Consider the following 57,392-nt stretch of genomic DNA (forward strand, 5'->3'; position numbering starts at 1 on the left):
AGGTGCTGCGCGACGTCGCCTACGGCCCAGACCCGGCGCAGCGCATGGACGTGTACCTGCCGGCCGGCGCGCGCCAGGCGCCGCTGCTGGTGATGGTGCACGGCGGCGGCTGGGCCGACGGCGACAAGGACAACCCCGGCGTGGCCGCCAACAAGGTCGCGCACTGGCTGCCGCAGGGCCATGTGCTGGTGTCGGTGAACTATCGCCTGCTGCCGCAGGCCACGCCGCTTGCGCAGGCAGAAGACGTGGCGCGCGCGGTCGCCCGGATCCAGCAACTGGCGCCACAGTGGGGCGCCGATCCGGCGCGGCTGGTGCTGATGGGCCACTCGGCCGGCGCGCACCTGGTGAGCCTGCTGAACCTGTCGCCGGACCTGCTGGCGCAGGCCGGGGCGCGCCGACCGCTGGGCACGGTGGCGCTGGACAGTGCGGCGATGGACGTGGAGCAGGTGATGCAGCAACGGCATCTGCCGCTGTACGACCGCGCGTTCGGCAGCGTGCGCAGCGACTGGATCGCCGCCTCGCCGTACCACGTCATGGGCGCCAGCGCGCCGCCGCTGCTGGCGGTGTGCTCCAGCCGCCGTGCCGATGCCTGCGCGCAGGCGCGCCACCTGGCCAGCAAGGCCGGCGCCCGCGGCATCCGCGTCGAGGTGCTGCCGCAGGATGCCAGCCACGCCGAACTCAACCGCGACCTGGGCCTGCCCTCGGCCTACACCGCGGCGGTGGACGCGTTCCTGCACACGCTGCGCTGAGCGCCGCGCGCAGCTTCCGCGGCCGGCAACGCGCTCAGGCCACCATGCACTGCTGCAGCAGCAACGGCAGCGCCACCGCGGCGCTGTCGCGCCAGTGCAGATCCGCACGGGCCGACAACGCACTGGGTTCGGGATTGATCTCGACCACGCAGGCGCCGCGCTCCTTGGCCTGCAGCGGCAGGCTGGCGGCCGGATAGACCAGGCCGGAACTGCCGATCACCAGCACCAGGTCGGCGGCGTCGGCCGCGCTCTGCGCGCGCGCCCACTCCGCCGCCGGCAGCGCCTCGCCGAACCACACCACGCCCGGGCGTACCGTGCCGCCGCAGGCCGCGCACACCGGCGGCACCAGGCGCTGGCTGGGCGTGTGCACGTCGATCGGCGGCAGCAAGCCGCGCCAGGGCTGGCCGCAGTCGCTGCAGCGCAGCGCCGACAGGCGGCCGTGCACGTGCGCGGCGACCTCGCTGCCGGCGCGCTGGTGCAGGTCGTCCACGTTCTGGGTCACCAGGGTGGTGTGGCGGACCTCGGCCAGGCGCGCCAGCGCCAGGTGCCCGGCGTGCGGCTGGGCCTGCGCCACGATCGCCATGCGCCAGCGGTACCAGCCCCAGACCAGGGCGGGGTCGGCACGCCAGGCGTCCTCGGTGGCCAGTTGCTCGGGATCGAAGCGCGACCACAGGCTGTCGTCCTGGCCACGGAAGGTCGGTACCCCGCTCTCGGCGGACATGCCGGCACCGGTCAGCACCAGCAGACGGCGTGCGCCCTGCAGGAAAGCGGCGACGGTCTCGGCGTTGTAGGCGGAACTGAGCATGGCGCGCCCGATTTGATCAAGCTCACACTATTGCACCCCCGCGGGGTGGTCTCAATGTGCGTGGCAACACGCGCGGCGCCCACAACGCGAACGGGCGGCCAGTGGCCGCCCGTGGTGTGTCGCCCTGGACCGGCGCAGGCGCCGGCCCGGACATCGCGCTGGTTCAGTCGAGCACGACCAGCTTGACGTCGATGTTGCCGCGGGTGGCGTTGGAGTACGGGCACACCTGGTGCGCCTTCTCCACCAGCGATTCCAGCGTCGCACGCTCCAGGCCCGGCGCGGCGATGCGCAGTTCCACGGCGATGCCGAAGCCGCCCGGGATCTGGCCGATGCCGACATGACCCTCGATGCTCGTCTCGGCCGGCAGCGCCACCTTCTCCTGCCCGGCGACGAACTTCAGCGCACCGATGAAGCAGGCCGAGTAGCCGGCCGCGAACAGCTGCTCCGGGTTGGTGCCGTCGCCGCCAGCGCCGCCCAGCTCGCGCGGGGTCGACAGCTTGACGTCCAGCGCCTTGTCCGGGGTGGCGGCGCGGCCGTCGCGGCCCCCGGTGGCGGTGGCAGTGGCGGTGTAGGCGATGGTGGTCGGTGAAGCCATGGTGGTTCTCCTTGGAGGGCGGCGCCGCGGCGCCATGGGGTAGAGGGAAGTGCGTAGAGGGAAGTGCGAGATCGGGACGGGAATCGGTCAGGCCGCGGCCTGCAACTTGCCGCGGACCTCTTCCAGGTCGTGCTTGAGCCGGGTCAGTTGCTGCAGGTCGCAGGCGACCGCGCACAGCACGCCTTCCGGCACCGCCTGCGCGCGTGCGCGCAGCGCCTGGCCGTCGGCGGTCAGCGCGATCAGCACGCGGCGCTCGTCCTCGGCGGCGCGGCTGCGGGTCAGCAGACCGATCGCCTCCAGGCGCTTGAGCAACGGGGTCAGCGTGGCCGAATCCAGGAACAGCTTCTCGCCGATGTCCGAGACGCTGCGCTGGTCCTGCTCCCACAGCACCAGCATCACCAGGTACTGCGGATAGGTCAGGCCGAGGTCGCGCAGCAGCCCGCGGTAGAGCTTGTGCATGGCCAGGTTGGCCGAATACAGCGCGAAGCACAGCTGGGTATCCAGCTTCAGCAGGGCGGTGGCGTCGGGGGCAGAGGTACGGTCCATGGGCACCATATTACATAGCGCGCTATTTAATAGCAAGCGATATTTTTGCCTACCTACTCCTCGCTGAAGCCGGCGCCGCCCTCCCCCTCGTGCTGCGAGCGACGCAGGACTACGCTGCGCGCAACTCGAGGAGCTTCCGCATGCGCGCATCGTTCCTGCTGCTGGCCGCGCTCGGCGTTGCCCCCTTGGTGCCCAAGGCCGTGCCCAACACCCTGCCCGACGGCCCGGTGCTGATCGGTGCCGGCGCCGACGCACTGGCCCGGGAAACCCGTCGCCAGTGCCCCGGCGTGCCGACCGACCGGCTCACCCCGGCCGATCTGCTCGATGCCGAGGAGACGTTTCGCGATGGGCTGTCCGCGGCGCAGCGCCAGGCCATGGACCGGCAATTGCCGCAGGACGGCGCGTCGGGGACGGCGCGCTGCGCACACAGCGCAGGCGGCGCCGGTTGCCCGGCGGCCGCCTATCTGGAAGAGATCGCCGGCGCGGGCCTGATGCCGCGCTTCGTCGCCGGGCTGTGTGCGCCCGGCGCGGTGCGCTGAGCGTCCGCAGACGCTCCTGCGCTCAGACCCGGTGCGCCGCCGCCAGGTACTCGGCGCTCTGCATTTCGATCAGGCGCGAGGCGGTACGCTCGAACGCACCGGCCAGGCGCTCGCCGGTGTACAGCAGCGGCGGCGGATTCTGCGCGGTGCAGACCAGGTTGACGTGGCGGTCGTACAGCTCGTCGATCAGGTTGACGAAGCGCCGCGCCGCGTCCTCGTTCATGCGGTCGAAGTGCGGGATGCCGCCGAGCAGCACGGTGGTGAACTCGTGCGCGATCTCGATGTAGTCGCTGGGACCGCGCGGGCCTTCGCACAAGGCGACGAAATCGAACCAGACGATGCTCTTGCCGCGCGCGCGCACCGGGATCTTGCGCCCTTCCAGTTCGATGTTGCCGCGGCGTGCCTCGGCATTGCCGGTCAGCGCGCTCCAGCGCTCGCCCAGCCAGGCGTCGCTGTCCTCGGCCAGCGGCGCGCGGTACACCGGCGAGCGGGTCAGCGCGCGCATGCGGTAGTCCTCGGTGCCCTCGGCGTACAGCTCCACGCAATAGGTCTGCAGCAAGCCGATCGCCGGCAGGAAGCTCTCGCGCTGCAGGCCGTTGAGGTACAGGTTCTGCGGCGCGGTGTTGGAGGTGGTGACCAGGGTCACGCCCTCGGCGAACAGGCGCTCGAGCAGGCGCGACAGCAGCATCGCATCGCCGATGTCGGTGACGAAGAACTCGTCCAGCACCAGCACGCGCAGCCGGCTGCGCCACTCCTGCGCGATCTTCGCCAGTGGATCGCTCTGCCCGGCGTGCTCGCGAAGGCGCTCGTGCACGCCGCGCATGAAGCGGTGGAAATGCGTGCGGTACTTCCGCGCGATCGGCAGGCCGTCGTAGAACAGATCGACCAGGAAGGTCTTGCCGCGGCCGACCCCGCCCCAGAAATACAGCCCGCGCACCGGCTCGGGCTTCTTCCAGAACGCCGACAGCCGGTCCAGCCAGCCCTCCTGGTCGCCGTCCACGATCGCGGTATGGATGCGGTCCAGTTCGGCCAGCGCCGCGTGCTGCGCCGGATCGTCGCGCCAGTCGCCGCGCGCCACGCCTTCGGCGTAGCGCTGCGACGGCAATGCCGCCGCGCTCACGCCTGTGCCGCCGGCAGCCAGGCCTTGACCGCGTGCTGCAACGCGCCGCGCAGGTCGATCAGCTTGCGATGGAAGAAATGGCTGGTGTCGGGCATGCGCACCAGTTCCGGCTGTGCCTCCAGGGTCTCCAGCCAGTCGTACACGGCCTGCGGATCGACGATCTCGTCGGCCTCGCCCTGGATCACCAGCCACTGCGGCGGCGGCGCCATGCCGGAAAAATCCCAGCGCCCGGCCGGCGGCGCGATCGAGATCAGCACCTGCGGCTGCAGCGCGGCGCTGGCGCGCAGCGAGACGTAGGCGCCGAAGCTGAAACCTGCGAGCCACAGCACGTCGTGCGGACGCTGATCGCGCACCCAGGCGGCCACCGCGGCCAGGTCCTGCTGCTCGCCGTCGCCGTGGTCGAAGCTGCCGGCAGACGCGCCGACGCTGCGGAAGTTGAAGCGCACCACGCGCACGCCCAGCTCGCGCAACGCGCGCGCGACCATGGTCACCACCTTGTTGTGCATGCTGCCGCCCTCGGTGGACAGCGGATGGCAGACGATGGCGGTGACCGGCAACGCGGCGACGTCGGCGTCGGGCAGATCGACCGCGGCCTCGATCGGGCCGGCGGGGCCTTGCAGCGTCAGTGCGCCGGAAGCGGTGGGGAAAGCGGGAGAGGTCATGCGGTCATAATACCGGGGCTGGGTCGCGGCCACATGCCGAAGCGGTGCACGCAGCGTTCTTTTTCCTCCCGATCCGGATCCTGCGTGTGGTCTTCGTCCTGTTGAGTGTGGTGTGCAGCGTGCTGGTCTCGGCGCTGCTGAAGCTGGCGCCGCAGCGGCGCATCGACCTGGCCCAGGCGGTGACCTGGAACTACCTGGCGGCGCTGCTGCTGTGCGCCGCGCTGCTGCAGCCGCCGCTGGCCGCGCTGGGCGATGCGCACACGCCGTGGGTGTCGCTGCTGGCGCTGGGCGTGTTGCTGCCGAGCCTGTTCCTGGTGCTGGGCCGCACGGTGGCCAACGCCGGCATCGTGCGCACCGACGCGGCGCAGCGGCTGTCGCTGCTGCTGTCGCTGGCGGCGGCCTTCCTCTGGTTCGGCGAACGCGCCAACGGCGCCAAGCTGGCCGGCCTGGCGCTGGGCCTGCTGGCGATCGTCGGCATCGTGCAGCGACCGCAGGCGGCCGCGCACAGCACCGCACGCACCACACCGTGGCTGCTGCTGGTGTGGGTCGGCTTCGCCGCGATCGACGTGCTGCTCAAGCGCATCGCCCAGGCCGGCACGCCGTTCGCCGCCTCGCTGCTGGTCGCCTTCGCGCTGGCTTTCGTGCTGCTGCTGGGCGTGCAACTGTGGCGCCACCTGCGCGGCACCGTCCCGTTGGCCTGGCGCAACCTCGGCGCCGGCCTGCTGCTGGGCGCACTCAACTTCGGCAACATCCTGTTCTACGTGCGCGCGCACCAGGCCCTGCCGGACAGCCCGGCCAGCGTGTTCGCGGCGATGAACCTGGGCGTGATCGGCCTGGGCACCCTGCTCGGCATCGCCGTGTTCGGCGAACGCACCAACCGCTGGAACCGCCTGGGCCTGCTGCTGGCGGTGCCGGCGATCGTCCTGATCGCGATGGGCGCAGGCAGCTAACCATCAGCACCCGCACCCCGCTCTTACGATTCCCCACTCCCGATTCCCCATTCCCAGCCCCTCAACGCCTCCACACCGGAAACGGATCTTCCAAGCCCTGCCACACCACCGGCCCCTGCTGCAGTTCGGCATCGTCGAGCAGGCAGGCATCGAGTTCGGCGCGTACCCGCGCCGTGTCCAGGCCGACGCCGATCACCGCCAGTTCCTGGCGGCGATCGCCCCACAGCGGATGCCACATCGCCCGCAGCGCCGCGTACTCGCGCGCATCGCCGACCTCCTCGGCCTGCGGCGGCGGCGCGTTCCAGCACGCAGTCTGCTGGCGCTGCCAGCCGAGCTCGGTGTACGCCAGCGGCGATGGCGGCAGCGCCAGCGGCGTGTCCAGCAGGCCGCGGTCCACGCGCTCGCGTGCCGCGTACCAGAAGCCGGCCGCCTGGGTCTGGGTGGCCGCGCCGACGATGGACAGTTCGCCGACCCAGTCCATGCGGCTGGCCAGCCAGAAGAAGCCCTTGCTGCGGATCACGTCGCGCAGGCCGCGTTGCGCCAGCCGCGCGAAGCGCAGCGGATGGAACGGCCGGCGCGCGCGATAGACGAAACTTTCGATGCCGAACTGCTCGGTCTCCGGCGCGTGCTCGCCGCGCAGCGCCTGCATCCAGCCCGGCGCCAGCTGCGCGCGCACGAAGTCGAAGCGGCCGGTGTCCAGCACCAGCTCCAGCGGCACGTCGCCACGGCTGGCCTCGACGATGCGCGCATCGCGATTGAGCGCGCGCAGCACCGCGCGGGTGCGGTCGAGCGTGACCGTATCGGTCAGGTCGGCCTTGCTGATGACGATCACATCGGCGAACTCGATCTGCTCCACCAGCAGGTTGACCAGCCCGCGCTCGTCGTCGTCCCCGGCCTGCAGGCCGCGGTCGGCCAGGCGCTCGGCCGAGCCGAAGTCGCGCAGGAAGCTGACCCCGTCGACCACGGTGAGCATGGTGTCCAGGCGCGCGACGTCGGCCAGGCCACGGCCGTCGGCGTCGCGCACGGCGAAGGTCGCCGCCACCGGCATCGGCTCGGAAATGCCGGTGGATTCGATCAGCAGGTAGTCGTAGCGCCCGCTCCCGGCCAGGCGCTGCACCTCCTGGTGCAGGTCGTCGCGCAGGGTGCAGCAGATGCAGCCGTTGCTGAACTCGACCAGGGTCTCTTCGGTGCGACTGAGCGCGGCGCCGCCGTCGCGGATCAGCGCCGCGTCGATGTTGACCTCGCTCATGTCGTTGACGATCACCGCCACCCGGCGGCCATCGCGGTTGTGCAACACGCGGTTGAGCAGGGTGGTCTTGCCGGCACCCAGGAAGCCGGACAGGACGGTGACGGGAAGGCGGGAATCGGAAACGGCGGACGTGGACATAGCGGGCATCGGCGCGGAGGCGTGGCGGGCTGAAAATGTTACTATATAACACTTGAAGCACTGGAGTGGACGTCCATGAAATCCCTGCCGCAATCCTTCTTCGACGCCTCGGCGATGGTGCTGTCCGGGCTGTGTCTGCTGCACTGCCTGGCGTTGCCGTTGCTGGCCGCGGCGCTGCCGTTGTTCGGCGTCTGGGCCGAGGCCGAGTGGGTGCACGTGGTGTTCGTGGCGATCGCCGCGCCGTTGGCGGGGCTGGCGCTGTGGCGCGGGCACCGGCGCGACGCGCTGCCCTGGCCGCTGTGGACGCTGGCGGCGCTGGGCCTGCTCGGTCTGCTGGCCGGCGCCTTCGGGATTCCCGACGAGGCCAGCGAGACCGCGATGACGGTGAGCGGCAGTCTGGCGCTGGCCAGTGCGCATCTGTGGAACTGGCGCCGGCATCGGCGGCGTTGCCGGCATTGAGCATGGGGCGCGCTGTGTAGCGCGCTTCGCTCGAGGCGATCAGGGGCGCGATGCAGCGTGGCTTTCGCTGTTGTTTTTGCTGTTGTTTTTGCCGTTGTTTTTGCCGTTGCTCTGGCTTTTGACTTGTCGGGTTCCCTTCCGAAGCGGCGGCCAGCGCGGGGAAAAACCCCGAAGGGGCGGCGTACATGGATGTACGCCGTCCGCGGCAGGGGCAGGATGCCCCTTCCGCGGATCCCCGGGATGGACGCGGACCCGGAGCGCGTTAGCGCGGAGGGCGCGAGGCAGGGTGTGCTTTCTTTTGGTTACTTTTCTTTGCACAAGCAAAGAAAAGTAACTCGCCGCAAGGCGAAAGCTTTTGCTCTTGCATTTGCTGCTACTGCGGCGGCCGCTGGATTGTAGGAGCGGCTTACGCCGCGACATGCATGACCGATTACGCTGGTCGCGGCTGACGCCGCTCCTACGATTCTTCTTGTTCGACACTCAAGCTCGGAGCAACAGCAAAGGCTTTCGCCCTTGCGGGCGAGTTACTTTTCTTTGCTCGCGCAAAGAAAAGGTAACCAAAAGAAAGCGCGCCCTGCCTTGCGCCCTCCGCGCTGCGCGCTCCGGGTCCGCGGATGCACCGGGGATTCGCGGAAGGGGCATCCTGCCCCTGCCGCGAACGGCGCACATCCATGTGCGCCGCCCTTCGGGTTTTTCCCCGGTCCATCCGCCGCTGCGGAAGGGAACCCGGTAAGTCAAAAGCCAAAGCAACGGCAACAGCAGAAACAACGGCAAATGCCAAAGCAACAGCAACAGCAACAGCAACAGCAACAAGGCTGTCGCCTTTCTTAGCGCGAGAACACCCCCATCTCACAGCTTCGGCCAGCACCAAGCCACATGTGCGACCAGCGCACAATGGACAGAAGCAACGTTCAAGAGATAGCAGTGAAGCGTAAGGCCGGACACTCACTGCGACCGGCCTGAAACACAGCACATCTACTCACAACAGGCGGTCGTGCGCCTCGCGAAGGACGTGAGCCTCCAGCAGGAATGTCCCACACATCAAGGACGGGGAAAGGAAGGCCGACAATCGGCTTTCCCGATTCCCCATTCCCATTTCCCCACTCCCAGCCTACAGATCAAACCCCAGCAACAACGGATCGTGATCGGAACTGCGCCACGGGCCGGGCAGATCGCGCTCGCGGTAGCCGTCGCTGTCGGGCAGATCGGCGTTGACGTGCCATTCGGCGGCGCCGCGCAGCCGCGCCGCCAGCGCCGGGCTCAGCAACGCGTGGTCGAGCCGGCCGCTGAGCCCGCGGTAGACGAAGCTGTACGGCTGCGCCACATGCGCCTCCTGCAGCGCGTCGCGCCAGCCGGCGTCGCGCAGCAGGCGCAGCGGATCTTCCATCGCATAGGCGTTGAAATCGCCGAGCAGCACGCTGGACGTGCTGCCGGTGCCGGTGGGATCGCTGCGCAGCCACGCATCGACGCGGCGCGCCGACTCGGTGCGGGTCGCGTTCCAGCAGCCCTGGCCGTCGCCGCGGTCGGCATCGGCGCCACCGGCTTCGCCGCAACCCTTCGACTTGAAGTGGTTGGCCACCACCACGAACGGCGCGCCGCTGCCGTGACGGAAGGCCTGCGCCAGCGGCACCCGGCTGTGCTCGGCGAACGGGCCGCCTTCCAGCATCGCCGGCTTGCCCACCGGGCTCACCCGCGAGGCGCGGTAGATCAGCCCGACCCGGATCGGGTTGTCGCCGGGGCCGCGCCCGGCGTCGACGAAGCGCCAGTCGCCGCCGCCGGCATTGAGCGCGTCGACCAGGCTGGCGATCGCCGAGGTCGGGCCATAGCCGTCGTTCTCCAGTTCCATCAGTGCGGCGACGTCGGCCTGCAGCGGGCGGATCGTCGCCACCAGCTTGCGCAGCTGCGCCTGGAACTCGGCCGCCGTGCGCGCGCCGCGCAGGGTCGGAAACCCGCCGCCGCGGCCGTCGCCGTTGAAGAAGTTCTCCAGGTTGAAGGCGGCGATGCGCAAGGTGCCGTCGACCTGCGGCGGCGCCGGTTCCGGCGACGGCGTCAGCTGCAGCGCGGCGGTCGGGTACAGCCGCGCCACGCCATCGATCACCCCGCCGACGATGCCCTCCACGTCCTGGACCGTGCTGCCCGCGCGCGGCGGTGCAGTGGCACTCCCCAGATAGTCCGGAAGTTTTGCCGTTGCCGTTGCCGTTGCCGTTGCCGTTGCCGTTGCCGATGTTGATGTCGGCGTCGGCGTCGGCGTCGGCGCACCGAGCGTGCCCAGGCGCAGCCCGCGCCGCGCGTTGTCGGCCACCACCGCCGCCTGCTCGGCGCTGCCGGGCGCGGCCACTTCGCTGGGCTGCCACAGGCGTCCGCCGAAGGCCACGCCCAGTTCGCCGGTCTTGCCCAGCGCATCGTTGTCGACCACGGTCAGCGGCGCGGTGATGCGCACGCGCATGCCGGCCAGCGCCGACCAGTCGGCCGGCGCCGCGTCGAGCACCTGAAGCGGCAAGGGCTGCGCCCGTGCCAGCACGGTATGCCCTTGCTCCAGCACACTGCGCCCGACGAAAGCCGTGCCGGCCTTGGCCGACGCGGCAGCCTGCGGCGCCAGCTCGCCCCACACCCGCACGCGGTCGCCCGGTGCCAGGCTGCGTTCGGCATCGCCGCGCACCAGCAGCGCGTCGGCGGTCAGCGGATCGTCGTCGCCGGCATCCTGCACCAGGTAGCCGCTGCCGCCGGCTTCCACCCGCGCGGTGACCACGCCCTCGAACACCACGCCCTGCGCCTGCGGCCCCGGGCGCAACTGCCCGATCGGCAGCAGCGTCGGCGGCGTCAGCGCCTGCGCGGCGGGGGCTGCGACCAGCAGCAGCAACGGCAACAACGATGGCGGCGGCATGCGCATGCGATCACTCTCCTTGTTTGCGCCGGCACGCGACGGGCGCGGAAACGAATGCGCCGCCCGAAGGCGGCGCAGTGGCGTGCGGGAGGCGCAAGGTTACTTCAGGTTGGCCAGCATCCAGTCCACGGTGGCGTGGATCTGCTCCTCGGTCAGCCCGGGATTGCCGCCCTTGGGCGGCATGATGCCGCCGTCGGGGCCGGTGTAGCCCTCGATGGCGTGCTTGTAGAGCGTCTCCTTGCCCTGCGCGATGCGCTTGTCCCAGTGCGCGTGGTCCAGCGTCGGCGCCTTGCCCACGCCGGTGGTGTGGCAAGCGGTGCACAGGTTGTTGAAGATGGTCTTGCCGTCGGTGGTGCCGCCGTAGGCCGCCTGCGCCGAGGCCTTGGCCAGCGCCGCCGCCTGTGCCGCCGCTTGCGCCGCGGCACCGGTGCTGCCGGCGTAGACCGCGCCGACCGGGGCGATGCGCTCCTCGGTGCGCTTGAGCGCCACCGGCGACACCTCCGGCGGGATAGCCCGCTGCAGGTAATGCGCGAACACGATCAGGCCGAGGGTGATCAGCACCAGCAGGCCGATCACCATCGAGAAGCGCTTGAGAAATTCGAGGTCGTAATTCCGCACATCACACCCCTTTGGCACGTGGTAATCCGGACCACCGCTACGCGACCGAGTATAGCCAGCGTTTGCGCCGCGCGGCACGCCGGGAGCACACGGAATCGCAGGCGATGCATGCTGCATCGCAGCAGTTCGGCGCAGGCGGCGCGCCCGGTCGCGCTCAGGCGCTGCCCACCGCGCGCAGGCAGAACCCGCACACCGCCTCGACCAGGCGCTCGCTGTCGCGCGGGCCGTCGCGGCTGGGCGCGGTCGGGCCGACCAGGGCCTCGGTGTAGGCGCCGACCAGGCACGCCGCGGCCGCCTCCAGGTCCTGCGCGGGAAACTCCCCCGCGGCCACGCCGTCGGCCAGGATGCCCTTGAACACGTCGCCGAGCAGGCGCCGGCAGCGGATGCGCTCGGCGTCCACCTCCGGTTCCACCGGTTCGGCGATGAAGGCGTAGGCCAGCCCGGGGCCGGCCAGAGCGCGGCGCACGAACGAGGCGATGGCATCGCGCAGGCGCTGCGCGGCCGGCGCTGGCGCCGCGGCGATGGCGCGCAGGATGGTCAGCTCGTGCTCCACGGCGGCGGTCAGCACCTCCACGAACAGCTCGGCCTTGGACGGGAAATGCCGGTAGATCAGCCCGGTGGAGACCCCGGCCTCGGCCGCCACCGCGGTCACCGGGGCGCCGCGGAAGCCGTCGGCGGCGATCAGCCGGCGCGCCGCCAGCAGGATCCGCTGGCGGTTGCCGGCGAGGCGTTCTTCCATCAGGGCGGAGCGTTTGTAGGCCATGGCGTGATTCTAAGTTCAATTAATGAATTTCTGTTCACTTCTTCGCCGTTCCCGGCTACGCTGGGCGCTCTTGCCCGGCGCGGGTCCGATTCTAGGCGCCGCCGGCCACCCGCCATTCCCGGAGTTGCCGCCATGCTGATGCCGTCGTTGAATTTCGAGTTGGGCGAGGAGGTCGACCTGCTGCGCGACAGCGTCGCCGCCTTTGCCGCGCGCGAGATCGCGCCGCTGGCCGAGCAGGCCGACCGCGACAACGCCTTCCCCGCACCGCTGTGGCGCAAGCTCGGCGAACAGGGCCTGCTCGGCCTCACCGTCGAGGAAGAGTACGGCGGCAGCGCGATGGGCTACCTGGCGCACGTGGTGGCGATGGAGGAGATCTCCCGCGCCTGCGGCGCGATCGGCCTGTCCTACGGCGCGCATTCGAACCTGTGCGTGAACCAGTTGCGCAAGAACGCCAGCCCGGCGCAGAAGGCGCGCTACCTGCCGAAGCTGTGCAGCGGCGAGCACGTCGGCGCGCTGGCGATGAGCGAGCCCGGCGCCGGCTCGGACGTGGTATCGATGAAGCTGCGCGCCGAGGCGCGCGGCGACCGCTACGTGCTCAACGGCAACAAGATGTGGATCACCAACGGCCCGGACGCCGACGTGCTGGTGGTCTATGCCAAGACCGACCCGAGCGGCGGCGCGCGCGGCATCACCGCATTCTTGGTCGAGAAGGGCATGCCCGGCTTCAGCACCGCGCAGAAGCTGGACAAGCTCGGCATGCGCGGCTCCAACACCTGCGAACTGGTGTTCCAGGATTGCGAGGTGCCGGCCGAGAACGTGCTGGGCGAGGTCGGCGGCGGCGTGCGCGTGCTGATGTCCGGCCTGGACTACGAGCGCGTGGTGCTGTCCGGCGGTCCGCTGGGGCTGATGGCCGCGGCGCTGGACGTGGTGCTGCCGTACGTGCACGAGCGCCGCCAGTTCGGCGAGCCGATCGGCAGCTTCCAGCTGATGCAGGGCAAGCTGGCCGACATGTACGTGGGCCTCAACGCCTGCCGTGCCTACGTGTATGCGGTGGCGCGCGCCTGCGACGCCGGCCGCACCACCCGCCAGGACGCAGCCGGCGCGATCCTCTACGCCGCCGAGAAGGCCACCTGGCTGACCGGCCAGGCGATCCAGGTGCTGGGCGGCAACGGCTACATCAACGACTATCCGACCGGGCGCCTGTGGCGCGACGCCAAGCTCTACGAGATCGGCGCGGGCACCTCGGAGATCCGGCGCATGCTGATCGGCCGCGAGTTGTTCGAGCGGACCAAGTGATGCCGCGCAGGATGCGCATCGGCCGTAAGGCCGTTCCGACGTCAGCGCGTCGGGGCTGATCCCGCAAAAGGGGACAAGAGCCCCTCCCACATCGGCCGCCTGCCCTTCCCTTCTCTCCACGGTCCAGCCATGAGCGCGATCCAGACCCAGTTGCAACCCGGCAGCGACGCCTTCGCCGCCAATGCCGCCGCGCTGCGCGCGGTGGTCGACGACCTGCACGCCACCCAGGCGCGCATCGCCCTGGGCGGCAGCGAGGCCGCCCGCGCCAAGCACCAGGCCCGCGGCAAGCTGCTGGTACGCGAACGCATCGACGCCCTGCTCGACCCGGGCAGCGCGCTCCTGGAGATCGCGCCGCTGGCCGCGCTGGGCCTGTACGACGACGAGGTGCCGTGCGCCGGCGTGGTTGCCGGCATCGGCCGCGTCTCCGGCGTGGAATGCGTGATCGTCGCCAACGACGCCACGGTCAAGGGCGGCACCTACTACCCGATCACGGTGAAGAAACACCTGCGCGCGCAGGAGATCGCCCAGCAGAACCGGTTGCCGTGCATCTACCTGGTCGATTCCGGCGGCGCGTTCCTGCCGCTGCAGGACGAGGTGTTTCCCGACCGCGACCACTTCGGCCGGATCTTCTACAACCAGGCCAACCTGTCGGCGCAGGGCATCGCCCAGATCGCCTGCGTGATGGGCTCGTGCACCGCCGGCGGCGCCTACGTGCCGGCGATGAGCGACGAGACGGTGATCGTGCGCGAACAGGGCACCATCTTCCTCGGCGGCCCGCCGCTGGTGAAGGCCGCCACCGGCGAGGACGTCAGCGCCGAGGACCTGGGCGGTGCCGACGTGCACACGCGCATCTCCGGCGTGGCCGACCACTTCGCCGACAACGACCTGCAGGCGCTGGCGCGGGTGCGCGCGATCGTCGCCCAGCTCAACTGGCGCAAGCCGCCCCCAGCGTTGGCGCTGCGCACGCCGGAGCCGCCGCTGTATCCGGCCGAGGAGCTGTACGGGGTGATCCCGGCCGACCCGCGCAAGCCGTTCGACGTGCGCGAGGTGATCGCGCGGGTGGTGGACGGCTCGCGCCTGGACGAATTCAAGGCGCGCTACGGCACCACGTTGGTCACCGGCTTCGCGCACATCCACGGCTATCCGGTGGGCATCGTCGCCAACAACGGCATCCTGTTCTCCGAGTCGGCGCTGAAGGGCGCGCACTTCATCGAGCTGTGCGCGCAGCGCGGCGTCCCGCTGGTGTTCCTGCAGAACATCACCGGCTTCATGGTCGGCCGCAAGTACGAGCACGGCGGCATCGCCAAGGACGGCGCCAAGCTGGTGATGGCGGTGGCCTGCGCCAAGGTGCCCAAGTTCACGGTGGTGATCGGCGGTTCGTTCGGCGCCGGCAACTACGGCATGTGCGGCCGCGCGTACTCGCCGAACTTCCTGTGGATGTGGCCGAACGCGCGCATCGGGGTGATGGGCGGCGAACAGGCGGCCAGCGTGCTGGCGACGGTGCGCCGCGACGGCATCGCGGCCAAGGGCGGGCAGTGGTCGGACGCCGAGGAGACGGCGTTCAAGGCGCCGATCCGCGAGCAGTTCGAGCGCCAGGGCCATCCGTACTACGCCAGTGCGCGGTTGTGGGACGACGGGGTGATCGATCCGGCGCAGACGCGGCGGGTATTGGGGCTGGGCTTGTCGGCGGCGTTGAATGCGCCGGCGGAGCCGAGCCGGTTCGGGGTGTTCCGGATGTGAGGGGACGCATGCGCTCCCGGTGGCAGGCGCGTTCGCGCGGGGATCGGCGGTGGTCACGCAGGTGGTCGCTGGCGATGCCGGCGGCAGCGTGTCCGGCACTCGCTCCGGCGATAAGCCTCATGGCTGCGACCAACGTGATGGCCTTCGCTTGCGCTCCGGCTTTTGTTCCAGCGTTTGCTCCTGCTTTTGCTCTTGCTCTGCCTTTGACTTACCGGGTCCCCTCGGCGCGGCAGCCGCGGCGGGGAAAAACCCGAAGGGCGGCGCACATGGATGTGCGCCGTTCGCGGCAGGGGCAGGATGCCCCTTCCGCGAATCCCCGCCGTGGCTGCGGACCCGGAGCGCGCAGCGCGGAGGGCGCGCTGCGGGGTGTGCTTTCTTTTGGTTACTTTTCTTTGCACAAGCAAAGAAAAGTGACTCGCCGCCAGGCGAAAGCCTTGCTCTTGCACTTGCTGCCATGGTGGCGGCCGCTGAATCGTAGGAGCGGCTTTAGCCGCGACAGACAGAACGGACTCTCGCTGTCGCGGCTGAAGCCGCTCCTACAGACCTTCTCACCTGACACGCAAACATCAAGCAACAGCAAGAGCTTTCGCCCTTGCGGGCGAGTTACTTTTCTTTGCTCGCGCAAAGAAAAGGTAACCAAAAGAAAGCGCGCCCTGCCTTCGCGCCCTCCGCGCTGCGCGCTCCGGGTCCGCGTCCATCACGGGGATCCGCGGAAGGGGCATCCTGCCCCTGCCGCGGACGGCGTACATCCATGTACGCCGCCCTTCGGGTTTTTCCCCGCGATGGCCGCCGCTACGGAAGGGAACCCGGTAAGTCAAAAGCAAGGGCAACAGCCAAAGCGAAGCCAAGCCAAGCGACCGCTGCTACAACGCTAGCAACCGAAACCGCGACCTTCGCAGCACGCGCTTAACGCACGTCTGCGCACCGCAAGCGCGACACCTCTAACCTTCTCCAGGCACCCGACCATGGCCACCCCCGACCTGCCGACCTTCGACAAGATCCTCATCGCCAATCGCGGCGAGATCGCCTGCCGGGTGATCGCCACCTGCCGCAAGCTCGGCATCGCCACCGTGGCCGTGTACTCCGATGCCGACCGCGATGCCCGCCACGTGCGCCTGGCCGACGAGGCCGTGTACATCGGCGCCGCGCCGGCACGCGAGAGCTACCTGCGCGGCGAGCGCATCCTCGAGGCCGCGCAACGCAGCGGCGCGCAGGCCATCCATCCCGGTTACGGCTTCCTGTCCGAGAACGCGGAGTTCGCCGAGGCCTGCGCCGCGCGCGGGCTGGTGTTCATCGGGCCGCCGCCGGCGGCGATCCGCGCCATGGGCGACAAGAGTGCGGCCAAGGCGCTGATGCAGGCGGCCGGGGTGCCGCTGACGCCCGGCTATCACGGCGAGCAGCAAGAGCCGGACTTCCTGCGCGCGCAGGCCGCGGCCATTGGCTACCCGGTGCTGATCAAGGCCAGCGCCGGTGGTGGCGGCAAGGGCATGCGTCGGGTCGATCGCGATGAGGACTTTGCCGCCGCGCTCGCTGCCTGCCAGCGCGAGGCGCAGGCCGCATTCGGCAATGCGCACGTGCTGGTGGAGAAGTACGTGCTACGGCCGCGGCACATCGAGATCCAGGTGTTCGGCGACACGCACGGCGAACTGGTCTACCTGTTCGAACGCGACTGCTCGGTGCAACGCCGCCACCAGAAGGTGCTGGAGGAAGCCCCCGCGCCAGGCATGGACGCGACGCGACGTGCGGCGATGGGCCAGGCCGCGGTGGAGGCGGCGCGTGCGGTGGGCTACGTCGGCGCCGGCACCGTGGAGTTCATCGTCGCGCCCGATGGCGCGTTCTACTTCATGGAAATGAACACGCGCCTGCAGGTGGAGCATCCGGTCACCGAATGCATCACCGGCACCGACCTGGTGGAGTGGCAGTTGCGCGTGGCCGCCGGGCAGCCGCTGCCGCAGCGCCAGCACGAACTGGCGATCCACGGCCACGCGCTGGAAGCGCGGCTGTACGCCGAAGACCCGGCGCGCGGGTTCCTGCCCTCGATCGGCACGCTGCAGCATCTGCGCCTGCCCGCCGCCGACGCGCATACGCGGGTCGATGCCGGCGTCGAGCAGGGCGATGTGATCGGCCCGCACTACGATCCGATGATCGCCAAGCTGATCGTCTGGGACGTGACCCGCGAGCGCGCGCTGCGGCGCATGCAGGCGGCGCTGGCCGCCTGCCAGGTGGTCGGCGTGTCGACCAATGCCGCGTTCCTGCAGCGCCTGGTCGGCACCAGCGCGTTCGCGCAGGCGGACCTGGACACCGCGCTGATCGAGCGCGAGCACGCGGCGCTGTTCGACACCCCCGTCCCGGCCACCGACGCGCTGTGGAGCCTGGCCGCGCTGGCCTGGCAACTGCACGAGCACGCGCCGGCGGCGCAGACTGCCGATCCGCACTCGCCGTGGGACCTGCGCGACGGCTGGCGGCTGGGCGCGCCGGCGCCGCGTGCGCTGACCCTGCAGCACGGCGAAACGCAACGCACGCTGCAGCTGACCGCGCATGCCGGCGACTGGCGGATCCACGCCGCGCCGGCGCAGGAGCCGCTCGAGGCGAGCGGCCAGTTGCGCGACGGGCGCCTGTCTGCGTTTCTCGGCACACAGCGAGTGCAGGCCGATGCGGTGTTCGCCGGCACGCAGCTGCACCTGTTCGTCGACGGCCACGGCTACCTGTTCGAACGCCACGACCCGGTCGCCGAGGCCGACCAGCCGGCGGTGGAAGGCGGCGGCCTGACCGCGCCGATGCCGGGGCGCATCGTCGCCCTGCTGGTCGCGCCCGGCACCCAGGTGCGCCGCGGCACGCCGCTGCTGGTGCTGGAGGCGATGAAGATGGAGCACACCCTGCAGGCACCGGCCGACGGCACCGTGCAGAGCTTTCGCGTACGCGAGGGCGAGCTGGTCGGCGACGGCGTGGCGCTGCTGGACTTCGAAGCGGCCTGAGCGTCGCCGCCCGCCAAGCCGCGATCGCCAAGGCCGCGGCTTGGCGTCACACTCGGCGCTGGTCCATCGTCCTGCACGCGCCATGAAACTCACCGCCCACGTTCTCGACGGCCACACCCTCGACGTGCGCCCTGCGCCGCGCGAGCGGCCGTGGATGGACCAGACCGCCGAGCGCTACGCCTACCGCTGCCTGCCGCTGGACATCGCCAACGCGCATGGCTGGGAACTGCTGTGCCAGAGCGCGTTCGAGGCCGAGTGGAATGGCGGCAACGCGCTCGACGACCTGCGCGTGCAACCGGCACCTGGGACGCACGCGCCGGCGGTCAGCCACTTCGGCTACGGCGTGCTCACCTTCCACGTGCCGTGCCTGTTCCGCACCGAGGCCGGCGTGGACCTGTACGTCACTGCGCCGGTGAATCGGCCCAAGGACGGCATCGCCGGGCTCACCGGGCTGATCGAGACCGACTGGAGTCCGTACACCTTCACCATGAACTGGCAGTTCACCCGGCCCGGCCGGGTCCGGTTCGAGGCCGGCGAGCCGTTCTGCCACTTCTTCCCGGTGCAGCGACGGGTGCTGGCCGAGACCGAACCGCGCTGGCAGCCGTTGTCGCAGACGCCGGAGCTGGAGCGCGAGCACCAGGCGTGGATGCGCAGCCGTGGCCAGTTCCTGCACGATCTGGAACAGCCCGATTCCGACGCCAGCCGCGAAGGCTGGCAGCGCAGCTATTTCCGCGGACCGGCGCCGGGGCAGTGCCCGGCCGGCGTGGATCACCGGGTGAAACTGCGGCTGGCGCCGTTCGCCCGCAGCGACGACGCGGAGTGAGGACCGCTCAGCGCACGTGGCGCTGGCGCACACGGGTGGACAGGCGGAACACGCCGTAGGCCAGCAGCATGCCCAGGATCCCGGCCACGGCATGCGCCCAGTCAAACACGCGCGGACCGATCCCACCGACCTGGTCGCCCCACAGGTTGAACAGCACCAGGACGATCACGGTCAGCCCCAGCCCGGCGAGGAACGCGGCGCGGTTGGCGCCCAGCGCGTAGAACAGGAACGGCAGGCCCAGCCCGACCAGGAAATGCACCGGGAAGAAGTACACCGAACCGTACGGGCGCAGCAGCGACCAGACGATGGCGGCGAAGACCGCGACGAAGGCAAACAGACCCAGCGACAGGGCGCGGGTCTTGGCGGAGGAAAGACGTGGCTCGGTCATGCGTCACCTGCAGGCAATCGGCGACCGTAACGGAGTGCGGATCACGGCCCGGTCAAGACCCCGCGTTGCCCACGCGGCTGCAGACGCTCAACGCGAAGATCGGCACCACTGCCGTTCGCACGGCACGCCGTCGTGGTTGCCGTCCATCTCCACACCCGGGCAGTGCTGCAGGAAGTACACCGCTTCGTCGCACGAGGTCATCTGCGCGCAGTGCGTGCGGCCGTCGCAGTGGAAGGCAGGCGCCGTCGTGGGCGCGGTGGGCGCTGACGACCCCGGCGCCGAGGGTGCCGCAGGGCTTGCCTGCGGTGCCGCCACGAAGCGCAGCGCCGCGTAGGCCGCGATCGCGAGCACCGCCAGCAGCATCAGCACGCCGAGCCAGAGACCGCGACGCGGACGCGGTGCCGCACGCGCGGGCGATGCCGGTGCCCGACCGGGACGCATCACCCGCATGGCCCGCGGCCGTCCCTGCGCGTCGTGCTCCAGGTCGAAGGAGATCAGTTCGCCCACCCGCGGGGGAACGCCGTCGGCAGGAAACGCCGCGCGTTGCACCTCGGCTTCGGTCTCACGATGGGCAAGGCGCACCCGGCCGCAGCCGCGCTCCTCGTTCCACTGAATCAAGGTCCCGTGCGTGCGCATGGCGTCACCGCAAGAAAGTGCATCGCCGCGGTGGACGCCGCCGTGCCCGGTGCGTCCACCGTCCCCACCGCGCCTGCTCCCGCCAGGCGCGGCCCCGCGTGCAGCATGCCATGGCTGTGGCCTGCGTGCCGACCGGCCACCTGCTGCAGGCGCGGTCGCGCGACGGCCGGTCAGCCACGCGCCGCGGCGACGCCGGCGGTCGCAACTGTCTACCACCGGCGGCGCGGCGCTCGCTAGAGTCCGAAGCGTCGAGCAACGCCGACGCCCGCTCCCACGCGCGGTTGGCGATCGACGCGCAACCCGGCATCGCGGCCGCCGCAGGGCGCCGCCCCCGCAGCATTCGTCCCCCGATGCTGCCCTGCCGGGCCCGCGCGTTTCCCCCACGCTCGACGCGACAACCGTCTTCAACGCAGTTGCCTTCCACACGGGGTCAGGAGAGCGACATGGACATGTCTTCGGTCCGCTAGGCCGTTTCACGCATCCACAGCAGCGCCGCCGCGTCTCCACGGTGGCGGTGGATGCTGCACTTCCCATCGCGTCTCTCGCTTCCTCTGCGCGCGCAGGCGGATGCGTACGCCCGTGCCTGCGCGCGGCCCTGGCGCGACGGGAATCCTTTCACCGCGGCCGCGCAGCAGCGCGGGCGTGCGGCCGGTCCGGGGCCAGGGGTTGTCCGGACACAGGACGCGGCATCGCCCGCACGCACCGACGCACACGACCGGAGGTCCATCATGCAACTGCCCCATCCACGCATTCTCGCCATCGCCACCGTGCTGACCCTTGCCAGCGGCGCCGCCTCCGCCGGGCGCTTTCCGGATTTCGGCTACGCGCCGCCCTCCACCTACAAGGGGCCGCTGTTCCAGCTCAGCCAGGACTATCCGCAGCAACCGCCCAGCGGCCCGTTGCCGGCGTTCTTCCAGAAGCTGCCCAAGCCGCTGAGCAACAACTTCGAAGCCTGGCGCGGCTACGCCGATGCCGTGAAGGCCTACTGCCTGGAAGGCAACGTCGAAAGCGACTGGTACGTGCAGAACAACAAGGTGCGGCGCTGGTACCACGCGCCCTGGCAGCACTACGGCCCGCTCGGACGCGAAGGCGTGCATGGGCTGACCAAGGAAGCGCAGATCCAGGTCAAGCAACTGGCGCCGACCCAGCTCACCACCGGCCAGACCTTCGCGGTCGGCATCTACAACGATGTCGGCGCCTACACCTTCGGCCAGGTGTGGAAGGATCCGCAGAACCCGGATCCGAGCTTCACCACCAAGCCCAACACCTTCCGCGACGGCACCGTGGTGTGCAAGGCGCTGTTCGCCGACGTGGACCTGAGCCAGGTGCCGTTCCTGCAGAACCCGGTGCTGTGGAACGCCTGGGTCACCAACAGCTTCAAGTCCGCCGACCGCGCGTTCAAGCAGGTGGCGCTGATCCAGATGGACTTCGCCGTGCGCGACAGCCGCGTGCCCGGCACCGGCTGGATCTTCGGCACCTTCCAGTACAACGGTGCGGTCAGCGGCAAGCCCGGCTGGCAGAACCTGGTGCCAGTGGGCGTGATGTTCGGCAACGATCCGCAGAACACCGGCGACGACTACACCAACAAGCAGCCGACCCAGACCAGGATCAATCCGCGCATCCTGCAGTCGGCGATCAACGCCAAGCCGGAACTGCCGCCGACCCACCTGGGCTGGAACGGCCGCCTCAACGGCCCGGTAGACAATCCGATCAGCTCCTGCATGAGTTGCCACATGACCGCCGAATCGCCGCAGCTCTCGCCGATGAACCCCACCTTCCAGGCGCCGGACAAGGTGCCGCCGGTCGGTTCCAAGGAATGGATGCGCTGGTTCCAGAACATCCCGGCAGGACAGCCGTTCGACGCGGCGGCCAAGAGCACCGACTACAGCCTGCAGCTGGCCGGCGGCATCGCCAACTTCTACGACTGGAAGTGCACCCAGGACGGCGTGTTCGTCAGCGGCGGCAACCTGTGCGAGCAGAGCAAGACCTCGCTGAAGCTGATGCGCTCCACCACGCCGCCGCCGACCGTGTACCCGGTCGAGCGCGGGGTGAGCAACCAGGAGCTGGAGTAAGCACCGCAACACCGTGCCTGCCGCGTGCCGTCCTATGGCGCCTGCAGGCACGGCCTGTGCCGAGTGCGGCGCAAGGCGCAGCAATGAGCGGCGTCAGACGTCCTGCCGCCTGCGCTCACTCAGCCGATCTGCTGGCCGACCCACCAGGTCGTGCCGCCTGGGTCGCGGAAGCCGCCACGCCGGTCCGGATCGTCCTTCTGCACCGGCGCCTGTACCGCCGTGGCACCGGCAGCCAGCGCACGCTGGTAGATCGCATCCACATCGCGCACGTAGACATGCACATGCGCCGGCACCGCCGGCCAGCCCTCGACCGCATCGCAGAACATCACCACGGTGTCGTCGATGCGCACCTCGCCGTGGGCGAGCAGGCCACCCTCACCGGGAATCTGCCGCAAGGGTTCGGCGTCGAACACCGCGACCAGGAACGCGATGGTCCGCTGCGCACCATCGACAATGAGATACGGCGAGACCGAGGTGTAGCGCGCTGGCTTGAACGACATGAAGAACTCCCGAGGGTCGAGTGTCGCAGGCAGGTCGACGTGTGCGGTGGTGAAGCGCCTCATGCAACGTGCGGCGATGCCAAAAGGCCACTGCGCCGCGGCGTGCAGCCGCGCTCACAGCGCGCACGTGCTGAGCCGCGCGGCCAGCGTAAAGGGGACCGTGCCCAGGTCGTCCAGGCCTTCGACATCGAACGCATACACGCCCTTGGCCACGAGCGTCAGTTGCCCGTCGCGCGAGAGGTTGAAGGTCAGCGTATCGACATCGACCGGGTGGTGCGCGCCGGCCAGAGACAGCGAGCCGTCGATGTAGCCGTCCTGCGGGTTGCGCGGGAAGTCGAAGCGCTGGCCGGCCAGCTCGCCGAGCCTGAGCGACGGCAGCGCGATGCCGTCCAGGCGGATCGCGGTGTCCACGATCTCGCCGGCGTGCAGGAACGGGCGCAGCAGGATCTCCAGCGAGGCGGCGCCCGGGAGGCCGGACAGGATCGCGTGGCGCGGCTTCAGTTCGCTGGGCGAGAACGTCGACATCGCGGCGCCGTCCTCAGTGCTGCGCCACCGGCAACACCACGTCCATCAGCGTGGCGTCGTCCGGATCCGGCGTGGCCTTGAAGCCGAGCTGCCGGCACATCGCCAGCATGGTGCGGTTCTCGCGCAACACCTGGCCTTCGACCACCTTGAGACCGAGCCAGCCGGCGTACTCGATCATGATCCGCATCAACTGCCAGCCGATGCCGTGGCCCTTGAGGTCGGAGCGGATCAGGATGCCGTATTCGCCGCGGTCGTAATCGGCGTCGGCATGCAGGCGCACCGCGCCGAGCATGTCGCCGCTGCGCGGCTCGATCGCCACCAGCGCGATCGAACGCGCGTAGTCGAGCTGGGTCAGGCGCGCGATGAATTCGTGACTGAAATGCTTGACCGCCTGGAAGAAGCGCAGGCGCAGGTCTTCGTCGGTGACGCGGGCGAAGAAGCTGCGGAACAGCGCGTCGTCCTCCGGCCGCACCGGGCGCACGAACGCGGCGCTGCCGTCGTTGAGCACGATGCGCCGCTCCCACTCCTTGGGATACGGGAAGATCGCGAAGCGCGGATGGCCGCGGCCCTTGTGCAGGCGCCGCGACGGCGCCACCGCCACCCGTGCGTCGACCGCGATCACCCCGTCGCGGTCGGCCAGCAGCGGATTGATGTCCAGTTCGCGGATCTCGGGCAGGTCGGCCGCCAGTTGCGCCAGCTTGACCAGCACCATCGCCACCGCACGCTCGTCGGCCGCCGGCACGTCGCGGTAGGCCTTGAGGATGCGGCTGACGCGGGTGCGGCCGATCAGTTCGTGGGCCAGGCGCAGGTCCAGCGGCGGCAGCGCCAGCGCCTTATCGTCGATCACCTCCACCGCGGTGCCGCCGCGGCCGAACACGATCACCGGGCCGAAGGTCGGATCGTCGGCGATGCCGGCGATCAGTTCGCGCGCCTTCGGCCGCAGCAGCGAGGGCTGCACCAGCACGCCGTCGATGCGCGCGTCCGGCCGCGCGGCGCGCGCGCGGGCGAGGATGCCCTCGGCCGCATCGCGCACCGCCTCCACGCTGACCAGGTTGAGGCGCACCCCGTCCACGTCGGACTTGTGCGGGATGTCGGCCGAATGGATCTTCACCGCCACCGCCGAGCCCTGCGCCAGCATCGGCGCGGCCACCTGCGCCGCGGCCTCGGCATCGGCGGCGTGCGCCACCGGCGCGGTGGGGATGCCGTAGGCGGCCAGCAATCGCGTGGTCGCCAGCGGGTCCAGCCAGGTCTGCCCGGCGGCCAGCGCCGCGTCGACGATACCGCGCGCGGCGGCGGCGTCGAAGGCGAAATCGTCGGGCAGGCTCGGCGGTGTTTCCATCAGTGCCGCCTGCGCCTCGCGGTAGCGCACCAGGTGCATGAAGCCGCGCACCGCGTCCGCCTCGGTGGCGTAGGTGGGGATGCGCGCGGCGTTGAGCGTGGCGGTGGCGCTCTCGTCGTTGCCCAGCCACACCGCGAACACCGGCTTGTCGCGGTGATGGCGCGGGCGCTGGCCGAGGATGCGGGTCAGCGCCTGCGCCGCCTCGGCGGAGGAGGTGAACGCGGTCGGCACGTTGACCACCAGCACCGCGTCGTTCTCCGGATCCTCAAGCAGCGCACCGGCGGCGGCGGCGTAGCGTTCGCCGTCGGCGTCCACCACGATGTCCACCGGATTGCGATGCGACCATTCCTGCGGCAGCGCCGCGTCCAGTTGCTGCTGGGTGGGCGCCGAGAGCGCCGCCAGGGTGCCGCCGAGATCGGCCAGCGTATCCACCGCCAGGCGGCCGACGCCACCGCCGTTGCTGAGGATGGCCAGGCGCCGGCCGGGGAAGGTGCTGAGCCGGCCCAGCGTCTCCGCCGCGGCGAACAGTTCGTCCAACGCACGTACCCGCAGCAGGCCGGCGCGGGCGAACGCGGCACCATACACCGCATCGGAACTGGCCAGCGCCTGCACGTGGGTGTCGGCGTTGGGATCGATGCGCAGCTGCCGGCCCGACTTGACCACCACCACCGGCTTGGCGCGGGCGGCGGCGCGGGCGGCGGACATGAACTTGCGCGCGTCGCGGATGTGCTCGACGTAGAGCAGGATCGCGCGGGTGCGGTAGTCGGTGGCGAAGTAGTCGAGCAGGTCGGCGAAGTCCACGTCCAGCGCGTCGCCCAGCGAGACCACCGCCGAGAAGCCGACCGCACGCGCCACGCCCCACTCCACCAGCGCCGCGGCGATGGCGCTGGATTCGGAGATCAGCGCCAGGTCGCCCGGCTGCGGGCAGTGCGCGGCGATGCTGGCGTTGAGCCGCGCATGCGGCGCGATCACGCCCAGGCAGTGCGGGCCGAGGATGCGCAGGCCCTTGGCGCGTGCGGCGCTCTCCACCCGCGCCGCGGCCGAGCCCGGCCCGCTGCCGAGCCCGGCGGTGAGGATGATCGCCGCGGCGACGCCGCGCCGCGCGGCGATCGACACGATGCGCGGCACCATCCGCGCCGGCGCGGTGATCACCACCAGGTCCGGCACCCAGGGCAGGTCGGTGAGCCGGCGCACCGTGGGCACGCCGTCGATCTCGCGGTAGCGCGGGCTGACCCAGCCGATCTGCCCCGGGAACCCGGCCGCGCGCAGGCTGCGCACCACCGCCCGCCCGGCCGAACGCTCGCGCGGGCTGCCGCCGACGATGGCGACCGAGGCGGGGCGGAACACGGACTGCAGGTGATAGGTGCTCATGGCGGCGGCGGAGGCGAGCGAATGCGCTAACGGTACACGGCTGGCCGCGGCGCGGGGATGATCCGGGTCGCGCGCTGCGGCGTTGACGGCGATGCCGCGCATCCGGCGACAGCTGCGCTGGCGAGATTCCGGCCTCCGCGTGTCGGGGCTGAAGCCCCTCCCACAGGGAGCTTGGGTCGGCGGCCCGTTACGCACGCACGCGCGCTTGACCGGAATCCGGAACGACACGGAACATTGCTGGACTTCCCGGTGTGGGAGGGGCTTCAGCCCCGACCCGACCAGGCCACAGAGACCAGGCGGCGGCGTACACCGGGTGCGCAGGGCAGGCGGCGCCGCCTTCCCCGCAGAAAGACCGCGCCAGACGGCTGCCCACCGCCGATCCTTCGCGGATCCGCCATGTCCATCGGAGCCCGCAGGCACAGCCCGGGTCAGCACCCGGTCGCATTGGCGGCCGCATAATGCGGCGATGGAGACGACTCGTGCATAGCGGCGGCCTGGAACTGGCGCTGGTGCTGCTGCTGGCTGCGGTGATCGCGGTGCCGGTGTTCAAGCGCCTGGGCCTGGGCGCGGTGCTGGCCTACCTGGCCGCGGGCGTGGTGCTGGGGCCGGACGGGCTGGGCTTCGTGCAGGACACCGAGCGCATCCTCAACGCCGCCGAGATCGGCGTGGTGATGCTGCTGTTCCTGATCGGCCTGGAACTGTCGCCGGCGCGCTTGAAGGTGATGCGGCATGCGGTGTTCGGTGCCGGCAGCGCCCAGGTCGCGCTGACCGCGCTGCCGCTGGGCGCGCTGGCGCTGTGCATGGGCCTGAACTGGAAGAGCGCGCTGGTGATCGGCCTGGCGCTGGCGCTGTCCTCCACCGCGGTGGGCCTGCAACTGCTGGCCGAGCGCAAGGCGCTCAACAGCGACTACGGCCGGCTCGGCTTCGCCATCCTGCTGTTCCAGGACCTGATCGCGATCCCGCTGCTGGCCGCGGTGCCGCTGCTCGGCGGGGCCAAGAACGACACCCTGACCTGGACGGAAGTGGGCCAGGCGCTGGGCGCGCTGGCGCTGGTGGTGCTGTGCGGGCGCTTCGTGCTGCGCCACCTGTTCCGCACGGTGGCGCGCACGCGCATGCCCGAGGTGTTCACCGCCAGCGCGCTGCTGGTGGTGCTGGGCAACGCCTGGTTCCTGCAGAAGGCCGGGCTCAGCCCCAGCCTGGGAGCGTTCCTGGCCGGCGTGCTGCTGGCCGATTCGGAGTTCCGCCACGAACTGGAGGCGCAGATCGAGCCGTTCCAGGGCCTGCTGCTGGGCGTGTTCTTCATCGCCGTGGGCATGGGCATCGACCTGGACCGCATCGTCGCCGAGCCGTGGCTGATCGCCGGCGCCGTGGCCACGCTGTTGCTGGTCAAGTTCGCGCTGCTGGCCGGCATCGGCCGCGTGCTGCGCCTGCCCTGGCGCAGTGCGCTGCTGCTGGGCAGCCTGCTGTGGCTGGGCGGCGAGTTCGCCTTCGTGGTGTTCACCGAGGCGCAGCGCGTGCGTCTGCTCGACGACGCCACCCACGACCGCCTGGTCGCGGTGGTCGGCGTGTCGATGGCGCTGACGCCGCTGCTGCTGATCGGCATGCAGCGCCTGCTGGGCGGCAGCGAGGCCGGCAAGGGCAAACCGCAACCACCGCCGGCGGCGCAGTACGACACGGTGGACACGCAGCGCGCGCAGGTGCTGATCGCCGGCATGGGCCGCTTCGGCCAGATCGTGGCGCGCCTGCTGACCGCGCAGCGCATCCCGTTCGTGGCGCTGGAACACAATCCGGACACGGTGGAGGACCTGCGCCGCTTCGGCAACCAGCTCTACTACGGCGACCCCAGCCGCCCGGACCTGCTGCGCGCGGCCGGCAGCGACGGCATCCGCATCTTCGTGGTGGCGATGGACGACCCGGAGACCAACATCAAGACCACGCGGCTGATCCGCCGGCTCTACCCCACCGCCAAGGTGCTGGCGCGCGCACGCAACCGCCAGCACGCCTGGCGGCTGATGGACCTGGGTGCGGAGCCATTCCGCGAAGTGTTCGCCTCCAGCCTGGAGTTGAGCGAGCAGGTGCTGCTCGGCCTGGGCCTGGATGCGACGACCGCGCGCGATCGCATCGCCCGTTTCCGCGAGCACGACACGCAACTGTTGCGGGCCCAGCACCTGGTCTACGACGACGATGCGGCGGTGGTGCAGACCGCGCGTGCGGCGCGCGCCGACCTGACCAAGCTGTTCGAGGCCGACGTCAACGATCCGACGGCGGGGCCGGCGGCTACGGCGGGCGCGACAGGCGCGGAACAGCAGCGCAGTTGATGCTGGTGGCTTGGCTGCGCGGCCAACGGTGTCCCAGGCATGCGCTGCGTATGTGCGCTCGTCGCTGCCGACAACCGCGGTCACGGTGGGTACGCCGTTGTCACGCGCGACAGATAGCGATGGGGACGCCGACGATTGGCCGAGGCACGTGCCCACTGCGTGGTGCGCGTGTAGTCGAGCGTGGTCGCGTCGGGGCTGAAGCCCTTCCCACACTGACGGTCGACAGCGTCCGTGGCGGTGACGCCTTTGCTGGCTGCGATGACAGGGGCGGTGGGCTCCCACGGCATGCCGGCTCGCCAACGCCAATGCTCGGCAAGCGCGCTGTGTCCGCACGGCGCCAATCCTTCCATTGTGGGAGGGGCTTCAGCCCCGACTGCAGGATCCAGCCGCCGTCGCTGCGCCGCTCCTGCTGACATGGAGGCATCTCCCCGAGCACCGGCGCTCACGCCAGCGCCCGGGGCATCGCTTCAGCCCTTGCGTGACGAACGCTTCGCTGCGGTGCCGCTGGCCGCGCGCTTGGCGGCTTTCTTCGCGACTTCCTTCGCGACCTTCCTGGCCGCCGGCGTCTTCGCCGGCGCCGAGGCAGGCTTGCGCTTGGTCGACTTGCCTGGCTTCGCCGAAGCCGAGGCATCGCCCGCCTTGGCCCCGCCACGCTTCGGTGCCGGCGTCACCGGCCGGGTCTCGGTGGTGGCGGTGGCTTCGGGCGCGCGCCGCGGCGGCGGGCGGCGCCCGGCGGTCAGGGTGCGCCAGGTGTGGCCGCCGTTGAGCGCCAGCAGCGCATCGGCCGCGGCCGGGCCGGCGCTGCCGGCCGGGTACTGCGGGGTCTCGTCGGCCGAGGTTTGCCACGCGTCGAGGATCGGCTGCACGATGCGCCAGGCCGCCTCGACCATGGTCGCGTCCTGGAACAGCCCGGCCTCGCCGTGCATGCAGTCCTGCAGCAGGCGCTCGTAGCCCACCGTGTATTCCTTGGGGAACCAGTCGCGGTAGCGGAAGTCCATGCGCACCGGCGCCAGGCTGACCCGCGCGCCCGGGCGCTTGACGTCGAACTGCAGCGAGATGCCTTCGTCTGGCTGGATGTGCAGCACCAGCCAGTCCGGGCCGTAGCCGCCGATCTCGGCGCTGCGCAGCGGCGCCAGCGGCGCCGGCTTGAAGCGGATCGCGATCTCGGTGGTGCGCTCGCGCAGGCGCTTGCCGGTGCGCAGGTAGAACGGCACGCCGGCCCAGCGCCAGGTGTCGACCTGCAGCTTCATCGCCACATAGGTCTCGGTGTTGGAATCCGGCGGCACCGTGTCTTCCTCGCGGTAGCCCGGCACGGCGTTGCGACCGATCGCGCCGGCCGCGTACTGGCCGCGGACCACGTCGGCCGGACTCAGCGGCCGCACCGCCTCGATCACCTCGGCACGCCGGCGCAGCATCGCCGCCGGGGTGAAGGCCGCCGGCGGTTCCATCGCGATCATCGCCAGCAACTGGAACAGGTGGTTGGGCACCATGTCGCGCAGGCAGCCGGTGGGGTCGTAGAAGCCGCCGCGGCCCTCCACGCCGATGGTCTCGGCCGCGGTGATCTGCACGTGGTCGATACGGTCGCGGTTCCACACCGGCTCGAACAGGCCGTTGGCGAAGCGGAAGGCGAGGATGTTCTGCACCGTTTCCTTGCCGAGGAAATGGTCGATGCGGAACACCTGGTCCTCGTCCAGCACGCGGCCGACGATGGCATTGAGCTCGCGCGCGCTCTGCAGGTCGTGGCCGAATGGCTTCTCCACGATCACCCGGCGCCAGCCGCTGCTGGCGCCCTGCTTGACCAGCCCGGCCGACCCCAGCTGTTCGATCACCGGCGCGAAGAAGCGCGCCGCGGTGGCCAGATAGAACAGCACGTTGCCGCCGGTGCGGTACTGCGCGCCGATCTTCTCCAGCAGCGCGCCCAGGCTGCGATAGGTGCCGGCATCGTTGAAGTCGCCACGCAGGTAGTGCAGGCGCGAACGCAGCCAGCCCCATACCTCCTCGTCCAGGCCATCGGCCTTGAACTCTGCGTCGCGGTCGGCCATCAGCCCGCGCATCGCATCGCCGAGCATGCGCCGCCACGCCACTTCGCTGACCGCGCCGTGGTCCACGCCGATGACCGCGAATTCCTCGGGCAGCGCACCGCTGTGGCGCAGGTTGTACAGCGCCGGCAGCACCAGGCGCCGGGTCAGGTCGCCGCGGGCGCCGAACACCACGATCAGGCAGGGAGGAGTGGTCTGGGAGGCATCGCTCATGGATGGGTGTCCTGTTCGCCGATCAAGCCATGCAGGCGCAGCGCCGCGTGGACCAGCGCCACGTGCGAATAGCCCTGCGGGAAATTGCCGAGCATGCGGCCGCTGCGCGGGTCGTACTCCTCGGCCAGCAGGCCGACGTCGTTGCACAGCGCGAGCAGGCGCTCGAACAGCGCGCGCGCCTGCTCGCCGCGGCCGAGCAGCGTGTAGTTCTCCACCAGCCAGAAACTGCAGGCGATGAAGGTGCCCTCGCCGGCCGGCAGGCCGTCGCCGCTGGCGTCGTCGGCGCGGTAGCGCTCGACCAGGCCGTCGATGCTCAGGTGTTCGGCGATGGCGTCGGCGGTGGCGGCCACGCGCGGATCGTCCGGCGGCAGGAAGCCGACCAGCGGGATCAGCAGGGTCGCCGCGTCCAGCCGCTCGCTGCCGTAGCTCTGCACGAAGTAGCCATCGCGGTGCAGGCCCTGCGCCAGCACCTGCGCATGGATCTCGTCGGCCAGCGCGCGCCAGTGCGCGCGTTGCGCCGCGTCGGCATCGGTGACGCCGTCGCGCGCGCCGCAGTCGAACGCCAGCCACGCCATCACCTTGGAATGCACGAAGTGCTGGCGCTTGTCGCGGATCTCCCAGATGCCCTCGTCCGGCTCGCGCCAGCGCTGCTCCAGCACCTCCAGCAACTGCCGCGCCAGCGAGCGGCCATGCACCGCCGTGGCCATGCCCTCGTGGTGGCCGCGGTGGAACGCGGCGATCACCTCGCCATAGACATCGAGCTGGAACTGGCCAACCGCGGCATTGCCCACGCGCACCGGCGAGGCGCCTTCGTAGCCGGGCAGCCAGTCCACCGTCCATTCGGACATGCGCCGCTCGCCGCCGATGCCGTACAGCGCCTGCAACTGGTCCGGCGAGCCGGCCACGGTGCGCTGCAGCCAGCCGTGGAACGCGGCGGCCTCGTCGAAATAGCCGGCCGCGCGCAATGCGGTCAGGGTGAACACCGCATCGCGCAGCCAGCAGAAGCGGTAGTCCCAGTTGCGCTCGCCGCCCAGGCGTTCCGGCAGCGAGGTGGTCGGCGCGGCGACGATGGCGCCGGTGGGCAGATAGCTCAGGCCCTTCAACACCACCAGCGAGCGCCGCACCGCCTCGGTCCACGGGCCGGCATGCAGGCAGCGGTGCGACCAGCCGTGCCAGAACGCTTCGGTCTGCGCCAGCGCCTGTTCCGGCGCCAGCAACGGCGGCAGCTCCAGGTGCGAGGCGCCGTGGCTGAGCACGAACCAGGTGCTTTCGCCGGCTTCCAGCACGAACTCGGCTTCGGTGGCGAAGCCGTGGCCGTGCATGGCCTGCGGGCTGCGCAGCGCGATCTGGTCCGGCCCGGCCACCGCCTGCAGGCCGCCCTCGATCTGCGACACCCAGGGAATGGTGCGGCCGTAGTTGAAGCGCAGCTGCAGCTGCATGCGCAGCGGCACACGGCCGTGCAGGCCGCGCACGATCCGCACCACGTGGTTGTGCATCACCTCGTCGTGACTGGCGACCATGAAGTCGAGCAGCGCCACCGCGCCGGTGTCGGTCTCGAACCGCGTCTCCAGCACCAGGCTACCGTCGCGGTAGGCACGGGTGCTGGTGAAGTCGCCCTGCGGCGCGATCGCCCAGCGGCCGTGGTCGGGTTCGCCGAGCAGGGCGGCGAACAAGGCATCGGAATCGAAGCGCGGCAGACACAGCCAGTCGATCGAGCCGCGACGGTCCACCAGAGCCGCGCTGCGGCAGTTGCCGAGCATGGCGTAGTCTTCGATTCGCGAGGCCATCGTGGGCGCCGGTGCGGAGGAGCGGCGAGTCTGCCAGCGCCGGTGTTTGCGTCGCGTAATCGCCGCGCGGCGCCGTTCAGGCGCGCGCAAGCGGCCGGCTGCGGCTACACTGCGGCTGCGCATGACTTCCGATCCCGCTGCCGCCGCCCTGCGCACTCTGGTCCTGGAGGACGATCCGATACTGCGCGATCGCATCCTGGTGCCGGGGCTGCGCCGTTTCGGCTTCGCCGCCGACGGCTGCGGCACCGGCGCGGAACTGCAGCAGCGGGTGCAGCGCGAGGGCGCCGAGATCGTGGTGCTGGATGTCGGCCTGCCCGACACCGACGGCTTCACCCTGGCCGGCGCGCTGCGCCTGCAATACCCGGACCTGGGCATCGTCATGCTGACCAGCCTGGGCCAGACCGAGGACCGCATCCGCGGCCTGACCGGCGGCGCCGACGCCTATCTGTCCAAGCCGGTGGAAATCGACCTGCTGGCCGCGACCCTGCACAGCCTGGCGCGGCGCGTGAGCGGGCGCCCGCCTGCGGCGCCGGCGCGCGGGCGCTGGCAGGTGAGCGAGGACGGCTGGTGCCTGCTGTCGCCGACCGGCGCCGCCGCCGCGCTGACCGGCAGCGAACGCCGGCTGTGCCTGCGCCTGCTCGAGCAACCGGGCCTGCTGGTGGCGCGCGAGGCCTTGATCGCCGCGCTCACCGACCGCGTGTACGACTTCGACGCGCACCGCCTGGATTCGATGGTGCACCGCCTGCGCAGCAAGGTGCAGCGCCGCTGCGGCGAGCCGCTGCCGCTGGCCGCGGTGCACGGCAAGGGCTACATCTTCGATCCCGCCGGCTGACGCGCACCGCGCGCGCGCGGCGCCGCAGCGCACAGACCTTCCGGGCAGGCGCTACATCGCCACCGCATCGGCGTGCGGCAGCACGATGCGGAAGCGCGTGCCCACGCCCACCGTGCTGTGCACCTGGATCCGGCCGCCGGCGCGTACCACCAGGTCGCGCACCACCGCCAGGCCCAGGCCGGTGCCGCTGTCGGCGGGCTTGGTGCTGTAGAACGGCTCGAACACCTGCGCGGCCACCTCCGCCGGCATGCCGTGGCCGTCGTCGGCGACCTCGATGACGGTGCCCTCGTCCTCGCTGGACACGGCGATGTCGAAATGGCCGCGGTCGGCGATCGCATCGCGGCTGTTGGAGGCCAGGTTCAGCAGCATCAGGTCGAACTGGCTGCGCTCGAAACGGATCGGCGCCGGCGCCGCCGGCAGCGCGCAGCGCAGCACGATCCGCGCTTCCAGCAACTGCCGCAGCATCGGCTGCAAGGCCTCCACCGCGGCCGCGGCGTCGAAGCGTTCGACATGCTCGGCGTCGCGGCGGCTGAAGCGCAGCAGCCGGCGCACGATGGTCATGCCGCGCTCGGCCGATGCCTCCACCGCCGCCAGGCTGTCCTCCAGCTGCGCGATGCGCTGCGCGTCGCTGGTCAGGTCGTCGTCGTGGCGCGCGGCGGCGAAGCCGGACATCACCGCCAGGATGTTGTTGAAGTCGTGGGCCAGGCCGCTGGCCATGCGCTCGGTGATCTCGCGTTTCTGCGCGTGGATCAGCTGGGTCTGTGCGCGTTCGCGTTCCTGCATCTCCTGCTGCAGGCGCTGGCCGCGCGCGTTGGATTCGCGCAGGCTCTCGCGCAGCGCCTCGGTGGTGCGGTCCAGCAGCAGCGCCACCAGCAGGTAACTGAACAGCACCGGCAGCACGTTGAACAGCGCCTGCGCCGGCGCGCCGGCCAGTTCGGCCAGCGCATCGCGGCCCACGCCGACGCCGAGCATCAGCAGCAAGGCGACGAAGGTGACCCACAGCGCGCGGCGCCCCAGCACCAACCCGGCCAGGATCAGCACCAGCATCTGCGCCAGTTGATCCGGCAACTGCCGCTGGAAGCCGTGGATGGCGGCGTTGACCAGCAACGAGCCGAGCATCGCCCCGAGCAGCAGCCGCACGCCGCCGCGCAGGGCGCCATGGCGCACGCGCACGAAGCCGATCGCCGCGCACACCCCGATCAGCAGACTCATGGTCAACGAAATCAGCATGCCCGGCGGCAGCGGCTGCCCGCGCAGCTCCGGCCAGGCCAGCACCACCGCCACCACGATCGTGGCGGGAATGGTCACCGCCAGGAACAGCAGCAGCAACTGGATCACCCGCGCATTGCGCCGATCCACCTCGTCCACCAGCGGCGCGCGGCCCAGCCAGTTCCAGAACGCCTTCGCCATGCCGCCGTGCTCCATTCCCGTTCAGTGAGAATCCGATGATGATCATGCGAGAACTTGCAGGTGACAAGCCGGTGACGGCGGGCCTAAGTTCGCATGACGGAGCACGCCCGGGGACGACGGCGCTGTTTCCAGACCACTCCAGACCGATGCGGAGGCGCACACGCGCCGCCGACGTCACCTTCTGCCCTGCCGTTTTTTCAGCCCGAGATCGCCATGAACGCATGCTCTTCCCTGCGCGGCACCGCCGCCCGTCATCCGATTCCCCGCGCGTACAGCACCCTGGCCCTGGCCTGCGCGCTGTGCCTGACTTCGACGGCGATGGCGCAGACGCCGACCACCACGACGACCGGCACAGCCCAGTCCACCGGCACCGACGCTACGGCCAGCGACGCCAGCGCCACGCCGGCCGCGACCACCTACGACCCCAGCGTCTACTTCAAGGCCACCGGCAGCGCCGACAGCAACGCCGGCGCCGACGCCGACGGCGACGAAGCGCTGGCCGCCGGCGAGGCCGCCTCGGCGGTCGGCACAGGCACCATCGCGCTCGGCGGCGGTGCGGTCGGCTACGCCAACCACGCGGTGGCGGTGGGCCACAACAGCCTGGCCACCGAGGTCTCCACCACCGCCGTCGGCGGCATGCTCGACCTGGATTTCTCCTACCAGCCCAACGGCGTGGTGATCCTGCAGCAGACTTCGGCCACCGGCGTGGCCGCCACCGCGCTGGGCGCCGGCGCCCAGGCCAGCGGCAAGTACAACGTGGCGGCCGGCGCCGGCGCGATCGCCAGCGACCGCTCCAGCGTCGCCGTCGGCGGCATCGTCGACGTGGGCGAGGAGATGAGTCCGGGCTTCGGCGCCGAAGGCACCCAAATGCAGGCCACGCAGGCCACCGGCCCGCTGTCCACCGCGCTGGGCGGCGGCGCGCTGGCCACGGCCTACAGTTCCACCGCGGTCGGCGCCCTGGCCGAAGCCAGCGCCAACCGCACCGTCGCCGTCGGCACCACCGCGGTGGCCAACCAGTACGCCGCCGTGGCGGTGGGCGCGCAGAGCCAGGCCACCGCCGAGTGGGCCACCGCCTTCGGCAACGGCGCACGCGCCTGGGGCACCCACAGCGTGGCCATGGGCCCCAGCGCGTTCGTCCAGAACGACGACGGCACCGCGGTCGGCCCGGCCGCGTTCGCCGGCGGCGTCGGCTCCACCGCGCTCGGCAACCGCTCCTGGGCCGGCGGCACCCGCAGTCTGGCCCTGGGCGGGGGCATGGTGTGGAACGGCAACTTCTTCCTCGATACGCCGGTGCTGTTCTACGACAGCATCGCCATCGGCACCAAGTCCGATGTGTTCGGCGACCAGTCGATCGCGATCGGCCCCGGCGCGCGGGTCGGCAACTCGCAGTTCGTCAACGACAAGCAGACCATCACCAACAACAGCGTGGCGCTGGGCGCCGGTTCGGTCGCCGAACGCGACAACACCGTGTCCATCGGCGCAGCGGGCGCCGAGCGCCAGCTCACCAACCTGGCCGCCGGCACCATGGACACCGACGCGGTCAACCTGGCGCAGCTGCGCAACGTCGCCGCCGCGTTCGGCGCCGGCAGCGTGGTCGACGCCAACGGCAACCTGATCGGCGGCAATTACCTGGTGCAGGGCACGCACTACACCGACCTGGGCTCGGCGATGGGCGCGCTCGACACCGCCCTGACCGGCTTCGGCAACCGCCTGAACACGATCGGCGGTTCCGGCGGCATCAGCGTGGGCGGCGGCGACGGTGCGGCGAGCGCGCCGAGCACCGGCGCCGGCACCAATGCCGTGGCCGTGGGTTCCGGGGCCACCGCCAACGGCAACAACGGCCTGGCGATGGGCGCGCAGGCGCTGGCCTATGGCCCCAACGACACCGCCATCGGCGGCAACGCCACGGTCAATGCCGACGGCAGCACCGCGGTCGGCGCCAACGCCCGTGTCGCCGCGGTGGCGACCAACGCGGTCGCGCTCGGCGAGAGCGCCAATGCCTCGGCCGCCTCGGCCACCGCGCTCGGCCAGGGCGCCTCGGCCAGCGCCGCCAATTCGGTGGCGCTGGGCCAGGGCTCGGTCGCCAACCGCGCCAACACGGTCTCGGTGGGCAGCGCCGGCAACGAACGCCAGGTCGCCAACGTCGCCGCCGGCAGCGCCGACACCGACGCGGTCAATGTGGCGCAGATGCGTGCCGGCAACAGCGCCACCCTGAGCAGCGCCAACGCCTACACCAACACCCGCATCACCGCGCTGGACGACAGCTTCAACCAGTTGCGCACCGACACCGAGCATCGCCTCGACGGCATGGACCGGCGCATGGACCGGCTCGGTGCGATGAGCGCGGCGATGCTCAACATGGCGGTCAACGCCGCCGGTACGCAGAGCCCGCGCGGGCGCGTGTCGGTCGGCGCCGGCTTCCAGGGCGGGCAGCAGGCGCTGTCGGTCGGCTATGCCCGCAAGATCGGCGCGCGCGCCTCGTTCAGCCTGGGCGGCGCGTTCAGCAGCGGCGAGGCCTCGGCCGGCATCGGCGTGGGCATCGATCTGTGACGTCACGCGGCGCCGCGCGCGCCGCTGTTTTCTTCTTCTCACCTCTCTCTCCAGGATCCGCAGATGATGTCTTCCAATACGCTCGCCGCTGCCCTCGCCGCCGTCCTGTTCGCCGGTGGCGCGCAGGCGGCCTCCCCCACCATCGGCCTGGGCGGTGTGCAAGGTCCGGTGCCGCAATCGGCCAGCGCCAACGACCTGGGCCAGCGCTTCATCGTCAAGACCCGTGACGGCGGCAGCCAGGCGCGCAGCCTGCTGGCCACCACCCTCAGCAGCGCAGTGGCGCGCAGCGGCATGCAGCGCGCGCAGATCGGCAGCAACGGCCTGACGCTGCGCAGCGCCGTCAGCGCCAAGGTGCTGCGCGACATGGCGGTGCCGGGCTGGCATGTGGTGCAGACCTCGCGCCACCTCAGCGACAGCGAGCGCACCGCCTTCATCAACGAGCTGAAGGCCGATCCGTCGGTGGTGTCGGTGCAGGTCGATCGGCTGTACCGGCGCCTGGACGAGGCCAGCGTGCGCCTGCCGGCCGCCATCGCGGCCGCCGCCTCCACCACCCCCAACGATCCGGCCTACGCCAAGCTGCAGTGGAACTTCCACGACCCGGTCGGCGGGGTCAACGCCGAGCAGGGCTGGACCCGCTCCACCGGCAAGGGCGTGGTGGTGGCGGTGGTCGATACCGGCGTGGTCAAGGACAACCCGGATCTGGCCGCCAACGTGCTGCCCGGCTACGACATGATCACCGACCACCGCGTCTCGCGCCGCGACACGGACGGTCGCGTGGCCGGCGGCTACGACCTGGGCGACTGGGTGGAAGCCGACTACTGCACCGCGCTGGGCGCGTCCGGCAATGCGCCGGCGCCGAGTTCGTGGCATGGCAGCCATGTCTCCGGCACCATCGCCCAGGTCACCAACAACAACCTGGCCACGGCCGGGCTGGCCTACGATGCCAAGATCGTACCGGTGCGCGTGCTCGGCTCCTGCGGCGGCTTCGGCAGCGACATCGCCGACGGCATGCTGTGGGCCGCGGGCCTGCCGGTGGCCGGCCTGCCGACCAACCCGAACCCGGCCGAGGTGATCAACATGAGCCTGGGCAGCGGCGCGCCGGACACCTGCCCGCAGATCTACCAGGACGCGATCGACCAGATCAACGCCAAGGGCACGATCATCGTGGTCGCCGCCGGCAACTCCAACGCCAATGCCTCCACCTACACCATGTCCTCCTGCAACGGCGTGATCAGCGTCGGCGCTTCGCGGGTGAACGGCGGCCGCGCCAGCTACTCCAACTACGGCACGCGCGTGGACATCGCCGCGCCGGGCGGCGGCGGCGACGTCGACGGCAACCCGAACGGCTACATCTTCCAGGTGATCAACGGCGGCACCCAGAGCCCGACCGGCGACTGGCAGATCGGCGGCATGGCCGGCACCTCGATGGCCTCCCCGCACGTGGCCGCGGCGGTGGCGATGGTGCAGAGCGTGGCCAAGACGCCCTTCAGCTGGACCGGCATGCGCGACCTGCTGCGCGCCAGCGCGCGGCCGTTCCCGGTGGCGATCCCCACCAGCACGCCGATCGGCGCCGGCATCCTGGACGTGGACATGCTGCTGCAGATGGCCACCACCCCGCCGTGCGATCCGTCCGACAGCAGCTGCGTGCCGCCGACCAAGACCCTGGTCAACAAGGTGGAGATGCGCGGCATCGGCAGCCAGGGCGGCGACGCGCTGTACAGCTTCCAGGCCGCGGCCGGCACGGTGGTCAGCTTCATGACCTTCGGCGGCACCGGCAACGTGGCGATGTACGTGTCTGCGGGCAAGACGCCGACCAGCAGCAGCTACGACGCGCGTTCCACCCGTGCCGGCACCACCCAGGCGGTGCGCCTCACCCCGTCCAGCGCCACGACCTACTACGTGCGCCTGAGCGGCAGCTACAGCGGCCTGACCCTGGTCGGGCGGCAGTAACGCCCGATCGCGCGGTGGCGCCGTTCGCCGCCGCGCAACGTGCGCGGGAGGAAGACCTCCCGCAGCGGTTCCGAAAGCAGCGACGTGCCTACCATGACGCAGTTCGCCCGCCTTCCGGCGGGCATTTTTTTGCTGGATGGTGCACGGCGGTGCGGCGCGAGACCGCAAGCCCCTCTCCCACCGGGAGAGGGGTTGGGGTGAGGGTGCGGCACGAGGCGCGGTGCAATGGGCGAGGCGAGGCGGCGCCCGACCCTCATCCGGCCCTCCGGGCCACCTTCTCCCGATGGGAGAAGGAAGAGCGCTAGCGGCTTTCGCGCAGGAACCGCGCCATCGACGACACTCCCGGCAGCGCCGGCTGGAACTGCCCGGCGACGTCGACGAAGCCGCGCATCACCGCGATCTCGCGCGGGGTGCGGTTCAAGGTATCGCGCAGTTCCGGATCTGCACCGGCGCGCAGCAGGCGCTGCACCAGCAGCGGCAGGCCGTGCAGCGCGGCCAGGTGCAGCGGGCCGAAGCCGCGCGGATCCTGCACCTCCAGGCTGACCTCCTCGTCGAGCAGGCGCTCGACGCCGGCCAGCACCACCGGCTCCTCGCAGGCCGTGCCCGGTTCGGCGCGCGCACCCAGCAGCAACAGCAACGGCGTGACCCCGCCGGCGGAACCGCGGTCGGCCTCGGCGCCGGCCAGCAGCAGCGTGTCCAGCAGGGCCAGCAGGCGCGACTTGTCGCGCGCGGTGAAGCCGTACAGCGCGGCGCAGTGCAGCGGGGCCAGTTGCTGGGCGTCGCCGGCATGCACGTCGGCACCGGCGGCCAGCAGCCGCGCGGCGATGTCCGGCAGACCCAGCGCGCAGGCCAGCATCAGCACGGTGACCCCGCCCGGCAGGCGGTGTTCGATCTGCGCCCCGGCCTGCAGCAATGCCGCGACGATCTCGGTCTGGCGCATGCTCACCGCCGCCGACAGCGGCGTGGCGCCGCTGGCCGCGGCGTGCTGCAGATCGGCGCCGCGCGAGAGCAACAGTTTCACCGCCTCGGCATGGCCGCCGCCGGCGGCGCGCAGCAACGCGGTGCAGCCCTGCGCGTCCACCGCATCCACCGGCAGGCCGAGGTCGATCAGGCGGCGGATCGCCTCGGCGTCGCCGACCATCGCCGCGGCCGGCACGTCGGCCTCGCGCAGCGGGCGCCGCGGCAGCGGCCAGGTGCGCCAGTCCAGCCAGTCGGCCAGGTCGCGGCGGCCGCTGGCCAGGGCCACGCCGAGCGGGGTCTGGCCGTCGGCGGCGCGCGCATCCGGCGAGGCGCCCTGCTGGATCAGCAGTTTCAGCGAGGCCTCGCGGCCCAGCGCGGCGGCCAGGTGCAGCGCGGTCATGCCGTGGCTGTCGCGCGCCTCGCGGTCGGCGCCGCGCTCGAGCAACTGCAGCTGCAGCCGCAGCCAGCCCAGCCGCACCGCCAGCGACAGCGGCGGATCGCCGGCCGGCGACGGCGCGAACGGATCGGCGCCGCGCTCCAGCAGTTCCAGGGCGAACTGTTCCAGAGCGCGCGACGCGTGATCGTGCTGCGCGCAGGCGGCGAGCAGGCGGGTCAGGCCGCCGCGGCCGGCCGGCGACACGCCGTGGCGCAGCATCGCCTGCAGGCTGGGCACCGCCTCCACGCCGCGCGAGAGCAGCGCGAACATCGGGGTGTCGCCGCAGGCATCGAGCACCTCCGGCTCGGCGCCGTGCGCCAGCAGCCAGTCCACCGCCTGCGCGTTCAGCGCCAGCGGCGGCTCGTGCAGCAGCGCGCCCAGTTCCTCGGCCGCGCACAGCCGCGCCAGCGCGGCCAGGCCGTCGCGTGGCTGGCCCAGTTGCAGGCCTTCGCGCAGCAGTTCCAGCGGCGGCCGGTCGGGCAGCCCGGCCGGGCCGGTCTCGCCCTGGCCGTCGCTGACCGCGGCCGGCAGCGGATAGTCCGGGTCCAGCGCGGACACGATCGCCCAGCGCCCGGCCTCGGCGGCCAGGTCGACGGCGCGGCGGCCGCTCTGGTCCGGCTGCGCCGGCGCCACGCCCAGCTCCAGCAGGCGCCGGATCAGCCCGGGGGCGACGTGGTCGGCGGTGCAGGCCAGCAGGATCGCGTTGCGGCCGTCGCCATCGACCGCAACCAGGTCCGGCTTGTGCGGCAGCAGCCGTTCCAGCACCGCCACGCGGCCGTGGCGGGCGGCTTCCAGCCACGGCGTGCGGCCCAGCGCATCGCGCGCTTCCAGGTTGGCGCCGGCGCCGAGCAGGGCCTGCACGATCTCCACGTGGCCGGCCTGCGCCGCCTCGTGCAATGCGCTGCGGCGCTGGCGATCGCGCGCGTCGACCCGCGCCTTGTGCTTGAGCAGCAACTGCACGCCGGCCGGATCGTCTTCCTCGGTACCGGCTGCGGCCAGCAGTACCGGGCTGGCCTCGGCCGGCTCCGGCTTGGCGCCGCGCTCGAGCAGGAACTTGGCCATGCGCCAGTTACCGACCTGGCAGGCCACCGCCAGCGGGGTCAGGCCGTCGCGGTTGGCCGCGTCCAGTTCGGCAGCGGCGTCGCGCAGCAGCGCAGCCACGCCCGGGTCGGAACTGCGCGCGGCGTGATGCAGCGGGGTGTTGCCATCGCCGTCGCTGGCGCGCGGGTCGGCGCCGTTGGCGAGCAGGGTCATCACCGCCTCCGGGCGGCCATGCCAGCTGTCGCGGGTGGCGGCCAGCAGCGGGGTCATGCCCAGGTGCGGGCGATTGACGTCGACCCCGCGCACGATCAGTTCGCGCAACAGGCGCAGGTCCGGCAGCACCGCGGCCAGCACCGGCAGGCTGCGCTGGTCGCGCCACTCGGCGGCGGGCAGCGCATGCGGATCGGCGCCGGCCTGCAGCAGTTGCAAGGCGCGATCGACGCGCCCCCCGCGGGCGGCGTCGTACAGCGCCGCATGCAGTTCGTCCTGCGCCGGCGGCGGCTCGTCCGCGCGCGGCGCGGCGGTGGCGCTGAGTTCGGCGAACAGGTCGGCCGAGGACACCGGCGGGGTCAGCGTCTGCGGCGGCGCCACCCGTTGCAGGCCGGCATGCAGCAGCGGCGACAGCAGCGCATAGGCCAGCGCCAGCGGCCAGCGTGCGGCCTCGGCGAGCAGTCCCGGCCAGGCCAGCACCACGCCGAGCCCGGCCAGCACCAATACCAGCGCGGCCACCGCCAGCCCGCGCCAGGCTTGCACGTCCTGCTGCGCCAGCGCATGCCAGCGCGCGCCCAGCGGGCCGCCCTCGGCATCGCTGCCGTGCCACAGCGGCCAGGTCCGCCACAGCCCGAGCAGCGCGGCACTGGCGGCCACGCTCAGCGCCAACGCGGCAGCCAGGCTACCGCTGTCGTGCAGCGCCGCCAGCGGCCAGGCCACCAGCACCGCGACCAGCGCCATGCCGCCGGCCCACAGCACCAGCAGCGGCACCGCCGCGCCGACCAGGTCGCGCGCGGCGCGTGGGCGCGGCCGGCTGCCACGGTGCCAGGACAACGCCAGCGCGAACGCCGGTTGCGCCAGCCAGGCGCCCAGGGCGGCGGCCAGCGGGCCGATTCCGGCGGCCAGCGCCAGCACCGCGCCCAGGGCGGCGGCGAGCATCGGCGCACGCGCGCGGAGGAAAGAGTCAGTCATCGTGTCGATCGGTGGTGCCGGGCAGGGACGGCGGCAATTGCAGATGGAAGCCGCAGCCGGCGAGGTTGGCGCGCACCGCGGCCGGATCGGCGCGGGCCAGCGTGCGTTCGGCGGTCAACGCCACCTCGAGCACGAACGCCAGCGGCTGCAGCGACGCCAGCAGCGCCGGCGGCAGACGGCCGAAGTCGTCGCGGGCGGCGAGATACAGATAGGTGTCCGGCTTGCGTTGGCTTTTGTAGACGTAGGCTTGCATGCCCGTGGCGTGCGCCTGGCGTGGAAAGGCAAGCGATTGTGGAGGAAATGCGCCAGCGGCGAAAGCGCACGCCGGCCCTGCGCTGAACGGATCCGGGCGCGGGCGCTATTCACGTTCGCGTCGTGGGTGTTTCACGGCATGACCGAATGCGTCGATATACTGCGGCGATTGTCCTTGTATGGAATACCGCGTGACCGAAGCGTCCTCGTCGCCCCGCATGGCCCCGGTGGCCATACGCGCCTACACCGCGACCAACGCGCTCGGCAGCGGACTGCAGGCCCAGGCCGCGGCGCTGCACGAGGGCCGCAGCGGCCTGCGTCGCAACGACTTCGGTCCGCAACCGCTGGAATGCTGGATCGGCCGGGTGGACGCGCTGGAAACCGCCGCGCTGCCGGAGGCCCTGGCCGCGTGGGAATGCCGCAACAACCGCCTGGCCTGGCTCGCCCTGCAACAGGACGGCATGGCCGCGGCCGTGGCCGCCGCGGCGCAACGCCACGGCGCCGAACGGGTGGCGGTGGTGATGGGCACCTCCACCTCCAGCATCGGCGCCAGCGAGGAGGCCTACACCCGGCTCGAGCACGATGCGGAGGGTCCGCGCATGCCCGCCGACCTGGACCGGCCGATCGTGCACACCCCGCATTCGCTCGGCGATTTCGTGCGCTCCGCCACCGGTTTGCGCGGCCCGTGCATCACCGTCGCCACCGCCTGCTCGTCCAGCGCCAAGGTGTTCGCCCAGGCCGCGCGGCTGATCGCCGCCGGCGTGGTCGATGCGGCGCTGGTCGGCGGCGTGGACACGCTGTGCGGCAGCGTGCTGTTCGGCTTCAACTCGCTGCAGGTGGTGTCGCCGGAACCATGCCGGCCGTTCGACGTGCGCCGGGTCGGGCTGTCGCTGGGCGAGGCCGGCGGCTACGCGCTGCTGGAGCGCGCCGATGCCGCCGACGCGCCGCCGGCGCAGGCGCTGCTGTGCGGCTACGGCGAATCCAGCGACGCCCACCACATGTCCGCGCCGCATCCGCAGGGGCTGGGCGCCGGCCTGGCGATGCGCGGCGCGTTGCAGCGCGCCGGCGTGGACCCGGCCGAAGTCGGGTATCTCAACCTGCACGGCACCGCGACCCCGGCCAACGACAGCGTCGAGGCCGCCGCGGTGGCGGCGCTGTTCCCGCCGACCCTGCACGCCAGTTCGACCAAGGCCTGGACCGGGCACACGCTCGGCGCCGCCGGCATCGTCGAGTCGGTATTCGCGCTGCTGGCGCTGCGCGACGGCCTGCTGCCCGGCACCCTCAACAGCGAACTGCCCGATCCCGCCTGCGGCCCGCAGATCCGCTTCGCCACCGCCCATGCACAGGTCCGCTACGCGATGAACAACTCCTTCGGCTTCGGCGGCAACAACTGCTCGCTGCTGTTCGGCCGCGCATGAGCACGCCCATGCTGAGCGCGACGATCGAAGGCATCGGGTTCTGGGCGCCCGGCCTGCCCGGATGGACGCTGGCACAGGCGTTCGCGCGCGGCGAAGGCGCGCCGCTGGAGACGCCCGGCCGGCCCTCGCCGCAGTTGCTGGCGCCGAACGAGCGCCGCCGCGCGCCGGACACGGTGGCGGTGTCGCTGGACGCGGCGCTGGCCGCCTGCCAGGACGCCGGCCGCGACCCGGCCACGCTGCCGTCGGTGTTCACCTCCACCCACGGCGACCTGGCGATCACCGACTACATGTGCACCACCCTGGCCAGCGAACCGCTGTCGGTGTCGCCGACCAAGTTCCACAACTCGGTGCACAACGCCGCCGCCGGCTACTGGACCATCGGCGCCGGCGCCACCGCCGCGGCGACCGCGATCAGCGCGCACAGCGGCAGTTTCGCGCAGGGACTGCTGGAAGCGCTGTCGCAACTGGCCGCGGGCGAAGAGGCGGTGCTGCTGGTCGGCTACGACAGCCGCTCGGTGGGGGCGCTGGGCCGGATCGCGCGCAGCGAGGGCCTGCTCGGCGGCGCGCTGGTGCTGAGCGCGGGCGCCCGCGACGGCAAGCCGCAATTGCAGGTGCAACTGCGCGACGGCACCGCGCCGGTTGGCGATGGCGCGCTGGCGCGGCATGCCGCGGGCAACGCGATGGCGCCGATGCTGCCGCTGTTCGACGCGCTGGCGCTGGGCAGCAGCGGTTGCGTGCTCGATGCAGGCGGCGGCCGCTGCCTGCAGGTGGAGCTGCGCGCATGAGCCGCACGCCGCTGAGCGCCGCCGACGCCGCGATCCTGATTCCCGCCCTCAACGAACGGCTGCGCATCCGCGAGGTGGTCAGCGACGCGCTGGCGCACTGCCCGCGGGTGATCGTGGTCGACGACGGCTCCGACGACGGCACCAGCGACTGCATCGCCGACTTGCCGGTGACCCTGCTGCGCCATCCGCAACGCCGCGGCAAGGGCGCGGCGTTGCGCAGCGGCTTCGCCGAGGCGCAGCGCCAGGGCGCGCGCGCGGTGATGACCATGGACGGCGACGGCCAGCACAGCGCCGCCGACTTCCCGCGGTTGCTGGCCGCGGCCAACCGCTATCCCGGCTGCGTGATCGTGGGCGCGCGCTTGCGCAAGCGCGCCAGCCAGCCGCCGATCCGCCGCATCGGCAACGATTTCGGCGACTGGGGCATCGCCTGGGGCTGCGGCTTCCGCCTGGTCGACAGCCAGAGCGGCCAGCGCCTGTACCCGCAGTCGGTCTACACCCTGCCCGACGTGCCCGGCGAGGGCTTCGTGTTCGAGGCGCAACTGCTGATCTCCGCGGCGCGCCAGGCCGGCGCGCGGGTGGTGGCGGTGCCGATCGAGACCCGCTACGCCAACCAGACCCCGGGCACGTTCCGCAAGAGCCACTTCCGGCTGGTGCGCGATCTGTGGAAGATCACCTCGCACGTGATCGTGCAGGTGTGGACCTATGGGCACGTGGTGCGCGAGTACCGGCGCACCCGCGCCAATCCGGTGCTGATCGACGACATCGACGGCACCCTCGACACGGCCCCCCTGGCCGTCGCCAAGGAAAAGACGACATGAAGGCAGCGCAGGCGGATGTGGCGATTCTGGGCGGCGGACTGGCCGGACTGACCCTGGCGCTGCAATTGCGCCAGCGCGACCCGCAGCTGCGCATCCGCGTGCTGGAACGGCGCGCGCACCCGGTACGCGAGGCCGCGTTCAAGGTCGGCGAGTCCTCGGTGGAGATCGGCGCGCACTACTTCGCCGAGGTGCTGGGCCTGCGCGAGCACCTGGATGCCGAACAGATCCGCAAGTTCGGCTTCCGCTTCTTCTTCTCCGACCGGCGCACCGACATCGACCAGTGCACCGAGCTGGGGGTGAGCCAGTTGCTGCCCACTCCGTCGTGGCAGATCGACCGCGGCCGCTTCGAGAACTTCCTCGGGCAGCGCGCGCGCGAGATGGGCGTGGAATTCCTCGACGGCAGCACAGTGCGCGGCGTCGATTTGGCCGAGGACGACGGCGACCACTGCGTGCGCTACAGCCGCGACGGCGCCGAGGCCAGCCTGCAGGCGCGCTGGGTGATCGACGCCAGCGGCCGCGCCGGCCTGCTCAAGCGCAAGCTCGGCCTGGCCCAGGACAACGCGCACCAGGCCAACGCGGTGTGGTGGCGGGTGGACGGGCTGGTCGATCCCAACGGCTGGTCGCAGGACAGCGCCTGGCTGCAGCGCTGCACGCCGCCGGACCGCTGGCGCTCGACCAACCACATGTGCGGCCCCGGCTACTGGTTCTGGCTGATCCCGCTGTCCTCCGGCGCGCATTCGCTGGGCATCGTCTGCGATGCCACCCTGCATCCGCTGGAGACCATGAACACCCACGCCAAGGCGATGGACTGGCTGCGCACGCACCAGCCGCAGGTGGCCAACACGCTGGAGCGCAGCGAGCACACGGTGCAGGATTTCCTGTTCCTGCGCGACTTCTCCTACGGCTGCAAGCAGGTGTTCTCGGCACAGCGCTGGGCGCTGACCGGCGAGGCCGGCGTGTTCCTGGACCCGTTCTATTCCCCGGGCAGCGACTTCATCGCCATCAGCAACACCTACATCTGCGAACTGATCGGACGCGAGCGCGCCGGCCGCGACATCGCGCCCTATGCCGAGCTGTACCAGCAGCTGTATTTCTCGTTCTACGAGAACACCCTGACCCTCTACCAGGATCAGTACCCGCTGTTCGGCGACGCCCAGGTGATGCCGGTCAAGGTGATCTGGGACTACACCTACTACTGGTCGCTGCTGGCGCCGCTGTACTGCACCGACCGCATCGCCGACCTGGCGGTGCTGGGCCGGCTGCGCCCGGCGCTGCAGCAAGCCAGCGCGCTCAACCTGGGCATGCAGGCGCTGCTGCGCGACTGGGGCGCGGCCAACCGCGCTCAGGCGGCGGCGGTGGCCGACGGACGCCTGCTGGACCAGTACCTGATCGGCTGGTTCCACGAACTCAACCGCGCCCTGAGCGACCGGCTGGACGATGCCGCCTTCGTCGCCCGCCTGCACGGCAACGTCGCGCGCATGGCGGAACTGGCCGGGGAGATCCTGGCGCGCGCCCGCCAGCAGCATCCGACGCTGGCCGACCACGGCCTGCTGGATGCCTGCCGCGATGCGGCGACGCCGCTGCCGGTCCTGTCGCCGGCCTGGTACGCCGACGCCGCCTGATCCACGCGCAGGGCCATGCCGCCCTGCAACAACGCGCGCTTCGCTTCCCCGCCGCGAGGCGCCAGGCGGGCGCGCAATTGCGCGGCACGCGTCACACAGTGCGAATATCGCCCGCACATTCGGGTTTTCGCACGCACGGCGGTTGACGCCCTGGCGCCACCGGCGCGACACAGGCCCGCCGCGCCCGGCGCGTCCTCCAGGAGAACTCCATGCGCTCCACGCTGCTCGCCTTGGCCCTGCCGCTGGCCGCTCTCGCCGCCTCCTCCACCGCACAAGCGCAGACGACCGCGCGCGCACCGGCCTCGCCGGCACCACTGCAGCAGTCGTGCGACGCGCTGGCGAGCCGGCTCGCCTATCCCGGCACCCGCTTCACCGCGGTACGCAGCGTGGCGGCCGGCGCCCTGCAGGTGGCCGGCCAGCCGATCGGCGCACACTGCCAGGTCACCGGGCTGATGCACGAACGCGTCGGCAGCGACGGCCAGTCCTATGCGATCGGCTTCGAGATGCGCTTGCCGGCGGCATGGAACGGGCGCTTCTTCTACCAGGCCAACGGCGGCCTGGACGGCAACGTGGTCCCGGCGCTTGGCGACATCGGCGGCGGCGGCCAGCGCGACAACCCGCTGCGCATGGGCTTTGCGGTCATCAGTTCCGATGCCGGGCACAGCAATGCGCAGAACCCGCTGTTCGGCCGCGATCCGCAGGCGCGCCTGGACTACGGCTACCAGGCGGTGCAGGCGCTGACGCCGATGGCCAAGCGCGTGGTGCAGATCGCCTACGGCAAGGCGCCGGACTACAGCTACTTCGGCGGCTGCTCCAACGGCGGCCGCCATGGCATGGTCGCCGCCGCGCGCGACGCGCAGGACTACGACGGCATCCTGGTCGGCGACCCCGGGTTCCATCTGCCCAAGGCGGCGATCGCGGACCTGGCCGCGGCCCAGCAACTGGCGGCGCTGGCAGGCGGCAGCGACACGCGCAGCGGCCTGAGCGCCGCCGAGCGCAGCCTGGTGGCCGAGCGCATCGTCGCCACCTGCGATGCGCTGGACGGCGTGCGCGACGGCATGGTGCAGGACGTGCTCGCCTGCCAGCGCCGCTTCGACCTGAACCGCGACGTCGCCACCTGCGGCAGCGCCGGGCGCACCGGCCAATGCCTGACCCCGGCGCAGAAGCGCGCGCTCGGCGCCATCCACGCCGGCGCGCGCAACAGCGCCGGTACGCCGCTGTACGCGCCCTTCCCCTACGACCCGGGTATCGCCAGCGGCGACTGGGCCGGCTGGCGGCAGGACGCCTCGCTGACCCTGGTGCCCGGTTCGGTGGCCTTCGGCTTCGTCACCCCGCCGGAGGATCCGGCGGTGCTGCAGGATCTGAAGCGCTATGCGCTGCAGTTCGACATGGACCGCGACGCGCCGAAGATCTTCGCCACGGCCGGCGCCTTTGGCGAATCCGCGTGGTCGTACATGACCCCGCCGAACGAGACCCGGCTGACCACGCTGAAGAAGCGCGGCGGCAAGCTGCTGATCTACCACGGCACCGGCGACGGCATCTTCTCCTTCGCCGATACCGCGGCCTGGTACGACCGCCTGCGCACCGCCGATGCCGACGCCGCCAGCTACGCACGCTTGTTCGCGGTGCCGGCGATGGCGCATTGCGCCGGCGGGCCGGCCACCGACCAGTTCGATGCGCTGACCCCACTGGTGGCCTGGGTCGAGCAGGGCCAGGCGCCGGCCGCGATCGTCGCCAGCGCACGCGGCAGCGGCAGCGCCGCGCCCAACAACGAGGTGCCGGCCAACTGGAGCAGCCAGCGCAGCCGTCCGCTGTGCCCGTATCCGCAGGTGGCGCGCTACGTCGGCGGCGACGTGGAGGCGGCGTCCAGCTTCGTCTGCCGCTGAGCGCCCGTCGCCGTTGCGCCGCCGGCATGGCGGTGCAACGGCCGCGTCGTTTTCGAGGCGGTCAGCCCATGCCGCCGTTGATGCCGATGACCTGGCCGTTGATGTAGGCGGCCGCGTCCGAGCACAGGAAGGCGATCAACGCCGCCACTTCCTCCGGCTTGCCCGGACGCCCGGCCGGGACCATCTGCTTGATCGCCTCCGGCGGGAACGCGCTCTCGGCCATCGCACCCTGGATCACGCCCGGTGCGACCACGTTGACGCTGATGCCGCGGCTGGCCATTTCCCGCGCCAGCGACATGCTGGCGCCGTGCAGCGCCGCCTTGGCCGCGGCGTAGTTGGTCTGCCCGCGGTTGCCCAGCACCGCCGACACCGAGGACACGCTGACGATGCGGCCCCAGCGCGTGCGCGCCATCGGCAGCAGCAGCGGCTGGGTGACGTGGAAGAAACCGTGCAGCGAAACGTCGATGACCTTATGCCACTGCGCCGCGCTCATGCCCGCCATCGGCGCGTCGTCGTGGATGCCGGCGTTGTTGACCAGCACCTGGATCGGGCCGGCCTCCAGCAAGGCCGCCAGCGCCTGCGCGCTGGCCTCGGCATCGGCCACGTCGAACGCCACCGCCTCGGCGCTGCCGCCGGCGGCGACGATCGCCTCCACCACCGCCACGGCCCGCGCGACGTTGGCATTGGCGTGCACGATCACGTGCAGGCCCTGCGCGGCCAGGGCACGGCAGATCGCGCCACCGAGATCGCCGCTGCCGCCGGTGACCAGGGCGCGGCGCGGGGAAGCAGGCTGGGACATCGTGGTTCCTTGGGCGGAGGGACAGGGCCGCCATCCTAACGACTCGTCGCGCACCGCGGGCACCCCGTCCAACGCCGCAGCAGCCGCGGGCGGACGTTATCGTGGAAACCTATCGCGATCGATGACACACGACACCGCGAAACGACACCTGCAGGAACGTGCCCGTGCATTGCCTGGGTGCACTGTGGGAGGGACTTCAGTCCCGACGCCTTCCACGCCGGGCTCTTCGGCAAGCGGCGCTCGCCGCGCCTGCAGGGCCGTCGAGGCCTACGCAGTCACGCCGCGCCCAGCATCACCGTGGCGCGACCCTCGGCCAGCAACTGCCCGGCATGGCTGATGCGGAAGGCGTACTGCTGGCTGTCCTCGGCCTGCAGCAGCACCTCGGCCTCGCCTTCGATCGGACCGGGCAGATCCTGCAGTTCGCTGACGTGCAACTGCACCCCGCGCAGCGCCACCAGCATGCCCGGCCGCACCGGCGTGCCCGCGGCGCGACCGAGCAGGCCACCGTGCACCGCCATCGCCTGCGCACCGTACTCGCACAGGTGCAGCGCGCGCAGCCGATCGCCACTGCGCAGCGGATGCGCGGCCTGGCGATGCGCGACGCTGCGCAACACCACGCGCTGCGCGTCCCAGGCCACCACCTCTTCCCACAGGCACATCAGGCCCTGGTGCGGGACCAGGGCGGCGATGGCGTCGCGTCCGTGCAAGGGTTCAGTGTGCATGGCGGCTCTCCCGGGCCTCGCTGGCGGTCTCGCGCGAAATCAGCAGCGCCAGCACGAAATTGAACAGCACGCCCAGCGCCACGGTGCTGCCGATCGCGCGCAGCACCGGGATGCTGGAGGCGGCCAGCAGCGCGAACACCAGCAGGGTCATCAGGCTGCACACGATCAGCGCATGCAGGGTGCGCAACTGATCGGCGCGGTCGTCGCCGGCGTGGTCGAAGAACAGCGCGTAGTCCAGGCCCAGGCCGGCGGCCAGGATCAGCGCGATCAGGTGGAACAGGTTCAGCTCGACCCCGCAGCCGCGCAGGATCGCCAGGATCAGCAGCGTGGTCAGCGCCATCGGCAGCAGCACGCGTGCGATCCGTCGCGGCGTGCGCAAGGCGATCGCCACGGTCAGCGCCAGCAGCACCGCGGCCACGCCCAGCGCGGCGAGCACGCGGCCGCGGTAGGCGGCGACCAGCGACTCGGAGGCGTCCTTCAGGTCCAGCAGTTGCGCGCCGCTGCCCTGCACCGCGCGCGCCAGCTGCGCCGGATCGCGCAGCCCGGTCAGCGACACCAGTGCGGTGGAGCGGTCCGGACGCTCCAGCAGCAGGCCGCCGACGGGGGTCGCCAGCGGCGTGCCGTGCAGGTCGTGCGCGGTCAGCAGCGGCGCCGTGCGCGCGGCCTGCAGGTCGGCCAGGAACGGCGCGAAGGCGTCGGCGCGGAACGGGGTGGCGGCGACCGCGGCGGCGGTGATCGCCTGCGCCTGTGCCGTATCGGGCAGAGCGGCCTGGCGCCGGCGCTGGGTGGCGGCGCTGGGCAGATAGCGCGCGGCCATGTCGTAGCCGGCCAGTTCGCCCTGCGCCACCAGCGCATCCAGGCGCGGGCGCAGGCGTTCGGACGCGGCCAGCGCGGCCTCGGCGGAAGCCGCCGGCAGCGCCAGCACGTAGCGCACGTCGGGCGCGCCCAGTTCCTGGCGCAGGTGCGCGTCGCGGGCCAGGCCGTCGGCCGGCACCGGGGTCAGCTTGGACAGGTCGTTCTGCCAGAACGGCCCCGGCGCGAACACGATCACCGCGGCCGCCAGCAGGGCCAGCGGCAGCAGCGACCAGCGCGGCCGCGGCAGCCGCGCGATGCCGCGCCACAGCCGCTCCAGCATCGGCGAATCGGCATGGTCGCGCGGCGAGGGATCGATCAGCGCCGGCAGCAGCAGGCGCGTGGTCAGCGCCGCCACCAGCAGGCCGGCGATGGTGAACACCGCCAACTGGCGCAGGCCGTCCACGCCGGAGAACAGGAAGGTGACGTAGGCGATGCAGGTGGAGACCACGCCGGTGGCCAGCGTCGGCCACAGATGGCGCGCGTTCTCGCGCGGGTCCAGGCCCGGGCGCTGATGGCTGAACAGATGGATCGGGTAGTCCTGGACCACGCCGATCAGGGTGAAGCCGAACGCCACGGTGATGCCGTGCACGCCATCGAACAGCAGTGCCACCGCGCCCAGCCCGGCCAGGCCGGCGCTGGCCAGCGGCAGCACGCCCAGCACCGGGATCTTCCAGCTGCGGTAGGCGACCAGCAGCAGCACGATCAGCCCCACCGTATCCAGGGTGCCGATCCACTGCGCCTCGTTCTGGGTGCGCCCGCCGATCTCCACCGAGAACGCGCCAGGGCCGGTCAGCGTCAGCGTGCTGCCGGTGCCGGCGCTGACCTTGGCGAAGGCGGTGTGGATCGCATCCACCGCGCGTTGCTGGCCAGTGGGATCGAAGCCGGCGGCGCGGGTCTGCGCGACCAGCAGCGCGTCCTTGCCGGCGCGGTCGAACCACACCCCGTCGCGCTGCTGCGGGCCGCCGGCCGGCTGCAGGCTCTCGGCCAGGTGCAGCACTTCCAGGGTCGGATCGCGCGGCAGCAGCGGCTCCACCATCGCCGCCGCCGGCGAGCCCAGGTCCTGCAGCCGCGCCTGCAGCGCATCGCGCAGGGTCGGCGCATCCAGCGGTTTGGCGTCGAAGCTGTGGCTGAGCAGATAGCGGTACGGCAGCAGGCGCGGCGGGATCGCGTCCAGGCCGGCGTCGGCACCATTGGCGACCAGTTCGAACACGTCGCGCTGCGCGGCCAGTTCGGCATGCAGCGCCTGCGATTGCTTGGCCAGCGTGGCCGGATCGGCCCCGGACAGCGACATCAGCAGCAGCCGCGAGCCAGGGCCTTCGCCGAGTTCGTCGAGCAGGAGTTTCTGCGCGGGAGTGCGGGCTTCCGGCATGAACTTGCGCAGATCACCGGACACCTGCAGTGCGTTGCCCAGCCAGATCCCGGCCACGGTCAGCAGCGCCAGCCACAGCAGCGCCAGCGAGATGCGCATCTTCGAACTGAGGGCACGCTTCATCGCTGCATCCCCACGTCTACCTGCACCGTGCGATCAATGGCCACGCGCGCAGCCGTCAGGCCGGCAGCACGCTGCCGGCGGGCGCCTCGTGCGGGGATCACGCCGCGTCGCCGTGGCACAGCGCGGTCAGCGCAGCGCCGTCGGCGAGGGCGCCGGCGGCCTGCGCGGCACCGGCCAGCAGGGTGCGCTGGACGTCGCCCTTGGCCGGGGTGGTCTCGATGCAGCGCAGTTCGGCGCCACGGCCGTACAGGCGCAGGCTGCGCACGTGCGCGGCCATGGCCGGATCCTTGGGCTGCAACTGCAGCTGCCAGCGCTCGCGGGTGCCGCTGCTGCTGATGTTGAACTGCTGCTGCAGCAGCGCGCGGTCGCCGGACAGCAACGCGCCGAAACCGCTCTGCAGGCCGGCCAGTTCCGGCACGCGCGTCAGCGAGAAGCGCCGCGGCGGCTTGCCGTCGCGCTCCAGCGTGGCCTCGCCGCCACGCAGCGTGGTGGTCTCGTGGTAAGGCGCGGTGACCTCGCGCACCAGCGTCTGCGCGTCCGGGCGGCGGTACTCGCCCTGCACCCGCAGCGGCGCCTTCAGCAGCGCCGAGCCGCGCAATTCGACGAAGGCGGTGCTGACCGGCGCCGGCCGCGCCAGCTTCTGCAGGATCCAGTCGGCGTCCGGCGCCTCAGGCGATGCGGCGCTCAGCGGTGCGGCGCTGCACAGCAGTATCAGCATCCACGGCAAGGTGCGGCGCATCGGCATGGCGGTTGTTCCAGAAGTCGTAGAAGTTGAACCAGTTGTAGGGCGCGGAGCGGGTGTAATGCTCCAGCCTGGCGGCGTAATCGCGGATGAGCGCGGCCAGCACCGGCGCGCGCTGCCGGCGCGGCAGATCCAGGCCTTCGCTGAAGGTCTCGAACACCAGCTCGTAGCGGTTGCCGCCGCGGTACAGCCCGAACGCCAGCACCACCGGCACCTTGAGCGCGGCGGCGATCAGCCACGGCGACGTCGGGAACATGGCGCCCTGGCCGATGAACGCGGCCGGCAGCGCCGGATCCTCCGGGCGCGGCCGGTCCACCAGCAGCGCGACCAGCGCGCCCTCGTCGGTGGCCTGCTTGATCGCCATGACGATCGAGGTGCTGTCCATGCCGGCGTCGATGATGTTGGCGGCCAGTTGCGGGTTCAGCGCGCCCAGCAGCTCGGTCATCGCCGGGTTGTGCGCCTTGTCCAGCACCACCTTGACCTGCACGTCCGGGCGCTCGGTGGCCAGCACTCGCAGCGCGTCGAAGCTGCCCAGGTGCGAGCCGAAGATCAGCACGCCGCGGCCGCGGTCCATCTGCGTGTGCAACTGGTCCAGGCCGCGGATCTGCACCCGGAACCGGTGCATCTGCCCGCACAGCATGAACACCCGGTCGAGGATGGTCGAGGCGAAGGTGTGGATGTGCCGGGCCACCTCCAGCAGCGTGGCCGGGCGGTCGAACACGCGGCTGAGGTAGTGCCGCGAATCGCGCCGCTCCGGGCCGCGCACCAGCAGGAAATACAGGGTGATCGGATACAGCAGCAGGCGCCCGACGGCACGGCCGCCATAACGGGCGATGCTGCGGATCAGCCACAGGGCGAAGCGGCCGCCGCCTTCCGGGCGGTGCTTCCAGCCGGCGCTCACGGCGCCGCCTCGGCGTTGAGTTCGCCGCTGACCAGCAGGTCCTCGCCACGCAGCACGCGGAAGCGCCAGCGCGGCGCGGTACCGTCCAGTTCCACCCGCGCCGGCTGGCCGGGAAACAGCGGTTGCACGAACTTCACCTGCGGCAGGCGCAGCGGCGCGCGCGCGCCGTGCGCCGCCTCCACGGCCTGCAGCACGTGGTCCAGCACCACGACGCCGGGCACCACCGGGCGGCCCGGGAAGTGGCCGGGCAGGCTGGGATGATCATGCGGTACGACGAATTGCATACGGGCGACTCATATCCTGGGTTCGAGCATGGCACGGACGGCCTGGTGCGCGCGCTGGGTCACTTGCTGGCGGTTCAGCGGGCCGTCCTCGCCGTTCACCCGGATCGGCGTGCCGATCCGCACCCGGATGACGCCGGGCCGCACCCGGAACAGGCTGGTCGGCGGCAGTACCTTGCCCGCCCCGTCCAGCGCCACCGGCACCACGTCCACCCCGGCGTCGATCGCGGCCTGCAGCAACCCGGCCTTGAACTCGGCCAGCGCGCCGCTGCGGCTGCGGGTACCTTCCGGGAACAGGCACAGGTCCTGGCCACGGCGCAGCAGCGCCGCCGCCTCGCGCCGCATCATCGCCCCGGCGCGGCGGCTGTCGCGGTCCAGGAACAGCATGCCGGTCGCGCGCGCATACCAGTTCACGAACGGCACCTTCAGCATCTCGTCCTTGAGCAGGAAGCGCAGCGGCACCGGTAGCGCCATGAACAGCGCGCAGATGTCGATGATCGACTGGTGGTTGCTGACGAACAGGTGGTTGCGCGACCAGTCCACCCGCTCGCGGCCCTCCACCTGCAGCCGCGCCCCGGCGCCGAACAGCAGCACCGGCGCCCAGAACCGCGCGCCCATGCGCAGCGGCAGGCGCGGCCCGGTCAGCCACAGCAGCACCAGTGCGACGACGATGCCCAGCGCGGTGTGCGCCAGGGTGAACACCAACTGCAGGGCGTTCCACACGGCCCAGGCCATGCGCGAAGGCATCCCAGCCTGCGGCAACTTGCTGTTTTCCTTGATGATCTGCACGACCCTTGCGTCCCCTGCACTTCGCGCGTCAGCGCAACAGATCGCGCCAAAAAACCGGCCCCAGCCGCGCCAGCCGGTGCAGGAAGTCGGGCAGATTACGGTAGGGACGCTGCGGAAACCAGCGCCCGCGCAGCAGGTACTCGCCGACGAAGAAGCCGCCGATGACCCCGTAGCCCAGCAGATTGGCGAACAGCGAGGCGCGCGCATCGCTGATCGGCAGCGGCGAGGCCAGGCCCAGCTGCGCCAGCACCCCGCTGGGCTGGGCGCACAGCGCCAGCACCAGGTTGAGCAGGGTCAGCCCGACCAGCAGCAGGGTCCAGGCCAGGGTCAGGCGGCGGGTGTAGCGCAGTTGGTCCGGGGTGATCGGCATGCCGGCCTGCCGGTACAGGGCCTCGACGATGCGGGTGATCAGCGGCGTGCGCCCGCGCTGCAGGCTGCGCCCGAAGAACCAGGCCACCCAGGCGGTGAACAGCACCGGCGGCGCGGCCAGCAGCAGCAGGGCGTGCGGCGAGCGCCACAGCGGCACCAGCGCCGCGGTCGCGGCGATCGCCAGCGCCCAGGCCCAGGGCCGCCAGCGCGCCATCGGTTCCACCAGCACCATCAGCACCAGCGCCGCGCCGGCCAGCACCGCCAGGTCCGGGCGGTGCGCGGCATTGGCCCAGTGCGCCAGTGGCGAGTAGGCCAGCGCCAGCAGCACGCCCAGGGCCAGCGCCCAGGGCGCGGCGTCGGCCGGCTCAGCTGGTCTTGTTGGCTTCGACATGCGCCGACAGCGCGCGCAGCGAGGCGAAGATACGGCGGTTCTCGTCGTTGTCCGAGCGCAGCTGGAAGCCGTAGCGCTTGCTGATCGCCAGCGCCAGTTCCAGGGCGTCGATCGAGTCCAGCCCCAGGCCGGTATTGAACAGCGGCGCCTCCGGATCGATGTCGCCGGGCTGGACGTCTTCCAGGTTCAGGCTCTCGACCAGCAGCTCGGCCAGTTCACGTTCGGCGGCGGTTTGCGAAGACATCCAGGGGCTTCCAGGCGAAAGGACGGGTGCGACAAGATGGTGCATCGGGCGCTGCGGCGCAACCATCGGCCCGCGAACGGCACGCTATCATGCCGTTTCGCCCCGCCGTTGCGCCCGCAGGTTCCCTCAGGATGACGTCCGCCGCTGTTGCTCCCCCTCCCCCCACCGCACGCGACGCCGCGGCAGACACGCCCGACGTGCTGGTGATCGGCGGGGGGCCGGCCGGCTGCGCGGCGGCGATCGTGCTGGCGCAACGCGGCTGGCGGGTGACGGTGCTGGAAAAGGACCACCATCCGCGCTTCCACATCGGCGAATCGCTGCTGCCGATGAACATGCCGATCCTGCAGCGGCTGGGCGTGCTCGACCAGGTGCGGGCGATCGGCGTGCTCAAGCTCGGCGCCGATTTCCCCAACGATGCCGGCGGCTACAACACCTTCCGTTTCGCGCATGCGCTGGGCGCGCAGTCCGACTTCGCGCTGCAGGTGCCGCGTGCCGACTTCGACCGGGTGCTGTTCGCACACGCGCGTGCGGTCGGCGCCGACGTGCACGAGGGCGTGCGCGTCGAG

The 57,392-nt window shown here is 71.5% G+C and carries 46 protein-coding genes and 1 pseudogene (2 of these 47 only partly in view); 19 read left to right on the plus strand and 28 right to left on the minus strand.

The features are described 5' to 3' along the window. Positions 1-749: the 3' portion of an alpha/beta hydrolase gene (locus tag SLW55_RS05775; protein ID WP_320744803.1), read on the plus strand. The gene continues 172 nt to the left of window position 1, outside the view; the window shows 749 of its 921 coding nt (coding positions 173-921); the start codon falls outside the window, past its left edge; the stop codon is at positions 747-749. 34 nt (positions 750-783) lie between these two features. On the opposite strand, the gene SLW55_RS05780 is transcribed toward SLW55_RS05775, so the two are convergent. The 3 genes from SLW55_RS05780 to SLW55_RS05790 form a co-directional block, all read right to left on the minus strand. Further along, a complete protein-coding gene (locus SLW55_RS05780; protein ID WP_267083955.1) occupies positions 784-1,554 on the minus strand; it encodes an NAD-dependent deacylase in 771 nt (256 codons plus the stop codon). A 163-nt stretch (positions 1,555-1,717) separates the two neighbouring features. Beyond that, complete coding sequence (locus tag SLW55_RS05785; protein ID WP_017908249.1) at positions 1,718-2,149, minus strand: organic hydroperoxide resistance protein; 432 nt, start codon at positions 2,147-2,149, stop codon at positions 1,718-1,720. Between the two features lie 87 nt (positions 2,150-2,236). Then, complete coding sequence (locus SLW55_RS05790; protein ID WP_017908250.1) at positions 2,237-2,695, minus strand: MarR family transcriptional regulator; 459 nt, start codon at positions 2,693-2,695, stop codon at positions 2,237-2,239. Between the two features lie 140 nt (positions 2,696-2,835). On the opposite strand from SLW55_RS05790, the gene SLW55_RS05795 reads away from it, so the two are divergent. After that, positions 2,836-3,234 carry a hypothetical protein gene (locus SLW55_RS05795; RefSeq protein WP_267098819.1) on the plus strand — a complete coding sequence of 133 codons (399 nt, stop codon included), beginning with the start codon at positions 2,836-2,838 and terminating at the stop codon, positions 3,232-3,234. 22 nt (positions 3,235-3,256) lie between these two features. Here the strand turns inward: SLW55_RS05795 and zapE are convergent, their stop codons facing one another. Beyond that, positions 3,257-4,354, minus strand: coding sequence for a cell division protein ZapE (gene zapE / locus SLW55_RS05800; protein WP_267098820.1), 1,098 nt, complete (start codon positions 4,352-4,354; stop codon positions 3,257-3,259). Further along, on the minus strand, positions 4,351-5,016 hold the full coding sequence (locus SLW55_RS05805) for a CocE/NonD family hydrolase (protein WP_320744804.1): 666 nt from the start codon (positions 5,014-5,016) through the stop codon (positions 4,351-4,353). The genes zapE and SLW55_RS05805 overlap by 4 nt, the downstream gene beginning before the upstream one ends. 86 nt (positions 5,017-5,102) lie before the next feature. Between SLW55_RS05805 and SLW55_RS05810 the strand changes: the two genes are divergently transcribed. Continuing rightward, the gene (locus SLW55_RS05810; RefSeq protein WP_320744805.1) at positions 5,103-5,966 is read left to right on the plus strand and encodes an EamA/RhaT family transporter; all 864 of its coding nucleotides are present in this window, start codon (positions 5,103-5,105) and stop codon (positions 5,964-5,966) included. Positions 5,967-6,027: 61 nt separating this feature from the next. Here the strand turns inward: SLW55_RS05810 and SLW55_RS05815 are convergent, their stop codons facing one another. After that, positions 6,028-7,353 (minus strand): GTP-binding protein, encoded by a 1,326-nt coding sequence (locus SLW55_RS05815; RefSeq protein WP_320744806.1) that lies wholly within the window; start codon positions 7,351-7,353, stop codon positions 6,028-6,030. Between the two features lie 75 nt (positions 7,354-7,428). On the opposite strand from SLW55_RS05815, the gene SLW55_RS05820 reads away from it, so the two are divergent. Further along, on the plus strand, positions 7,429-7,812 hold the full coding sequence (locus SLW55_RS05820; RefSeq protein WP_017911918.1) for a MerC domain-containing protein: 384 nt from the start codon (positions 7,429-7,431) through the stop codon (positions 7,810-7,812). Positions 7,813-8,923: 1,111 nt separating this feature from the next. On the opposite strand, the gene SLW55_RS05825 is transcribed toward SLW55_RS05820, so the two are convergent. From SLW55_RS05825 to SLW55_RS05835, 3 genes are all read right to left on the minus strand, one after another. Beyond that, on the minus strand, positions 8,924-10,702 hold the full coding sequence (locus tag SLW55_RS05825; RefSeq protein ID WP_320744807.1) for an ExeM/NucH family extracellular endonuclease: 1,779 nt from the start codon (positions 10,700-10,702) through the stop codon (positions 8,924-8,926). A gap of 93 nt (positions 10,703-10,795) precedes the next feature. After that, a complete protein-coding gene (locus SLW55_RS05830; protein WP_017915253.1) occupies positions 10,796-11,314 on the minus strand; it encodes a c-type cytochrome in 519 nt (172 codons plus the stop codon). A 154-nt stretch (positions 11,315-11,468) separates the two neighbouring features. Continuing rightward, entirely contained in the window at positions 11,469-12,077 is a 609-nt protein-coding gene (locus SLW55_RS05835) for a TetR/AcrR family transcriptional regulator (protein ID WP_017909842.1), read from the minus strand. 132 nt (positions 12,078-12,209) lie between these two features. Here SLW55_RS05835 and SLW55_RS05840 point away from each other — a divergent pair, with 132 nt between their 5' ends. From SLW55_RS05840 to SLW55_RS05855, 4 genes are all read left to right on the plus strand, one after another. After that, entirely contained in the window at positions 12,210-13,373 is a 1,164-nt protein-coding gene (locus SLW55_RS05840; RefSeq protein WP_320744808.1) for an isovaleryl-CoA dehydrogenase, read from the plus strand. 129 nt (positions 13,374-13,502) lie between these two features. After that, entirely contained in the window at positions 13,503-15,113 is a 1,611-nt protein-coding gene (locus SLW55_RS05845) for a carboxyl transferase domain-containing protein (protein WP_320744809.1), read from the plus strand. Positions 15,114-16,078: 965 nt separating this feature from the next. Then, positions 16,079-18,088, plus strand: a complete 2,010-nt coding sequence (locus SLW55_RS05850; protein ID WP_267083966.1) for an acetyl/propionyl/methylcrotonyl-CoA carboxylase subunit alpha — start codon at positions 16,079-16,081, stop codon at positions 18,086-18,088. A gap of 82 nt (positions 18,089-18,170) precedes the next feature. Then, entirely contained in the window at positions 18,171-18,911 is a 741-nt protein-coding gene (locus SLW55_RS05855) for a DUF6065 family protein (RefSeq protein WP_320744810.1), read from the plus strand. A gap of 7 nt (positions 18,912-18,918) precedes the next feature. Here SLW55_RS05855 and SLW55_RS05860 read toward each other — a convergent pair whose 3' ends face one another. Both SLW55_RS05860 and SLW55_RS05865 read right to left on the minus strand, forming a co-directional pair. Beyond that, a complete protein-coding gene (locus SLW55_RS05860; RefSeq protein ID WP_152235932.1) occupies positions 18,919-19,299 on the minus strand; it encodes a hypothetical protein in 381 nt (126 codons plus the stop codon). Positions 19,300-19,386: 87 nt separating this feature from the next. After that, positions 19,387-19,935, minus strand: a complete 549-nt coding sequence (locus SLW55_RS05865) for an excalibur calcium-binding domain-containing protein (protein WP_284467945.1) — start codon at positions 19,933-19,935, stop codon at positions 19,387-19,389. 728 nt (positions 19,936-20,663) lie between these two features. On the opposite strand from SLW55_RS05865, the gene SLW55_RS05870 reads away from it, so the two are divergent. After that, positions 20,664-22,007 (plus strand): hypothetical protein, encoded by a 1,344-nt coding sequence (locus tag SLW55_RS05870; protein WP_017909308.1) that lies wholly within the window; start codon positions 20,664-20,666, stop codon positions 22,005-22,007. Between the two features lie 119 nt (positions 22,008-22,126). On the opposite strand, the gene SLW55_RS05875 is transcribed toward SLW55_RS05870, so the two are convergent. The 3 genes from SLW55_RS05875 to SLW55_RS05885 form a co-directional block, all read right to left on the minus strand. Further along, complete coding sequence (locus SLW55_RS05875; protein ID WP_320744811.1) at positions 22,127-22,507, minus strand: VOC family protein; 381 nt, start codon at positions 22,505-22,507, stop codon at positions 22,127-22,129. A 114-nt stretch (positions 22,508-22,621) separates the two neighbouring features. Beyond that, a complete protein-coding gene (locus SLW55_RS05880) occupies positions 22,622-23,032 on the minus strand; it encodes a hypothetical protein (protein ID WP_284467948.1) in 411 nt (136 codons plus the stop codon). 13 nt (positions 23,033-23,045) lie between these two features. Beyond that, the gene (locus SLW55_RS05885) at positions 23,046-25,742 is read right to left on the minus strand and encodes a bifunctional acetate--CoA ligase family protein/GNAT family N-acetyltransferase (protein WP_152235927.1); all 2,697 of its coding nucleotides are present in this window, start codon (positions 25,740-25,742) and stop codon (positions 23,046-23,048) included. Between the two features lie 479 nt (positions 25,743-26,221). On the opposite strand from SLW55_RS05885, the gene SLW55_RS05890 reads away from it, so the two are divergent. Beyond that, the gene (locus tag SLW55_RS05890; RefSeq protein ID WP_320744812.1) at positions 26,222-28,060 is read left to right on the plus strand and encodes a monovalent cation:proton antiporter-2 (CPA2) family protein; all 1,839 of its coding nucleotides are present in this window, start codon (positions 26,222-26,224) and stop codon (positions 28,058-28,060) included. A 407-nt stretch (positions 28,061-28,467) separates the two neighbouring features. On the opposite strand, the pseudogene zwf reads toward SLW55_RS05890, so the two are convergent. Both zwf and SLW55_RS05900 read right to left on the minus strand, forming a co-directional pair. Continuing rightward, a pseudogene (zwf, locus tag SLW55_RS05895) lies at positions 28,468-30,312 on the minus strand (glucose-6-phosphate dehydrogenase); the annotation flags it as partial. Beyond that, positions 30,309-32,099: a glycoside hydrolase family 15 protein gene (locus SLW55_RS05900; RefSeq protein WP_295957803.1), complete on the minus strand. Its 1,791-nt coding sequence runs from the start codon at positions 32,097-32,099 to the stop codon at positions 30,309-30,311. The pseudogene zwf and the gene SLW55_RS05900, both read right to left, overlap by 4 nt. Positions 32,100-32,220: 121 nt before the next feature. Between SLW55_RS05900 and SLW55_RS05905 the strand changes: the two genes are divergently transcribed. Then, a complete protein-coding gene (locus tag SLW55_RS05905; protein ID WP_017915915.1) occupies positions 32,221-32,931 on the plus strand; it encodes a response regulator transcription factor in 711 nt (236 codons plus the stop codon). A gap of 51 nt (positions 32,932-32,982) precedes the next feature. Here the strand turns inward: SLW55_RS05905 and SLW55_RS05910 are convergent, their stop codons facing one another. After that, positions 32,983-34,341, minus strand: coding sequence for a HAMP domain-containing sensor histidine kinase (locus tag SLW55_RS05910; RefSeq protein WP_150409029.1), 1,359 nt, complete (start codon positions 34,339-34,341; stop codon positions 32,983-32,985). Positions 34,342-34,554: 213 nt separating this feature from the next. Between SLW55_RS05910 and SLW55_RS05915 the strand changes: the two genes are divergently transcribed. Further along, entirely contained in the window at positions 34,555-36,891 is a 2,337-nt protein-coding gene (locus SLW55_RS05915; protein WP_267098832.1) for a YadA-like family protein, read from the plus strand. Between the two features lie 63 nt (positions 36,892-36,954). Further along, a complete protein-coding gene (locus SLW55_RS05920) occupies positions 36,955-38,841 on the plus strand; it encodes a S8 family serine peptidase (protein WP_148827775.1) in 1,887 nt (628 codons plus the stop codon). Positions 38,842-39,142: 301 nt separating this feature from the next. Here SLW55_RS05920 and SLW55_RS05925 read toward each other — a convergent pair whose 3' ends face one another. After that, positions 39,143-42,460: an ankyrin repeat domain-containing protein gene (locus SLW55_RS05925; protein ID WP_152247218.1), complete on the minus strand. Its 3,318-nt coding sequence runs from the start codon at positions 42,458-42,460 to the stop codon at positions 39,143-39,145. Further along, positions 42,453-42,713, minus strand: coding sequence for a YcgL domain-containing protein (locus SLW55_RS05930; protein ID WP_017909431.1), 261 nt, complete (start codon positions 42,711-42,713; stop codon positions 42,453-42,455). Before SLW55_RS05930 ends, SLW55_RS05925 begins: the two co-directional genes overlap by 8 nt. A gap of 217 nt (positions 42,714-42,930) precedes the next feature. Here SLW55_RS05930 and SLW55_RS05935 point away from each other — a divergent pair, with 217 nt between their 5' ends. The 5 genes from SLW55_RS05935 (at position 42,931) to SLW55_RS05955 (ending at position 49,241) form a co-directional block, all read left to right on the plus strand. Further along, a complete protein-coding gene (locus SLW55_RS05935) occupies positions 42,931-44,130 on the plus strand; it encodes a beta-ketoacyl-[acyl-carrier-protein] synthase family protein (RefSeq protein WP_267098994.1) in 1,200 nt (399 codons plus the stop codon). Positions 44,131-44,138: 8 nt separating this feature from the next. Beyond that, a complete protein-coding gene (locus SLW55_RS05940; protein ID WP_267098995.1) occupies positions 44,139-44,915 on the plus strand; it encodes a beta-ketoacyl synthase chain length factor in 777 nt (258 codons plus the stop codon). Then, positions 44,912-45,733, plus strand: coding sequence for a glycosyltransferase family 2 protein (locus SLW55_RS05945; protein ID WP_017916235.1), 822 nt, complete (start codon positions 44,912-44,914; stop codon positions 45,731-45,733). Before SLW55_RS05940 ends, SLW55_RS05945 begins: the two co-directional genes overlap by 4 nt. Continuing rightward, a complete protein-coding gene (locus tag SLW55_RS05950) occupies positions 45,730-47,355 on the plus strand; it encodes a tryptophan 7-halogenase (protein WP_267098834.1) in 1,626 nt (541 codons plus the stop codon). The genes SLW55_RS05945 and SLW55_RS05950 overlap by 4 nt, the downstream gene beginning before the upstream one ends. 209 nt (positions 47,356-47,564) lie before the next feature. Next, positions 47,565-49,241: a tannase/feruloyl esterase family alpha/beta hydrolase gene (locus tag SLW55_RS05955; RefSeq protein WP_267093109.1), complete on the plus strand. Its 1,677-nt coding sequence runs from the start codon at positions 47,565-47,567 to the stop codon at positions 49,239-49,241. 61 nt (positions 49,242-49,302) lie between these two features. On the opposite strand, the gene fabG is transcribed toward SLW55_RS05955, so the two are convergent. From fabG to xanC, 9 genes are all read right to left on the minus strand, one after another. Continuing rightward, positions 49,303-50,040, minus strand: a complete 738-nt coding sequence (gene fabG / locus SLW55_RS05960) for a 3-oxoacyl-ACP reductase FabG (protein WP_267083980.1) — start codon at positions 50,038-50,040, stop codon at positions 49,303-49,305. A gap of 275 nt (positions 50,041-50,315) precedes the next feature. Then, the gene (locus tag SLW55_RS05965) at positions 50,316-50,747 is read right to left on the minus strand and encodes a phosphotransferase (RefSeq protein WP_267098996.1); all 432 of its coding nucleotides are present in this window, start codon (positions 50,745-50,747) and stop codon (positions 50,316-50,318) included. Positions 50,748-50,751: 4 nt separating this feature from the next. After that, positions 50,752-53,109: an MMPL family transporter gene (locus tag SLW55_RS05970; protein ID WP_320744813.1), complete on the minus strand. Its 2,358-nt coding sequence runs from the start codon at positions 53,107-53,109 to the stop codon at positions 50,752-50,754. Positions 53,110-53,206: 97 nt separating this feature from the next. After that, on the minus strand, positions 53,207-53,854 hold the full coding sequence (locus SLW55_RS05975; RefSeq protein WP_320744814.1) for a LolA-related protein: 648 nt from the start codon (positions 53,852-53,854) through the stop codon (positions 53,207-53,209). Then, positions 53,778-54,752 (minus strand): acyltransferase, encoded by a 975-nt coding sequence (locus SLW55_RS05980; RefSeq protein ID WP_043093714.1) that lies wholly within the window; start codon positions 54,750-54,752, stop codon positions 53,778-53,780. Before SLW55_RS05980 ends, SLW55_RS05975 begins: the two co-directional genes overlap by 77 nt. Continuing rightward, complete coding sequence (locus SLW55_RS05985; RefSeq protein WP_017908317.1) at positions 54,749-55,036, minus strand: hypothetical protein; 288 nt, start codon at positions 55,034-55,036, stop codon at positions 54,749-54,751. Before SLW55_RS05985 ends, SLW55_RS05980 begins: the two co-directional genes overlap by 4 nt. 9 nt (positions 55,037-55,045) lie before the next feature. Next, positions 55,046-55,795 (minus strand): 1-acyl-sn-glycerol-3-phosphate acyltransferase, encoded by a 750-nt coding sequence (locus tag SLW55_RS05990; protein ID WP_267122586.1) that lies wholly within the window; start codon positions 55,793-55,795, stop codon positions 55,046-55,048. A gap of 55 nt (positions 55,796-55,850) precedes the next feature. Then, positions 55,851-56,582, minus strand: coding sequence for a ketosynthase (locus SLW55_RS05995; protein WP_267098836.1), 732 nt, complete (start codon positions 56,580-56,582; stop codon positions 55,851-55,853). Beyond that, positions 56,557-56,826 carry a xanthomonadin biosynthesis acyl carrier protein XanC gene (gene xanC / locus SLW55_RS06000; protein ID WP_003470209.1) on the minus strand — a complete coding sequence of 90 codons (270 nt, stop codon included), beginning with the start codon at positions 56,824-56,826 and terminating at the stop codon, positions 56,557-56,559. Before xanC ends, SLW55_RS05995 begins: the two co-directional genes overlap by 26 nt. Before the next feature lie 131 nt (positions 56,827-56,957). Here xanC and SLW55_RS06005 point away from each other — a divergent pair, with 131 nt between their 5' ends. After that, positions 56,958-57,392, plus strand: the 5' end (the start) of a protein-coding gene (locus SLW55_RS06005; RefSeq protein WP_320744815.1) for an NAD(P)/FAD-dependent oxidoreductase. Its footprint extends 924 nt past the window's final position; 435 of the gene's 1,359 nt are visible here — the first part of the coding sequence; it begins with the start codon at positions 56,958-56,960; its stop codon lies off the right edge, out of view.

Origin of the sequence: Xanthomonas sp. LF06-19 (assembly GCF_034105425.1) — a bacterium.
Taxonomy (GTDB): Bacteria; Pseudomonadota; Gammaproteobacteria; order Xanthomonadales; family Xanthomonadaceae; genus Xanthomonas_A; species Xanthomonas_A sontii.

Excerpts from the sequence above, each read along its gene's own strand:
- SLW55_RS05780 (WP_267083955.1), bottom strand. The coding sequence starts at position 1,554 with ATGCTCAGTTCCGCCTACAACGCCGAGACCGTCGCCGCTTTCCTGCAG.
- SLW55_RS05785 (WP_017908249.1), bottom strand. The coding sequence starts at position 2,149 with ATGGCTTCACCGACCACCATCGCCTACACCGCCACTGCCACCGCCACC.
- SLW55_RS05790 (WP_017908250.1), bottom strand. The coding sequence starts at position 2,695 with ATGGACCGTACCTCTGCCCCCGACGCCACCGCCCTGCTGAAGCTGGAT.
- SLW55_RS05795 (WP_267098819.1), top strand. The coding sequence starts at position 2,836 with ATGCGCGCATCGTTCCTGCTGCTGGCCGCGCTCGGCGTTGCCCCCTTG.
- SLW55_RS05805 (WP_320744804.1), bottom strand. The coding sequence starts at position 5,016 with ATGACCTCTCCCGCTTTCCCCACCGCTTCCGGCGCACTGACGCTGCAA.
- SLW55_RS05815 (WP_320744806.1), bottom strand. The coding sequence starts at position 7,353 with ATGTCCACGTCCGCCGTTTCCGATTCCCGCCTTCCCGTCACCGTCCTG.
- SLW55_RS05820 (WP_017911918.1), top strand. The coding sequence starts at position 7,429 with ATGAAATCCCTGCCGCAATCCTTCTTCGACGCCTCGGCGATGGTGCTG.
- SLW55_RS05825 (WP_320744807.1), bottom strand. The coding sequence starts at position 10,702 with ATGCGCATGCCGCCGCCATCGTTGTTGCCGTTGCTGCTGCTGGTCGCA.
- SLW55_RS05835 (WP_017909842.1), bottom strand. The coding sequence starts at position 12,077 with ATGGCCTACAAACGCTCCGCCCTGATGGAAGAACGCCTCGCCGGCAAC.
- SLW55_RS05840 (WP_320744808.1), top strand. The coding sequence starts at position 12,210 with ATGCTGATGCCGTCGTTGAATTTCGAGTTGGGCGAGGAGGTCGACCTG.
- SLW55_RS05845 (WP_320744809.1), top strand. The coding sequence starts at position 13,503 with ATGAGCGCGATCCAGACCCAGTTGCAACCCGGCAGCGACGCCTTCGCC.
- SLW55_RS05850 (WP_267083966.1), top strand. The coding sequence starts at position 16,079 with ATGGCCACCCCCGACCTGCCGACCTTCGACAAGATCCTCATCGCCAAT.
- SLW55_RS05855 (WP_320744810.1), top strand. The coding sequence starts at position 18,171 with ATGAAACTCACCGCCCACGTTCTCGACGGCCACACCCTCGACGTGCGC.
- SLW55_RS05860 (WP_152235932.1), bottom strand. The coding sequence starts at position 19,299 with ATGACCGAGCCACGTCTTTCCTCCGCCAAGACCCGCGCCCTGTCGCTG.
- SLW55_RS05865 (WP_284467945.1), bottom strand. The coding sequence starts at position 19,935 with ATGCGCACGCACGGGACCTTGATTCAGTGGAACGAGGAGCGCGGCTGC.
- SLW55_RS05870 (WP_017909308.1), top strand. The coding sequence starts at position 20,664 with ATGCAACTGCCCCATCCACGCATTCTCGCCATCGCCACCGTGCTGACC.
- SLW55_RS05875 (WP_320744811.1), bottom strand. The coding sequence starts at position 22,507 with ATGTCGTTCAAGCCAGCGCGCTACACCTCGGTCTCGCCGTATCTCATT.
- SLW55_RS05880 (WP_284467948.1), bottom strand. The coding sequence starts at position 23,032 with ATGTCGACGTTCTCGCCCAGCGAACTGAAGCCGCGCCACGCGATCCTG.
- SLW55_RS05885 (WP_152235927.1), bottom strand. The coding sequence starts at position 25,742 with ATGAGCACCTATCACCTGCAGTCCGTGTTCCGCCCCGCCTCGGTCGCC.
- SLW55_RS05900 (WP_295957803.1), bottom strand. The coding sequence starts at position 32,099 with ATGGCCTCGCGAATCGAAGACTACGCCATGCTCGGCAACTGCCGCAGC.
- SLW55_RS05905 (WP_017915915.1), top strand. The coding sequence starts at position 32,221 with ATGACTTCCGATCCCGCTGCCGCCGCCCTGCGCACTCTGGTCCTGGAG.
- SLW55_RS05910 (WP_150409029.1), bottom strand. The coding sequence starts at position 34,341 with ATGGCGAAGGCGTTCTGGAACTGGCTGGGCCGCGCGCCGCTGGTGGAC.
- SLW55_RS05915 (WP_267098832.1), top strand. The coding sequence starts at position 34,555 with ATGAACGCATGCTCTTCCCTGCGCGGCACCGCCGCCCGTCATCCGATT.
- SLW55_RS05920 (WP_148827775.1), top strand. The coding sequence starts at position 36,955 with ATGATGTCTTCCAATACGCTCGCCGCTGCCCTCGCCGCCGTCCTGTTC.
- SLW55_RS05925 (WP_152247218.1), bottom strand. The coding sequence starts at position 42,460 with ATGACTGACTCTTTCCTCCGCGCGCGTGCGCCGATGCTCGCCGCCGCC.
- SLW55_RS05930 (WP_017909431.1), bottom strand. The coding sequence starts at position 42,713 with ATGCAAGCCTACGTCTACAAAAGCCAACGCAAGCCGGACACCTATCTG.
- SLW55_RS05935 (WP_267098994.1), top strand. The coding sequence starts at position 42,931 with ATGGCCCCGGTGGCCATACGCGCCTACACCGCGACCAACGCGCTCGGC.
- SLW55_RS05940 (WP_267098995.1), top strand. The coding sequence starts at position 44,139 with ATGCTGAGCGCGACGATCGAAGGCATCGGGTTCTGGGCGCCCGGCCTG.
- SLW55_RS05945 (WP_017916235.1), top strand. The coding sequence starts at position 44,912 with ATGAGCCGCACGCCGCTGAGCGCCGCCGACGCCGCGATCCTGATTCCC.
- SLW55_RS05950 (WP_267098834.1), top strand. The coding sequence starts at position 45,730 with ATGAAGGCAGCGCAGGCGGATGTGGCGATTCTGGGCGGCGGACTGGCC.
- SLW55_RS05955 (WP_267093109.1), top strand. The coding sequence starts at position 47,565 with ATGCGCTCCACGCTGCTCGCCTTGGCCCTGCCGCTGGCCGCTCTCGCC.
- fabG (WP_267083980.1), bottom strand. The coding sequence starts at position 50,040 with ATGTCCCAGCCTGCTTCCCCGCGCCGCGCCCTGGTCACCGGCGGCAGC.
- SLW55_RS05970 (WP_320744813.1), bottom strand. The coding sequence starts at position 53,109 with ATGAAGCGTGCCCTCAGTTCGAAGATGCGCATCTCGCTGGCGCTGCTG.
- SLW55_RS05975 (WP_320744814.1), bottom strand. The coding sequence starts at position 53,854 with ATGCCGATGCGCCGCACCTTGCCGTGGATGCTGATACTGCTGTGCAGC.
- SLW55_RS05985 (WP_017908317.1), bottom strand. The coding sequence starts at position 55,036 with ATGCAATTCGTCGTACCGCATGATCATCCCAGCCTGCCCGGCCACTTC.
- SLW55_RS05995 (WP_267098836.1), bottom strand. The coding sequence starts at position 56,582 with ATGTCGAAGCCAACAAGACCAGCTGAGCCGGCCGACGCCGCGCCCTGG.
- xanC (WP_003470209.1), bottom strand. The coding sequence starts at position 56,826 with ATGTCTTCGCAAACCGCCGCCGAACGTGAACTGGCCGAGCTGCTGGTC.